Source organism: Leptospira kanakyensis (assembly GCF_004769235.1).
GTDB classification, from domain to species: Bacteria; Spirochaetota; Leptospiria; order Leptospirales; family Leptospiraceae; genus Leptospira_A; species Leptospira_A kanakyensis.
Genome location: NZ_RQFG01000022.1, coordinates 1 through 57,671, shown reverse-complemented (window position 1 = coordinate 57,671; position 57,671 = coordinate 1). Strand labels below are relative to the sequence as shown.

Sequence of the window (57,671 nt, the reverse complement as noted above, 5' to 3'; positions counted from 1 at the left end):
CCCTGATCTAGCTTTATCCGTGAAACCCTATCTTTATGTTTCCGTAAATACTTCTTTAACATTTGTGGGACTATTTTCTTTGACTTTCCTAAACCTAAAGAATCTAAATCCGTTTTTACATCGTTTGATTCTTTTGAGTGTGGTTGCCTTTGGAGCCATGGCAGTTTTGTCATTCATCATTCCTCACAACTGGATTGAAGTTTCTTTTATTTATACTTTCCCTTATATTTTCCTTTTACTGATGTCTGCGGGTGCTTATTCCTATATCAAAGGTGTTAAGTCATCTTTGTTTTTTTTGTTTGCTTGGTTTACTTTATTTGTAGGAGTCATATTTGATTCTTTGACCAAGGCATCTTTAATCCCTTCTACCACATTTGGTCGTTATGGTGTCCAAATTGGAACTGCCTTTGAAGTAATTCTATTTTCTTTGGCTCTAGGGCGAAGGTTACGATTTTTATTGGAAGAAAATCTTCTTTCCCAAAACCAACTAACAACAATTAAGAAAGATTTGGAAACGGCAAGAAAGATCCAAATGCGGATTTTACCTGATACTTTACCCAAAAATCAAAAATTATCAATGTTTGTGTCCTACCATCCACTTTATGATGTGGGCGGAGATTTTTATGATTATTTTGAGTTTTCAGAAGGATTGGGTTTGATCATTGCTGATGTGACAGGTCATGGTGTGAGTGCAGCCCTAGATTCTTCAACTGTAAAAATTGCCTTTCGTAATGCCAAAGAGTTTAAAGAGTCCCCCAAAGATTTAATTGGAGCTATGAACCGGTTTCTCTGTATGAGTTTGAATGCTCGTTTTGTCAGCGCTGCCTATTTTTATATCGATTTCAAAGAGATGAATTTGTATTTTTCTTCTGCAGGGAATCCTCCTTTTATACTTATTCGCAATAGAGAAATAGAATCATTTGAATGCCCTGGGCTTCTTTTGGGAGTAAGGTCTAATTTTGAATATGAACAAAAAGTGATTAATTTGGAAAAAGGGGATCGGATTCTTTTTTTTACGGACGGTTTGTACGAAAATTTAAAGCCGGATGAAGAACCTGATACTATTTTGTTCCCAGAGATTCAGCCCTTGGTAGATCACCCACAAGATTTATTTCATACAAATTTGATGAACAAATTGTCCGCGATGCGGCAAATTTCAAAAGACGACATCACCCTTGTTTCTATTGATTTAGTAAGGGATTAGTTTTTTAAATTCTCATTTAGTCCTTCTGTAATTTGTAATAAATTCTTGCTAAAGAAACCTGAACTATATCTAATTGCGTGCTATCCATGTTGAGTTTTCTGTATAAATCGTTAATAAATAATACTTTCTATTTGGGAGTGATTTTCTTTTGTTTTTTTCCCCTCCTGTTGGTTGGTACATTCCCTGAATATTTTTACCGCGAGTATGAGATTGGGTATTTTTTAATTTTTCACAACGTTACAGAAATCTTTAGTGTGATTGTTTCCTTCTCCATTTTTGGACTTGGATATTATTCTTATTCCCAAAGCCGGAATTCCCATACGTTGTTTTTGGGGGTAGGGTTTCTAGTTGTTGGTTTGGTGGATTTTATGCATGCCCTTGGATATAAGGGGATGCCTGATTTCATCACTCCAAATTCTGGCAATAAATCATCGCAGTTTTGGATATTTTCTCGATTGGTGACCGCAATTGTATTGTTTGTTGCTATTTATATCAAACCGAATGAAAAATACAGACTGATTCGAGAAAAAGTTTTGATTGGGCTGGCGTTTGTCTTAGTCTCTATCATATTCTTTTTGGTTATTTTTTTCTATGACTGGATACCGACTACCTACGAACAAGGTAAGGGGCTCACTGCGTTTAAAAAAAATACAGAATACGTAATCATCACAATTCTTTGTCTCTCTTTGGTTGCGTATAAAAAATCTAATTTTTATACGTCCAAGAAACAACTTCAATATTACTTATCAGCCTTTATTGTTTGTATATTTAGTGAGATGGTTTTTGCCGTATACACTAGTGTTTATGATGTCTATAATGTAATTGGACATATTTATAAAATAGGCGCTTTTTATTTGATCTATAAAGCTGTGTTTCTTGCGGCGATCAACGATCCTTATGAAAAACTCATTCAAACCAACCATCTGCTTTCAAAGGAAGTTGAAGAAAACAAAGTTTATGCAGAGATGATTAAGAAGTCATTGCGTGAAAAGGAAAATTTGGTCGGAGAAATATTCCATAGAACAAAAAATTCCATTCAACTAGTTAGATCCATCTTAATGATTCAAGCATCAGATTTTCCTGATGATAAAAACATTCAGTCCATCGTTGAAGATACCTCCATTAAAATTCAAACCATGTCATTGGTTCACGACCACTTATATGCCAATAAAGATTTAAGTGAAATTCGTGTTTCCGATTATTTACAATCTTTAGTAGAAATGATTCGTCAGGCTTATCCAACTTCTGGAATAAAAATCAATATTCATTTTGAAGTAGAAGAGGGGGCTTTGCTTTTGGATACCGCTGTTCCTCTTGGCCTTGTATTTACTGAATTACTTTCAAATAGTTTTAAGTATGCTTTTCCCGATAACCGAGTAGGTGAAATTTCGATACGATTTTCCTTTGATGGGAATACTTGTTATTTTGGATATCGTGATAACGGAGTTGGATTGCCGGAAGGATTTGATTTATTGAAACAGAAAAAATTGGGTTTGAGTTTGGCGAAGATCATCGCAGAAAAACAAATGGGAGGAACCTTGGACATTGATGGTGTCCAAGGGTTTCAAATGAAATTAACTTTTCCGAATGATTTATACAAGAGAAGGGTTTAGTTCTTCGTTTTTGTTTAAATACTCTCGTGATAGTTGGAACCAAACGTTTGATTGTGGGATTCCAGGTTTTCTTTTTCCAAACATTTGTAAGATTAGGATTCCTTCGTTATCAAATACTTCTACGGAGGTGACGAGTCCATCTTTCGTTGGTTTATCGACTATGTATACAGATTCGATTCTATCCGTTCTTAAGTGTAGATTGAATTCAGGATCTAAGACATTGAACCATGGGCCCATTGGTTCCAATTTCTGAATTTTTCCCGTATGGATTTGTATCATTCCCGGATTGCCAACAAAAATCATAATGTCTAATTCACGTCTGCTTGATTCTTTCATCAGATTTAAAAAATCTTCTGTGGAAATTCTGAATGAGAATTTTCCATTGGCAGCTTTTAGAGAAAACTCACGTGAGTAATTGAATTTCCTGAGTAAAGAAAAGAAATCATGTGTGTCTTCGAGTTTACTCCATGCCTCTAAAAAACCTGGAATGTCTTTTGAGTCATCAGTTTCGGTTTTGGGTTTTGTTTCTTTTGTTGGTGTAGTGAATGTTTGAGTTTCGTCTACAAATTGAGTTTTTAGTTTTTCCCAACCTTCTAATGTCGACTTTTCGGTTTGGTAGATTTTATGGACAGCATCGCCTTTCGTATCAAAAAATTGAAAACTACGCATAACTCCATCTTCTTTGGCATCTTCTGCATAAAAGCCATACTTCCAATCTTTTAGAAAAATCCGAAGGTCAATGTCTTCTCCTACCGCAAGCGCAGTTTGTCCATTAACAGAAACATCTTTGTAGACCCCTTTTCTTTCGTGAACGCAGGATTCGTTTCTTGTGAGGGCCATCACATAACCGAGACTTGTTGTATTGACTAAAAAATCCGCCCAGTCTGGTTTGAGTAATTTAACGGTTTCACCAATTTTTGTGGCAAGTAATTCTGCTTCACTCACATTTAAGTGTTTTGCCGCATCGCGAATCCTGAGTTTGGGCATTTCTTTTGTAAGATTTTCCCATTGTTGTTTTAAGTTTTCATTCATATTGTTTCTCCTATAATTTCTGGAATGATAAAATTACCTTCTGGTGCATTTAGGATCCTTGTTTTGATTCCAAATGCTGTTTCTAAATTTTCGATTGTTAATACTTCGTTTGGTTTCCCAGATTTAACAATACTGCCCTTGTGAAGTAGGGTTACTTTGTCTGCATACTGCGCAGCAAGGTTTAGGTCGTGTAAGATCATAAATACGGCATATCCTTGGTTTGCCATATGCCTACAAATATTGAGAGTTTTATATTGGTTGGGGATATCTAAAGCTGATACTGGTTCATCTAGGAATATATAACGAGGAGGAGTTTCCCAGGCCTGGGCCAAGATCCTTCCGAAGTTAATCTTTTGCCTTTCGCCGCCAGATAATGTTGCATAGTTTTGTTCTCTTTGTTCAATAGAGTCGGTAATCTTCAAACATGTTTGAACAATTTCTTTGTCTCTCTGTATGTCTGTAACATGTGGATGCCGACCAAGAGCAATCACAGCTTCGGAATGAATCGGAAAAGTTATGTTCGTTTCTTGTGTGAGAACAGCTCTTAGTTTTGCCAATTGACTTTTGGAATAATTTCTTAGTTCAATTCCATCTAAATAAAGATTTCCTTTTTCAGGATAAACGTCACCACATAACATATGAAATAACGTTGATTTTCCTGCACCATTTCTTCCGATCAGAACATGAAGTTCGCCAGGGTGAATTTCTAATTCAATGTTTGAGAGAATTTTTTTGGATCCTATTGAATAGTCTATATCGATTGCTTGTATTGTCATGTGGAGTGCATCCTTTTTCTAATTAGGCTAAGAAAGAATGGGGCGCCGAGTAGAGCCGTTGCGATCCCAACTGGAATTTCGGATGGAGCGATGATCACTCGACAGATGGCATCTGCAAAACAGAGTAACCCCCCACCCAGTATATAAGTTGTGATGAGAAGATATCTGTAGTCTTGTCCAATGGCTAGTCTGACGATATGTGGTACTGCCAAACCAACAAATCCAATATTACCAACGATTGAAATACATGTCCCGACACTTACACCTATCAAAAGAATGATGATGGTTTTTAAAATTTCAGTGGATATCCCGAGATGTGTGGCTTCACGTTCTCCTAAAATAAAAACATTCAATTGTTTGGCGATAAAGGGACTAACAAGAAGTGGTAAAACAAAAAAACAAGAAAAGGATTTCAAAAGACTCCAAGAGGCACCACCTAAACTTCCCATATTCCAAAGGGAAAGATTTCTGAGTTGTGCTTCGTTAGCGAAATAACTCAAAACACCAATGGCAGATATACAAATAGCATTTACTGCTATCCCTGAGAGTAACATGGAAAAAACATCTGTTCTTCCTTTTGATTTTGCAAAAAAGAAAATGATAAAGGAGAATAGAACTCCACCAACAAAAGAAAAAACAACAACACTCCAAATAGAGTGTAAAAAAGGAATCGAACTTCCAAGAACTATGGCGATCGCAGCAAAGAGAGCACAACCTGCTGTGATTCCAATGAGACCGGGATCAACGATGGGATTTCGAAATAAACCTTGAGCCAATGCACCAGACCAAGCAAGCGAACCTCCTACCATAAGTCCGAGAAGGATTCTTGGTAGCCGAAGTTCAAAAAAAACTCGAGATTCTATTGTCTCACTTAAAAATAAATCTTTCCAATGAATGTCCATTGCGCCGAGGAAGGACGACGCAAGTGCAGAAAAAATGGCAAAGCCGGTACAGAAGATAATAAAGAGAAACTTTTTCTTCATTCCAACTGTTTCCATTGATCATTGAGTGTTTTTAGAGCGAGAGGAAGTCGTGGTCCAAATCCAAGTAGAAGCAAATCATCTAATACGATTAATCTTTTTTCTTTGCCGGCTCGAGTGAGTTCCATACCGTTAATTTCCCAAATAGCCTTTTCTCCACCGAATCCTTGCGCTGATTTCTCTGGCATAAGAATGATATCGGGATTAGCTTTTACAAGAGCTTCACTGGTAAGAGGTTTGTACTCTGTAAATTCGGTTATTGCATTTTTGGCTCCAGAAAGTTCGATCATGGAATGTGCCGCGGTTCCAGTTCCAGATATATAAACAGAACTTGGGTTTCTTGAATAAATGAATAAAACTTTCACGTTAGTTTTATTCATTTTTAATTTTTGGATTTGTTCTCGAATGGATTTCGCTAAGTTTTCAGCTTCTTTTTGTTTACCGAATAACTTTCCAATCTCTAACACTCGGGTTACGGGAGTCTCTAGTTTAAACTCATCTGGGAATAATAAAAGAGGAATCCTTGCATCTTTTAAATTTTGAATGGTCGCAGGTGGTCCAGCTGACTCAAGTCCAATGACTTGTGTGGGTTTTACATTCAAAATCCCTTCCGTTGCTAATGTCCTTTGGTAACCAACGTTTGGAAGAGTTAACGCTTGTTTGGGATAGTAAGAAGTGGAATCTACCGCAACCAATTGGTTTTCTAGTTTGAGTGCATAAATGATTTCGGTAGTGGTTCCGTTTACGGAAACAATTCGTTGGTTTGTTTCTGCGTTTGCGGCGGATGATAGTAACATTAGGCAAACTAAGAAGGTAGCTAATGTTTTGTTTTGGTTGGATTGGATCATGATCCAAGGTTCAAAGGGTAGGGAATCTGAGTCAACAGAAAAGAGATTGAGTCTCAAAGTACTTGACGGATTTCAAGGGTACAAAAAATGAGACTCATTCTCTTTTAGGAAAATGTCTAATGAAACTAACCCACAAATTGACGCTTCTTTTCTGCCTACTTCTCGTAGGTTCCCTTTCGATCGGTTGTCCTGGAGAATCGAACGACAATAATAATACTTCCCTTGGTTTGTTAGCTCTTGCTGCTAACTATGAAGATCCAAATACGGTTTGTGAGAAAACCATCGATGAAACTTATACATCCGGTTCTTATACAGCTCTCTGCAAACCGAATGCAGGAAATGGAAATTTCTTTCGTTTCGAAAACCTAAAAGCTTTAGGGGACAATGGGTACATGTATTTTTTCTTAGGGTATAAAACAGCTCCTACGACTACGACCCCCACTTTGACTGGCCAATATATTTTCGTTGTAGGTAAATCTGTTTCTAGTCCTAACCCTTACGCTTGGTTTCGTAACAAAGATTATGGAAATTACCAAGGTGGCCAAATGGATGCTGGAGCAAACCCAACTGTATCATTAGCAAATGGGAATGATGTTTGTATCAGTATTGGAAATTCTACGACTACCGCTCCTACGGTTCATTTTTGGGCAACGGGTGTAAATGGTGCTGATTGTAGAGTTCGTGGATCGCTTAATAATGATAATGCGGTTATTAAGTATTCTGCTTGGCCTGATGCATCCAATGTCTTGGCAACAACGGATGCCCTTTCTGCATATTTCCGTATTTCAAATACTACATTGTTAACAGCAACTAAAGTTCACGTATCCACAAGACCAATCTTATAGTATTCAAAAGGTTGGAATTGCCAAAGGGCCAAATTGGTTCTTTGGCAATTTAATATTAGAAGAGGTATCCAAATGGCTATAAAATCAAAATTCCAAATCTTAAAACAGTTCTCATTCGTAATCTTATTAAACATTTCTTTTTTTACTGATTGTTCGCTGAAGCAGAATAGCAGTGATGATTCATCTGCTTTATTGCTCTTGGTTGCCGGAGGAGTGGAAAGTGGCACTATCCCTTGTACGGTAGTTCCTGCGAACGCTGTGAACACAACGGGGGCCTTTACGACAGCGGTTAATGCCACTTCAAGTTGTAATTGGGTGTATATAAGTTTAAAATCGAACGGAGTTAAAGTAGAGTCTACTGCACAGTGGGATATTGCTTTAAAAAGATATAATATTCAGACAAATAGTGGAACCAGCGGAACCGGGAGCGGTGGTGCATGTAAATCGGGTTCTACAAATTTTGCCGCTGCCTTTACAGGTGCAGAGTGTACGGCAGTTGTAGATGTTAGGCTTTCTTCTGCCGGAGGTGGCCCTGTAACTTCTTCTTCAGAAAGTATTAACCCTGTGATGGCAGCCCCACTTGATTTAACACCGATGCCAGCAGGATATGGCGCTTGGTATACTTATGCAGATACAATTTTAACTGCTAAATCTGATGTTTTTATCATCACTGGAAGTGATGGATCGAAATATGCAATCCAGATGTTGGACTATTATAGTGCAGCGGGAACTTCGGGGAATCCAAAGTTTCAATGGAAAAAATTATAATCTCAATTGATTGAATTGCATTTAAATAAAGTATGAAAATTAGTTTTCAAAAAACCTCGGGATTAAAATTCCCTAAGGTTCTCTATTTCTTATTAGTAGCGTATATTGGTTTGGTTTCGGTTGATTCTGATTTATACGCGGAGCCTGCCGCTGATAAAGGGGATGCCTCTGAGACCACCAAACAAACAAAACATGGTGAATCAGGGATTCAACCAAACGATTCCAATTTGGATCGTTCAAATATGATCACCGTGACTGGTACAAGAAGGAAAAATCTTTTAAAAGATTCCACAATTACTACTGAGGTTCTCACTAGAAAAGATATAGATGCGATGGGGGCGAGGGATCTTTCGCAGACACTGGGGAACGTTCCTGGGATAGAAGTGAGGCCTGCCCAAGCAGGAGAAAGGGGACAAACTGTCCGTTTGCAAGGACTTTCTGCACAGAATGTCCTCATCCTTGTGGATGGACAAAGGACTACGGGTCGATTTAGTGGATCGATTGACTTAACTCGTTTCAAAGCAGAAGACATTGAAAGAATTGAAATTGTTAAGGGAGCTTCCTCCGCCATTTATGGATCCGATGCCATTGCCGGTGTGATCAACATCATAACCAAAGAAGCACAAGATCCATTGTATGCTGAGTTTCGAACTTTGGGAGGTTCGGGAAGTGAAAAATATTACGGATCTTATATGGAGTTTCGAAACTACGCAACTGTTGGAGCAAAAAGTGATAAATTGTCTACACTCTTCACTGTCGGTTGGCATAAAGGAGACGGATACGATCTAACTCCAGACGCAACTCCCGGTCCAAGAAACGGGAGATACGCATCACTTGCTCCAGGGTACAATCCGTACCCAGCGAATACTTCTGCTGTTAATAGTTATTTATTAGCAACTCGGTTACCAAATTATTCACCACCACTCGAATCAACTTCGGGAAGTGCATTTAATGATATGAACCTTTCTAATAAAACTGTTTATCACGCGACAGATAACTTAACACTCACCGGACAGTTTTATTATAGGCATTTGGATCAGACAGCTGTTGATGCTTCTCCTCCAAGAACTGTTTATGATCGAAGGAATAAAACTCATGATTTTATGGGTGCTTTTAATGTGGATTGGGTTGCGAATCAAAAGATAAACGTGAATTTGAACGCAAACTATTCTAGGTTTCAAGATTTATATACAACAGACCAAAGAAAGGCTGATGATTTAGACTCACAACAAAGAACAGACAATGCAGTCGCTGAGTTTCGATCTAGAGTAGATTATAAATTTTCAGAAAATCATGTAACTTCCGTTGGTGCCGAAAATTTACAGGATCAAATTTCTTCAGCTCGTATTGCTCCTGATTGCCGTAGAACTTATCCCAATGTTTGTTTTGAGGATTTTAATCCGGAGTTGACAAGAGGACAAACAATCAATGGAAATGCTTATCGTTTTAGGAATGCATTTTATGTGCAAGATGAGTGGAGAGTTTCTGATAAACCTAGGATACAAATTGTCCCGGGAGTTCGTTATGATCATGATTCTATTTATGGTGGTGAATGGCTTCCTAAACTTGCCATTCGTTATGACGTAACCGACCAATTTCGATTTCGTGCAGCGAATGGGCTTGGGTATCGGGCTCCCAGCTTTCAAGACTTGTACTTTAACTTTTTAAATCCAGGTGTAGGGTATCGAGTTGTGGGAAGTTCCAATCTCAAACCAGAACTTTCAAGAAGTTATAACTTTGGTTGGGAGTGGGACATTACAAAAAGAATTTGGTATAGTTCAAATTTATTTCACAACAACGTAGACAATCTGATCGGATTTAGAACGAACCCAGTGAGAGATTCGTCGGGTCTTATGGTTTATCAAACATCAAATTACCAGAAAGCCACTACACAAGGGATTGAGTCATCTATAAATGTTCGACTTACCGAAATCGTATCAACTAGCGTTGGTTATACTTATACGGATACCAGAGATGAGTTAACGAAACTCCCTCTTGAGGGAAGGGGCCCCCATCGTTGGAATTTTAGCATTCGTATTGATGAAAAGTCCAGCGGTTTGAGTTTGTCTGTGTTTGCAGTGGTGTTTGGAAAACAACCTTATTATTGTGTTAAAAATCCTTTGTGGTGTAATCCGGATCTGCCAACCAATTTTGATGGTTTGGAAGCTGCATTAAATAACCAGGCACAAACTAACATATCCAATGCGCTCGGTCAGCTCCCAACAGGGGTTTCAGACTACTGTGCAGAAAACAATCTCTCGTATTGTACCACTGGTGCTACATATGGATACCGAATGGTAAATCCTCATACAAATCTGAATTTACGGTTGTCTCAAAGATTTTTTGGACATTTTCAATGGTTTGTTGGTGTAGACAATGTTTTGGATGCATGGGATTTGCAATATAACCCCCAAAGGCCAAGGTTTTTCTATTTTGGTTTAGATGGTAAATTTGCATTTAGCGAAGTCAAACTCACACCTGCTGAACCCAGGGTGAATTAAAAAAATCTTTGAATTTTCTTTCGGCTCCAGATAGAATTCATTATGCAGACTATCTATCTTGCGGGCCCGGAAGTTTTTCTGGCGAATGCTTCGGAAGTTCTTACTAATGCGAAAACTCTCTGCGCATCATTTGGGTATCGTGCCTTAACTCCCTTTGATGGTGAAGTGACAGATAAACAATTACTTGATAGGGCAAATCAAATTTTTTTAGAAAACGTTTCTATTATTGATCGTTCTGATATAGTCATTGCCAACTGTAATCCCTTTCGAGGTGCTTGTGTTGATGATGGAACATCTTTCGAAATCGGTTACGCTTTTGCAAAAAGAAAAAGAGTTTTTGGGTATTTGAATGATAAACGGATCCTTCCCGAAATCGTAAAATCAAAAATTCCCACAAAACCACATATTTCTGGTTATGTGATTGATAGTGATGGGTATTTAGTAAATGAAGATTTTGGAAATAGTATCAACTTAATGTTGGAATTTTCAATGATACATTCTGGAGGTAGTTTGGTTTTGGGAAATTTAGAGTCTGTTTTGAAACTCCTAAAAACTCTGTCATAACTCAACTCCTGTATTTCTTTTTCGAAATGTTTCTAGGCCTAAATTCCAAGTTTGGTAGTCCCCCATAAGGATTACTTTTTTTTTGGCTCTTGTTACTGCGGTATAGAGTATTCTGCGATTGAGTAGGGGGATTTCTTCGGAATCGGAATCAAAAGAAAAAATTGGGGGGAGATACAATAAGATGGTATTGTATTCAGACCCTTGGCTTTTGTGAACGGTTAAAAAGAAAGCCGGTTCATGTTCGGGTAAGGTGTCCAATGCAAAAGAATACAAACGATTTTCGATAGGAAATACTGCTCTTAGTTCGGAATTTATTTTTAATACAAGGCCAATATCACCATTAAAAAGTTTTCTAATTTGATCATTTCTTTTGATAATGATAGGCATCCCTTGGAAGTAAAAAGATTTAGCCAAATGTCTATATTCTATGTTTGGCGAATAATTTTGCGAAGTGAGTTGTTTTTTTGCGAGATTTAAAATCCTCGTCTGTATAGAATCGATTCCGTAATATCCGTTTCTTAGAATGGTCAAACATCGGTATTCGGAAATCAATTCATCTAACCTGTTTTTATTCTCTGGATTTAAGAGATCATTTATCTGCCATTGGAAATCCAAAGACTTGATCGCAGTGGGAAGAAAAAAATCTTTCCATAAAAATTGGATGAGGTCATCACCCTTCCAGTCGTGATAAATAGATGGGTTCGTAGGAGTTGGTTTTTCTTTCTGTAACCAGAGGAAATCATCCGCTTTGTTTATTTGATTAGGTTCTATTACTTTCGGAGTAGGGAACTCGGGATTTGTATTTGTTTCTTCAAAAGAATCTTTTACAAGTTCTGCAAATATGCTGAACTGTGAAGAAGCAGAAGATCGATGATTGGTTTTTAATTCAGAAACAAATTGCCCTTGTTTTCTGAGTTCTTTCAGTAAGTCTGCTAAAACCTCTCCTTGTCCTACGGATGGTAATTGGTTTGGATCCCCGAGTAAAATTAAATGGGTATTGTCACTGATTGAATCCAAAAATACATTCATCAGTTTCAGATCTACCATTGATGTTTCATCCATGATGATGAGGTCATATGGTAAATAACGTTTTTCTCCATAATACAGTTTTGGGTCGTTAGGGAATATTTTTAAAAGGTTATGAACAGTTTGTCCTCTTAATGAAGAAGTCAATGCAGCCGTGTTCGGGAAAAAACTCAAATTTTTTTGAATGGATTCTGTAAGTCTTTGAGCAGCTCTTCCTGTAGGTGCAACAAGGGCAATCCGATTTGGTTGTGGCAGTTTCTCGAGTTCGTCTAACAGTTTTAATATGAATGAAACAACGGTCGTTTTCCCTGTTCCGGGACCTCCCGCAATGACACGAAAAAGTCCGGTGATTGATTCAATCACTGCTTGTTTTTGTTCCATAGCCAGCGGGTTTCTAAAAAAAGATTCCAATTTCGAAATCAATGGTTCTATTTTTGAAAGATCAAGTGTACTGGTTATGCGATCATTTTTACGGTTTGTTAATAAACGTTTGATTGCCAATTCAAAGTGCAGTTTTTCTTTGTAAGTTTTTTGAAAAAAAAGTCTTTCTTCCTCTCCAATTGTTTCTAAATGGAATGGAAACTGGTTTTTGAAATTTTTAATCGCAGGAGAATCGAATGAAGATAAATAAAGGTCTCCGTTTTGATTGGTTTCAATTAGCTGTGCGATCAAATTTTCATGATCTTTGGGTATATGAGGGAAGTATGTGATGATTTCTTTTGCGATTTCTAAATAAGGCAATTCTCTTTGTTTCATAAATATAATTTCTCCAAACTAAGGGACGCATCACGAATGTATGATAAAATTTCTTTCCGTATATTGGCGAATGTTTCCGAAGTCCATTCCATTTGTGAGGATTTTAGATCCGAATATATTCCCGTATTTTTTGCGATCCCCATTCCACGAAGAAATAGATAATAAACTCCACCGAAACGATTCAATGCAAGTTCTTCTCCATAAAGTGAAGAAAGGTAATCATAGAGGATAAGAGCATACACTGACTTTTGAATGAGGTATCCTTTTTCAATCACCGCAGATGTTACTGCGTTTGTATCATAGTTTTCATTCGGCAAAAGATTGGACTTGTAATCTACAATATAGTATTTCTCGTTTTTACAAAAAACTAAATCGATCGCACCTTTTAGATAATTTTCGAATCCAGGTGTTAGTTTAACTTCTGAGTTCTCTAACATTTTTTGGACATACAGATGGAATTTTAATTCGGAAGATCTTTCTTCTAGTTTTAATTGGCTAAGAGAAAACGTTCCCCCATCGGCGAGAGTGATTTCTGCAGTCATGGCTCGTTTCAAAACTTTCACAACAATCATGTCCAGAGTTTCTTCTGCATTTTGTTTTGCTTGGATGGGATATTGCCGAAAAGACTCCGAATAGGCCCAGATCCAAGAAGGATGTTCGAGTATGGATTTAATTGGGAGTTCAAAAATAGAAAAATCGCATAACTCTAGTATGCGATGGAGAAAATTCCCTACTTTAGAGCTGGATGGTAGATCAGTTTTTGTTTTGGTTGGTTCAGGTTCTAAAGGTTCTTCAATTTCTTTTGAATTCTCTTCGTTTGTTTTGTTTAGAGTATTTTGCGAAGTTTGTAAACTTGTATAACTATGTTGTAAGAGTATCCTTCCTGATTTGATTTCTATGGGAAGGAATATAGGATTCAGGTTCTTCGCCTCAACTTGTGATGTTTGGTTTTTGTTATTCGATGGTTCAAATTCGTTGGATTTTGGTTGATTGCGAAATAAAAAATAGTTCCCTTCTGTTCTATGGTTTAAGTTGGATTCCTGAATTCGTTCCAGTTCTTTGTATAAGATGTTTCCATATCCAGTTTTTTTTGTGAAGTCTGTTCCCCAGGATAGTTTCGGTATGTACAATCTTAGGTTTGGTCTGGTGAGGGCAACATATAGAAGGCGTTTTTGTTCATTTAAAAAATGTTGAAACTCCAATTGTTTACCGGCTTTCGAATCCCAAAGGTTTATGATCCACCTTCTTTCTGTTTTATGGTTCTCTTCAATTTGTATTGGATATTCATAATTGTTTAAACTTTGAGGTCTAGTTCCAAAATAATATAAAAAGACAATAGGCCATTCTAACCCTTTGGAAGCATGGATAGTCAGAATCTGAACGGCATCATCTTCTGTTTCGCGATCAAAAAGAGGTTCTTCTTCAGGTGAGGTTTTTTTCTTTTTGAGTTCACGTAATTCATCCAACAATTCACTAAGGTTCGCATCGGATTTAATTTGGAACTCAAGTAATCTTTGGAAAATCTGCCTATAATTGGTTCTTTTCCTTTCCCATTCCAAATCTTTCATTTCATGACTCCAAAGAACCTTGGTTTCATCCATTACAGATCGAAAGAATGCGGCATATCGATTGTCTCGTATTAGTTTCAGCCAAATATCGATTAAAGATTTTTCATACGAATCGATAGAATGTTCATTGTATTTTGATAAATTTTCTGATCTCACACCGAATAATTCAGAAAAAAGGATTCTTTTATAAGAACGAGAGCTGTTTGAATCTATCAAACATTCTAGAAGGTTTTCAATTTGGTCGGCTTCTTCTGATTGGAAAATTCCCCTTTGTTTGTATATGGAACAAGGAATTCCTGCTTTCGATAGAACCTTTTCTACAAGTTCTGTTTCATTTTTATTACCACATAGAATAGCGATGTCTTTTAGTTTTACTCCTTCAGGAGTAGGGCTGTTTTTTTTAAAAAAAGATAAGGATTGTTTTTTTTGTTGGAAGGATAGAATTTCATTTTTAATTGATTCTGCCCATTCGGATCTAACTCGACTTACGTTAGGAAACTTATCTGGATATTGGATGACATGGATTCCAAATTCGTTTGGATCCGCATAACGATATTTAATTTCCGTAATGTCTGGGTGATTTACAGGATGGTATTGGTAATTTTCTTTTTTCGAACCTGGTTCTTCGATTGGGAAAAAACTAGTTTCGCCCAATGGTTTGGTTTTATCATAGAAAAGAATGTTTAATCCTTCGATGATTTCTTTAGTAGAACGGTAATTAGTTGATAGACTATCTTTAGAATTCTGAAAGTCACCAGCTGCTTCCAAATAAATTCCAATATCTGCTCCTCTAAATCCATAAATACTTTGTTTGGGATCGCCAATACAAAACAACATGCGACTTTTGTCTTTTGGATCCATAAAAAGAGAACGAAAAATTTGGTATTGGTTTTTGTCTGTATCTTGAAACTCATCTAAAATACATACTTGGTAACGTTCTTTTAATGAAGTGATGAGCGATGGGTTTGGCGAAGTCACCACGGATTCATACACTTTTAGAATCATTTGATCGTATGTAAGCGCATCATTTGTTTTTAATTGCAATTTTGAATCTTCGACTAATTGAAAAACGGTTTCTTGTAAGAACCACTTTTCGTCCAAATCCATTTCGCCAATGGGAAAGGTTTCTTCAAGTAAGGCGATTAGGTTTGAAATCTTTGATTGAACAACTTCTGCTTCTTTGGTTAAATTTTTAACAATATTCTTCCCAATTAACAAAAAATAAGCGAATCCTTGGTAAACTACACCTTCTGAAGTCCTTTGCAAACTACTAATTCTTAGTAATTCGGATTTGAGAGTTTTTAAATCTTTTGATTCAATCGCCGAAACAAATGAATTGAATGAACTCCAATTTTCCATCCATTTGTTTAAGGTTCTTTTATCTCCTTGGTTTAAGATGGAATCGCCGACCGATCCTTGTAGTGATAGAATCAGTTGTTTTAAATTTAATAAAATGATTTCTATATTTGGAGAAACAAACCTTTCTTCCAAAGTCAAACTTTTCGGGAAATAATAGTTTTTGGTATTTGATAGAAGTTTTGATACGGCAAAGGTAATCGAAGATTCATTTTCTAAGGTTTGTGATTCGATGAGAATATTGGCAAGTTCCGATTTTTCTTTCCCACCCCAATGGTTTCTTTTTAATTGATAAAAACTATTGTTAACAATTTCATCGGTGTTTGTTAGTCGAAAGTTTGGATTGTTCCCAGTTTCAATCGGGTACTCTTTTAAAACCATATTACAAAAACCATGTATGGTCGAAATGGAAACTTGATCCAAGTCCCTTAGGTATCGATAAAAAGCTGGATTCTCTCCAGAATTGATTAGTTCTAGAATTTTTGTTTTGAGCCTTGCTTTTAATTCACCGGCAGCTTTTTCCGTAAAAGTAAGGATGAGTGTGTTAAGAATTCGATTTTCAGATACGTTGTTTTTTACATCAAACTCCATAATCTCACCTAACATTTGCATGATAAGGTGGGTTTTTCCTGTTCCTGCAGAGGCTTCAATAAACTTGGATTTTTGTGCTAATGGATGATCCATTTATTGGAATCCTTTCTTAAGAAGAGGTAAAAAAATTGTCCATACAGAACGGAGTGAGAATTCATCCAATAACGTTTTTGTATACGGAGAAAGTTTCATTAGTTTATTTTCAAAATGTAAAACGGTTTCTGATTCTTCCAGAAGAAACTCTTTCCATAAAGGATCAATCGTATCAGGGTTTTTTTCTAATTCTTCTAATGGATGTTTCGAAAAGAATAGATTCAGACCTGCATTAGGAATGTACTTGGGAGTTGTATCCGTAACCAACTGGTAAACTGAATTGAGATAAGATTTACAATCTGATGTCGGAAGATTTGAAAAATCCAAAATACTTTCATTTTTAAAATCTCGCGAATTAACAGGAAGGATCACAAGTTTTTTATCCAAAGTTCGAAACAAACAAGCACTTAGAAAAACATTTGCCATTTTGCCTAAATAATCTTTGAGATGTTCATTTGGTTGTTTCGGTTTGTCGTATAAACTCCCCGAAAGAAACCAGTAAAAGATCCCATCTTTTTCGATCAGATTTTCCCATTCTCCAATGATCGAGTGAACGTCTGTTATTTGGTAAGAATTCATTTTTGTGCAATCTCTTAGTCCTGTGTCACCGATAGAAACTGCTTTTAAGTATTTTAATTGGTCGTCTGAATGGAAAAGTGATTCCTTTAGAAAACGGAATCGTTCCGTGATCACTTCTAACTCATCCAATAAAATTTTGGAAGATACAATGTGAAAGGCTCCGTATGGAAACTCTGCTTCTTTTTCTTTTTTGCGAGTGTATTCTTCTAGGTGGGTTTGAATTCTTTTCCTATCCCAATTCCATTCTTTTTCAGTCACTAAAGATTCAGTAAAGATAGGTATAAAAATCTTTTTGATCGTAAAAATTTCTAAGTGATTTAATTGGAATGGTTCTACTTCGAGTTCTTCCTCTTCCTCCCAAACTTTTCCAAAGTTTTCAGATAAAGAACTTAAGATTGGGTTTTTTAATCCATTTGTTAGTTGTTGGATCGAAATTTCATTTTGTGTTCTTTGGTTTGTCTCCAAACTGTCCAGAGAATTTGGATCTGTGAAGTTTGGGTTTTGTAGGTTTTGGCTAGACCCTCTAAGATTTTTAACGTTTCTAACATAGTCAAATGAAGGGATGGGGTTTGAATCATAAAATCGACTATATGATGTTAGTGGCAGTTCAATTGCTTCTTTGATCCCCATTGTGGTCATCACTTCGAAAAGAGTGGAACATGGCTCAAATTCTTTATCTTCTAATGTGTTTTTACCAACATAGGAAAAGGTAATACTTTCTTCTGCTGAGAGAATTGATTCCCAAAAAAGTGATTCTTGGATTTCTCTTCGGTTGAGATCCCAAGGTTTGGAATCGAATCTACGTAAATTGAATCTAGATCTATCCACGGAACCAGGAAATTTTCCTTCACCTAATCCTGCGATATATACATGTAAAAAAGGAATAGGGCGCATTGGTTGTAGAAGTGAAACTGTAACACCTTCGGTTAAGTAGTTTCCTCGATGCATTGGTATGTTCGAAAAAACTTCTTCGGTGATTAAGGATATCATCTCTAAAAAATCTTTTGTTTGGTTCCAATCTTGATGACACCAAGAAGAAACGGCACGTAACCATTGATTTAAAAAATTACGTTCATTCTCCAACTCACCTTCGAAGTGAAACAATTCTTGGAATAGAGATTCTAAAATTGAGTAACGTTCCTCTTTTGGAGTTTTTAAGATTCTTTCCTTCAAAGTTTTTTGAACTTTTTTAATCCGATTCCATATTTCTACAAAGTGAATCACAGTTTGGTCGGAAGAAATTTCTTTGGTCACAGTTTCTGTTTCTGCCCATGCACTATCAGAATCTGAAATCATAGACACTACAGCACGTTTGAGACCGAAGGAAATTGTATACGGGTTGTATTGGTTTCCTTCTTCATAAATTGAACCTAAAGAATCAATTAAATCTAAAACTTTTAGAGAAGAAGATTCATCCTCTTCATATCCTTTTATGATGAGAGGATTTTTGAATAAAAAATGAATGTCATCTTTTTCAAATCGATCGTTGGTTATACAACGGAACAAGGTGGATAATGCCGAATATAGTTTTGAACTGTCTTTGGCCACTAAATCCGTGATTGAATATGGTATTTTCAGTAATTTCGGAGAACTGTCTTTTTTTTGAGAACTATAAATCCCGCCATCAAACACCCATTCAGCGGAAGAACGATATTCATTCATATCAGGAACAAGGATAACAAAATCAAGCAAACTAAGTTTGCCTTTGCTCAGACTAATTTTCCCAAGTATATCATGGGCAATTGATTCTAATTCACGATATACAGAAGGAGCATTCCAAACCCTGACTGTTTGGTCTTCAAGATAGTTCTCCTCTTTTGGAGATTCTTCTAATAAAAACGCTTTTAACTTCGATAACATCCCACCGCTAACAAATTTTGATTTTTGTTTATTGTATTTATCTTTAGCAAATTCTTTGGCTAAGTAGGATTGTGGTTTAGAAAATTTAGATAAGTAGTTTTTATTTTTTTCTGAAGGTTTTCCTATGATTTTTCCATTGTGAAATTGATAAATATGGACATTAAATTTCGAGTTTTCATCGGTTGCAGTTTCTTTTAAAAAATCAATATAGGTTCCAGATAAATTCGAAAGACAAAACAAGTGTAAGTCGCCACTCAGCGGTAAGTTTTTCCCTTCTTCCAAATATCGAAATAGATTTTTTGGTTTGGATGAATCTTTAAAAATTTCAGTATATATTTGTTTTTCTAATCCCCAATACGGATCTTTTTTTAATTCATTTGGAATGGATTTTTTTTCTTTGTTTAGATCCAACCAGTCCTTGATCCATTCTTCTCGATTCAATTCATAATCTTTAAAATATTTGGTTAGGACATCAGAGAGGTAATATAGTTTTGGAATTTCTTCTAAATAAGTTTCAATTTCTGGAAAATCTTTTAAGATTTTTTTTTGTTTTTGATAGAGGAGAGCAAAACAATCTTTTTTTAAAGTATCGTATTGATAAAGAGCAGTTTCTTCTTCGAAAGGTTGTATATTCAAAGATTGGAATATGGTTTTTAAAATTGCTTTTTCTAAAAAGGTAAACTCAATATTAAGAGAAATCTGCGCTGAATTGACTTTTGGAAGATTTAGTCGTAACCATGGAATTAAATTTTGATTGGGAACAACAACTAGCGGTCGTTTTAGTGGATTTTTTTTCTGGTCTTCCTTAATTTGTTTCCCAAGTTCTGTGGTGATATCCAACAAATGGAGGCCAGCATAATAATGTATTGGCAACGGGTTTCCCTTTTTCGTAAATCATACTGATTCTTGACTCGGAACCACCAAAGTCTATTCTTAATCAAGTTTAAATTTAGGAAAATGAAAAGAGTGGGGCGCCATTTCCGGCTATCCGCTGCAATCTTTCGCTTTGGCGAAAGGATTTCCGCTACTATCCGGGGCGTTAGAATTTATATATTTTTTAGAAAAAAGGGAGAGGAAATCCTCTCCCCATAAGTTATCTAACGATTTATAGGTGAATATGGTGACAATTCAAGTCTACGTATGTACTTCGATCATTCACTTTCAAAACGAAGAGTGGATGCTGTAGAGGTACTGTGTTTAAACGTCGTTGTGTATAAAGAAACAGGTTTTGGGACTGCATACATTGGATCAATGTTGTCAATCGCAAGTGCAAGGCGACTTCCTACTGGAAAGTCATGAGCTACTGCTTGTAAATCAACATTCAAATCTGTATCTTTTCCTTTTACACCAAATAAGGTTGCTGTTCCATGAGAGATCAGTTTGCCCGTTCCCCAAAAGTCAACTTCATATAGATAGACCACAACATGAGGTGCTGTGTCTGAACTATTGATTCGTCCTTTGTAAAAAGTACGCCCGCGTATTTTGAGGACACTTGTCAATGGGTCAGAAATATAAACCATTGCATTGGTGCGATCAATCAAATTGACATTGGTTGTTACAGGAACAGATACTGCTCCGTCCAAAATTTCTGAAAGAAGAGGGACACCGGTTGTAGCACTGGTTCCACCAGAAAGAATGGTATCGTTGCCGTTTGTTGTATTCGCAGTGGTTGTGATTTTACCAGGGCTAAGAATTCCCATAGGTCTCAAATGGTAAGTTCGTTCAACTTTATTTGGATTGGGCCAAGCATAGTAGGTAACTCTGGATGAAGAAAACCGTTTTTGAATGGAAACTTTCGGTTTAGTCATGATTCCATTTTGAACTCCCTTCAACCAATAATCAAACCAGTCATAAGCATTGGTCCAAACATAATTATCAAGACCAAGAATTCCGCCTACTTCAGCAGTGGCATGAATTCCATTATTCAAATCTAATTTTTTAGGTACTGTGAGTTGTTCAAAGTAAGGAAGGATTTGGTTTGGTTGGAAAAGATTGTCTTGTGAGTTATTAGAAATGTAGACCGGTTTTCCTGCCGCATTTAATGCATTTACCGCACTGTTAGGTGATCTTTCGCTCGCCCATCCCAAAACAGTTGCTACATCTCTTGTATCAAGAAGTTTCCCAAAGTTTTCAGCAATGACTGGATCCATTCTTCCTGTGATATAACCTGCAGTGACAAGTAGTAATCCCCAGACAAGTCTTGGTGTTTGGTTTCCATAAAGTGAATCTGGCAAACTTCCCCAACCACTCATCGCAACAGCTGTTTTGATTCTAGGTTCTTTGCTAAGCCCAAGAAGAGAGATACCGGCACCATAAGAAATTCCCGCAATACCAATGTTTGCCGGATTTACAGGAGCATTTGCGAGTAAGAAGTCAATTCCTTTGGAAAGGTCTTCCATATCTTTTGGTCCTGCAACGTTAATCAGTCCACCAGATGTTCCGAAACCTCTTGTGTTGTAACTGAATACTACATATCCTTTTTTTGCAAGTTTAGCTGCCGGTACAATGTATTCATACTCATTGAGTGCCCAACTGTTTACAAAGATTACAGCAGGGAAGGGGCCTGTTCCTGATTTTGGAATGAAGAGGTTCCCTGTAATTTTGACACCATCATTACTGAGGTAGGAGATGTTGTCGTTAAATGTGAAACTTCCATCATTTTCTTTTGCAAATGCAGATTTGATATCTCTTGTATTTGCCGCATTACTTAACTGGAGGGCTTCCGGTGTTGCTGAGTCACTGAAGTTTGTTCCGTTTAACACACCGAGTACGGCTGCGTTACCTTCTTTGTTTTGGTTTCCATTTTGCCCGCAAGCCACAAGAAGGAAGACCCCAAGTGGCAAAAGCAGACGATAGATTTTTTGCTTTTTCATAATTCGCCTCTGAATTGACTCAAATTTACCATGAATACGCCTAATTGGCGTCTAAGATGGCGATTTTGGACGATTTTTTAGGTCTAATATCATGATTTTGTACTAATTCTTTGTACGGAAAGCCTCCAAAGGGTTGACGGATGCGTGCATTTTGTCCGAATTTTGCAACATGTTCGAGTTTTTTGGTTCATGGCTCCAGTTTGGGGCCTGGTATCATTTCATTTTAGGAATCGGTATCCTAGTGAAAGAGAAGGATTCTAAAGGATTTCCCTTTGCCATGATTGCTGCTTTCTCTGGTGGGATTCTGATCATTTACGCTTATCGTTTGTATGTTGGTTATGAATTCGAAACAGCCATTTTGAATCATGGTTACGTTCCTATTATTTTTTTGATCCCTGGGAGTATGCAGTACACGATCGAACAATTTCTCAGTTCAGAACCCATTCCTTTTGGTGGATTGAAACGATTGTATCCAACTTTTATCGTAGTGCTTCTACTTCTTCTCATGCAATGGACGACTCCTCATCTTCTCGTACAATCGATGAACAAAAGTTTTGCGGGAGCTCCCTTTTCTATTCCAGAAATGATTTCTGCGATCGGATGTGTTTACTGGGTGGGTACTTTTGTTTGGATGATTTACCAATATAGAATGATTCTTTATCGGAATCCCAATAAGGAAGCAAAACTAGGAGTACAAGTTTTGGGAATGATTCTGAAAGGTAATATTACTTTTGCCAGTTTCATCTTTCTGAGTACGTTTCTTCGTTGGCATACAGGAATTTATTTTACAGCGGGACTTGCTACACTGATGGCAGTTGTGGCTTTTATTGGAACGGAAATCAACCATCAGTTGTTTAAGGATCTATTGCCAGAACTTCGTCAGTCCTATCGAACTTCTCGAATTCTAAATTTAAATTTGGAAAAATTGAAACATGACTTGGATACTCTACTCACTGTAGATTTTGTGTATCGCGAAGAAGATTTGAATTTAGCTAACCTTGCTGAAAAACTAGGAATCAAAGATTACCAACTAAGTGAATATATCAATGCTTACCTTGGTATGAATTTTAATCGATTGGTGAACGAATATCGTATTGCAGAGGTTTGTCAATTGATTGAAGGAAATCCAAAGGCCAATTTGTTATCACTGGCTTACCAAGTAGGTTTTAACTCCAAAGCCAATTTTAATTTAGCATTTAAGGCATTCAAAAAAGTTTCCCCTAGTGAATATGCAAAGTCCGTTGGGAAAGGGTAAAGGTTATAAAATCCCCAAAACTTAATATAAAAGCTGATGGGGACTTTTTTCGTTATTACTTCTTTGTTTTAGGTTTTTTCTTAGAAACCGTATAACCTAAAGTAAATGCCATTTTCCAGATCATTTCCAAATGTTCTCCTGCGGAAGTGATACTCGATTCTGTTTTGGAATCAGGTAATACAGAATGTAAATGAAACTCATTGGTTCCGAACCTAACTACATCGGGAGTCATATGAATCCATGTATGCCAACTATATTCTCTGTGTTCCGGATAAAAGGTGAGTAAAATGCCCGGTTCTTCTATCTTTGGCATTGTTGGAATTTGATTTTCTAATTTTCGTCTGGCTGCCAAATCAAACATTGTACGTGTTTCTGAATTTGGTTTTGTTTCTTTCCAATGTTTTTGGATCAAATCATCTCCTTTTTTCCCAAACCATCGCAGGAGAAGTGGTAGCCGCAGTCCTAAACTTTCTTCATAGATACTGGAATCGTATGATTCATGATTTGTCATATCTAATCGATTTTTGATCACTTGCGAAATAATTTCAAAAGAAGATTCTCCATCTAACAAAAAAAGGCGAGCCGCAAGTAAATCTTGCCATACATACCATTCAGGACTTGGATTTTCCAATTGTGTTTTGATTGTATTTGAATCCATTTTAAAAATCTGATTCCATTTGATCGACTCGGGTTCCATAACTCGCATGAATTGTAATAGATAAGCCTTCCAAGAGGGAGCTACGTAAGGTAGATTGAAAATTTCTATAAAATATGGATACACTCCTCGACCTTGAATGAATAGGGCTTTGATGGCCTCCCAACGGTCGTAAGAACCCGAATATTTATATTCATCCAAGGAATATCTTAGAGATTCAACAAGCCACGGACCTCCATAACGCACAACATCCTCATGTTTATATTTGCTCTCTTGAATTTTTTCGAATACATGTTGGATGCTATACTTTTCTGGATGGAGGATTGCCTCTGGTAACAAGGTTTTCTTTTTGGAAAGTGCGGAAGCATACTCATCGGAATCATCAAATTTAGGTGCCTCTGTACCAGTGAGTGTTTCCCAAGCGCTCCTAGCCTCTACTTCAATATAACTCCAAGAGTAATCTACCATAGGATTTGGATCAGCATAGATATGATACCAAAGATAGTCTTTGAGTTTGACAATTTTTTTCTTTTTAATACAACGGATGATTCCATAAACTCGGATCTGATCTCCTTTGTTTCCAAGAATCCTTTCCGCGAAATTCAAATACTCTTTGTTATCTGGTTCCAAAAACAATAGACCTGCCACATAACATGCCTTTAGGTCAATCGCAATTCCCGGATCATTGGATTTATCAGCTTCTGTAAAAAATTTGGAGAGTTCTGGTTTTGCTTTTTCTGGCTCCATTTTCGCCCAAGCAATGGCGGCTTCGGAGATATTAATGATTAGACGTAATTCTAAATAGGAGCCCTTATCTTTCCCTTTGATTTGAAAACTCTTTTTTAAATAATCCTCAATGATTCCAATATGTTCATTTAAACCTAAATGAGCACATACAGCAAAAGCATTTCCTACACTCATTCCAAAGTATTTAAAATGGTCACGATAAGTAAAAAGTTTTTTAATTAATTCAACAGAGACTTCATCTAAAGTTAGAATTCTTTCTTGTAAGGCTTCGTTCAAATGAGTGTAGGCGGTGAACATGTTATTTAATGTAGGGCCTTCTTTTTGAACCTTTTGATTGATTTCTTTTACATTGTCAAGGGTCTCGAAAGTACGCCATGCTGCATCAGCTAATACGGATCTGGATTCTTTATGATCACTATTGATTAAAGCCTCTACAACGTATTCCATTCTTGGGTCATCTTGTTTGAGTTTATGAACCGCTTCCCTTAGGGAGATCATAGCTTTGTCATCATCCAACATGCCGATAGTTTTTGTGATTCCACAAAAAGCTTTTTTATTGTCTGCATCATACTTCAACCCTTGTCGAAAGGCTGCATTGATCACAGTAGAAAGTCGTTTTTCTAATTTTTCTGGATTGTAAGGCCAAGTATTATAAGCACTATCCATTCGTTCTCTAAAATAGTCTTCAATGACTCTTTTTAGGTTAGGATCTTTTTTGGATATTTCTTTTAGAATGGTATCATGTGTTGTCACATCATCTGGATAATCTTCTATTAATTGAAAGAGGTCTGAATCTGTTTTCATTCTAGATTCTAACTCTTTTTTGGAAATGGTTTTGAGATTCGATAACCCTAAACTATCGTTATATAACTGGACGTTTTTTGGTTCAATTTGTTTTGGATCGGCATTACCAAATGTTTGGGTTCTAATTTTTTCTACTTTTTCGGATGGAACATTAAATAGAGTTTTTAAGTTTCCATCCAAATACCCAAGTATATGTTTACTAAGTGTTGGGATAATTTTCCCTTTCGATTTAGTTGCAAGTTTGATGGTCTCTCTACATGCATCGTCATTTTTGAGATAGAAGTGGTGGATGATCCAATAAGCAGCCAAGTTTGGATATTTTTTGATTTCTGGTTTTTCCTCTTCCCAAGTAGTATAAGAGGGTGCATCTGCTAATTTTTCGGTAAATGCATAGGCGGGGTCACCATAACTATGCCCGAGTAACCATGCTGATCTTTCAAACATATCTAATGAATTATGATAGATAGGTTTGTTCTCATAAATTTTAGTAGCTTCCTTTTCGAAGGATCGAATCAAACTATCTTTAATTTTGGATACTAAAATTGGTTCTTTTTCTTTTTTGTCTGAATTTATTTCTTCAAATTCCTCATCTTCTTCGTCATCATAACTTTCGTTAGTTTCGTTTGTCCAATTATCTGCAATAAAATGGCTGATCGAATAATAAGGTAAATTTTCTAAAACTCCGATCTCATGGTTGTAATGGTTTACTTCTATGGATTCCTTTTCATTTGGTAATAGATTGATCCAACAGGTATCGCCACCACCGTCAGAGGCAAAAGCATAAGAACCATTGAATAAAAACATAAGCCCGCTATAAGTACCAACTAACCAAGAAAGAACCTCTTCAGGATCCTTTATTTTGATTAATCTTTCTGTAGAAGAGATAGCATATTCAAAACCACCTTCTTCATTTTCCTCCATTTCTTCTTCTTCGGCGGAGTGGTGATCGATCATATTCCAAACATCCGCTACTTCATACATAATGGATTTATAAGCTTTTTTTAAATTTTCCCATTCTAAAATTTCTTGTCCAGGTTTGAAACCATACATAGATTCGAAGTCTTTTAAAAAACTTTGGTCTAGTTTGTTTTTAGTTTTTTCAACTGCCTTCTGAAAAGTATCGCGCTGAGATTGAAATACCAGCATCCGATCCATGATGATTTCTTTTAGGTTCCCAGAGTAAAAATCTGCTTTTTGTAAGTTTAGTTTTGTATTTTGTTTCATGACGCTAATTCTTGATTGATAATATAAAATGATTCCGAATAGTGATTTCCGAAAATTTTAAACCAGAGGTCTCCTGAATTGTCTTTTTCAAATCTTAGAACATTTAAATCAGGGGTGATTTTATGATACAAGGGGTGTTGTGTTAAGGTCAGTGTATCTAAATTAAAATTTAATAAGTGTTTTTTTGATGGGGTTTTGTTTCGTTCTTTGAGGAGTAAAGTAAGGTTTGAATGGTCATCAATGGAAATATCTAGAAATTCTAAATAAGATCCAAAATAAGATTTCATTGTCTCATCATATAAATCTAATATATGTTTTAATTCTCCATCTTTGTTTCTTACTTCTAACTTTGAATCGGAATATAAAAAGATTTTATCGGAGTTGATTTTCACATTCATCGGAGTTCCACTGGTTGAAAATTCCGATATAAAGTTTCCTTCTAAATTTAGAATGTAAGCTGTTTCTAGATTATTTTCAGTAACTAAAATTCTGTTGTTACTGATTTGATTTAGATTCCGCAGGTTTTGAAATTCTAGTTTTGAGTTTAATATTTCCCAATGTGTTCCATCCCATTTATGGATTTGTTTTCTTCCACTTGTGTTTGCAAATATTACATAAGTATATAAACCAATATTTAATATTTGATAAGGTGCGGAATTTGTTAATTTTGGAGAAGGTAAGTTAAAAAACTTATCATCGTTGAAATAAATCACCGAATTAGAAGTCCCGAATGAAACGGTATCCGGATTGGAGTGGAAAGGATTATCGCTTGCTAGGTAAATTCCAATGGGGAATTCATAACGAGTAATTTCTACTCCATCATTTTTATAAAGTATAGGACTTTGGTTCCAGGAACCAATCCAGAGGTTACCCAAACAATCTCGTTCGAACAAAATTCTTTCGAATCCAGTAATAATAGAATCTCTATGTAGGTTTTTAGTTACGTTGATTTTGATCTCTTGCATATTGTTTCTTAAAAACTTTTAATGCAAATTGAGAACTATACCTCTTTAGGCAATTTATTTTTTATTTAAGTGATTTTGAATTCAAACACCATGAATATCACTACAAGTAAAGATGTTTCGTCTTAAAATCCACATCGCGAATATTAGGATTTTTGAATAAGGTAAGTCTCATAGAATTCTCTAAGACAAACTTTGAAATTAATTAGATTTTATATGAGAAACAATTCTTCCGTAATTGTTATTGTGGTGACCTTCAAGGTGAAGGCTTTTTCTTACAACAGTAGAAGGCTGAACTCTTGAAAAAACAGAGCAAATTAATCCACCAACGGATAAACAAATCAATGAACTTATAAACTTCGAAAAAAAATGTTTGCTTGAAACCGAGAAAGATGTGTAATGCGACCAGTTGGATTTGCTAAAAATGGTTTCTCTAATATGACTTCAGGAGGAATGTATGGTGGTTTTTAGATTTTTATTTATTCTCTGTTTAATCAATTTATATTCTTGTACTGGAAATTTTTTCCCTAACGATGAAGAAACGGGAGAGGCGGCGAAGCAAAGATGTGCTGAATCGTTACTCGCATATAATTCTCAACAAACAAAAGGTCGAGATTGTGATTTATGTTTAGTAGCGATTCTAAGATTTTGTAATCATAAGAATTCTGAACAGCTGATCAATTTTTAATAATTTGATGCCTTGATACTTCCCAACCAAGTCAGAAGGAACGAATCGAATGATGTATGTGGATGGGAATCCAATGGTCAATAAGGACGAAAGTGGGCATTCCAAGGTGAGCAATAGTACTCAAAAACATGATGGTGAGAGTCCGAATACTGCAGGAAGTTTTTATGGAAATTAGAAATAAAATTATTTATTTATCCTTCTTTGTGTTGTCTTGTAATGGAGATTTTTTCCCTAATGATGAAGAAACAGGAGAGGCGGCGAAGCAAAGATGTGCAGAATCCATTTATTTTTATTTTGATCTTGCGGGGAAAGGAAGAACATGCGATATTTGTTTGCTTTCCATTTCCATAGATTGTAAACCAAAGAAGTCCGGTCAGTTAATTAAGTTTTAATATCCTTTTTATACTTCCAGAAGGAATTCAAAATTCTTTACCTGCTGACCATCAGCGAAAGTCGACAAAGAAGTTGGTTTAGAGGAAATCTCAGAGAGGCATGTAAAGATCCATTTTTATGGAGTATGTCTTGGCGTGATCGACTTATATACGTTAAGGGGAAATTGTTGCATTTTAAAAATCCAATGCCATCCTCATTACCGTCTGAATCGGAATTTCTGTGATCCTTTTTGTAAAGTATGTATAGAAACAAAACTGTAAAGGATGTACGAGTACACTCAAGCACCTGTCACCTGTTATGCGACATAATCTATATTCTCGGAAGTTGAATCTGATGTTGTCATCTTTGGATCTAAATCGAAGAAGCTACTGTTTTTATCAGATAAGATGAATCCGTGGAAGTTTATATTGTCAGATTCTTTTTAATTTCTTTTTGTAGAGCTGGAGTAACGTTTGCTTCGGCAGCATATTTTTTCCACTGCGAAACAACTTCTTTTGTTTGTTCAATGATGGCTTTGATTTGAAAGTTTTTTAAATCGGCTTTTTTGCCCAATTGAACCAAATCATCATTGAGAAACTTTTCACGTTTTCCATTGATACTCATCTGGTGTCGGTTTGTCCATTGCCCATTGGGATTGTAGCTATAGGTCATATCAAATGCTGGTGACAATTTCCAGTTTCCATGTTTGTCCATTAAGAAAGCTATGTTTTTTGTATGGTCGTCTTGGTTACGCGCAATAACATTAAATATAGCTCTTCTAAATTGTTCTTCTAACGTTGCCCTTGTATTCTCCCCAACCACTTTTCGAATGATATCCATGGTCTGTTCATAACTATGAGCACCTGCCATATTAAAATCATAATGGGCTATGGCGCAAAGAGATTGCATATGTAGTTTTTCACCGCCCTGATCTCTGTCAAAACGTTTGGTCATAAAATGATAACGATTGTTTTCTTCTAGTAACCTTGATTCCATCATTTGAATTCCACAATCTAACGCCATGCGGTAGTAAGCATACTCAATATTACCGAAACCTTGTGGGTCATTTAGTTCTTTGTCTTTGTTGTTTTGGACTCCATCTAATTTCAGAATCCAATAGGAGAAGTCATCTGTAGTTTTAACTTGTCCAGATCGAACTTCTCTTGTTTTTTCATTGTAAGCAATGATACATTTGGCTCTTGCACCTCCTGCAGAAGTGCCAATCGTAAGTAAACTCGTCAATGATTCATTCAGACCTTTTGGATTTGTAACTTTTAATTTTGTTGAAAATGTTTTTCGATGATTTAGAATTTCTGATGCCAAATGAACCATTTCAGCAATCTCAATAGGAACATTTTTGGTTTTTAATTTATAGGTTGCCGGTTTAAATTCTAAGGCACCCATTCCACGTTCTCCAATATAACACAACCTTTCCACTGGGTTGAATGATTTTATATCCCTTCTCATTGCTGAAAGCCAGGCATCAATCAAAGCATTTCCGAATTTATCGGGAAGGGAATCAGCGAGCATACCCGGTAGACCTTTGAATGTATCAATACTTAGATTACGAAATGTATAGAGTGCCCGACTTTTTGGCATTAGAATGGGAGAAGGTTCAACAGGCGCATTTAGAAATTCATTATCATACTCAAAAGATGCAAAGTTTCCTTCTTCGTTCCACGAAACATATCCAACGAGACTACCCCAAAGATATACTTTTGCTAAGGTCACAGGTTCAGTCATTCTGATTCCCCCAAACCCATTCCTTGTTTTTGTTAGGTGATTTTTGCTTTCGAACTCTTTGTCTAGGTTTTTTGGATTTCGATTTCGCAAGGAGTGCCAATGAAAGATTAGAGTCTCTGAATGTAAGTTGAAACTCGTTTAATAAATCTAATTCTTTCAGAAGAGAAAGTAAATTGAGTAAGGAGATATTTCCTTTTCCCGTTTCTAAGCGAGCAATGGAGGAAGCTGAAACTCCACTTTTCGAAGATAATTCTTCTTGTGAAAGTTCCATCTGGACTCGCCTTCCTTTTAGGGAAGTTCCAATCTTTTCCAAAATTTCATATAAATTTTTGTCCGACCAGTCCATTTTAAATAGTAGTATATGATTGGTTATACTTAAATCAAGCAATAAATTATCATATATGCTATATTATATATAAGTTGTTAATTATCCGTATATGAAGAATTATCGAGCTAAAATAATTTATACAGTCATATATGACTAATTATTTTAGTACAGCTATCGATCATTTAATAATAAAAAATGGATTGGGCAGAATTGCCTGACCCATTCATCATCCATCTTTTATTATCCTCTGTTACTTTAGGTTCTTTCTATGTAGCAAATTGGAAGTAAGGCAAACTATCCTCTGGTTCACGTATCCTTTGTTTGACGAGAAAGGTTTTAATTTTGCCTTTCCCTTTGACTTCGATTTCTCCCCTTTCCTCCAATTCAAAATCGGATTGGATTAAATTCGCAGTTGATTCAGTAATTTGAATTTCATTCGGTAGTCCATGTGATTCCATTCGCGATGCTAAATTCACAGCATCACCCCAAATATCATAAATGAATTTTTTGGTCCCAATCACACCTGCCACTACAGGTCCCGTATTGATTCCAATACGCATACTGAGTTTATGTCCACTTTTTCCAAGTCGTAACCTTGAAAGTAATGATTTCATGTCCCATGCCATATGTGCTGCAAGTAAAGAATGAAATTGATCTGGAGTTGGCAAACCAGCAACAGCCATATAAGCATCACCAATTGTTTTAATTTTTTCTAATTTATACTTTTCAGCCAAAACATCAAAGTATGAAAAAATTTCGTTTAGAATTCGAACTACAGCTTCTGGTTTCATACCGGATGAAATTTTGGTGAAACCAACAATGTCAGCAAATATCACAGATACTTCGGGATAACTATTGGCAATTAGGCCTTGTTTTTCTTTTAGTTCTTCGGCAATTGCCTTTGGTAAAACATTTAACAATAGTTTCTCGGCTCGTTCTTGTTCATTTCTTACTTTTTCGTATGCATTGGCAATTTCGATTCGGGAATCTTCGTTTTCTTTTAAGGTAGAACGCACCTTACCCAATACCAGATTGTATCGTTCTGCAATTTGCCCCACTTCCGTAAAGGGTTCTACGGGAACATCTAAAGTTAAATCACCCGTTTTATGTTGGTAGTCCATTGATAAAAATAAATCAATAAGTTCCGTTGTTGCTTTATGTTCAGATATATTCAAACCCATCCTTTCTTCCGTTTCATCCACCCGCAGTCGATAAATCCGGTTTATCCCTTTAAAAATAATGTAAGAGACTCCAAAGGAAAAAATACCTACCACGAAAGAACCCAAAACTTGGATTAAGATAAAATCCAATCTTCCGCTACTCATCCCCAAGGTTTCCACATCTCCAAAAATACCAACTGCTAGTGTTCCCCAAAGCCCACCAACCAGATGTACTGGAACTGCACCAACCGCATCATCAATTTTCCATCTTAAAAGTAACTTCTCTGCTGGAATGGTAAGTCCACCAGCAATCATACCAATCATTGCGGCTTGTTTTGGATCTACACAATCCGCACTAGCAGTGATGGCTACAAGGCCCGCCAAAGATCCGTTTAATGGTGAGATTGCTTCTGGGTATCCTTTGACAATCCAAGTCAAAAACAAAGCAACCATCATGGAAAACCCTGATGCAATGATGGTATTTAGTATCACTATCGGAACAGAGCCATTAAACGCGAGGGTACTCCCACCATTAAAACCCATCCATCCAAACCAAAGTATAATTCCACCGAGCATAGCCAATGGAAGATTACTTCCAGTCACGGTGGATGGTTCACCATCTTTAAATCTGCCTAAACGCGGTCCGACAACAAGAAGAAGCGCTAAAGAAACCCAACCTCCAACACTATGTACTTGTGTGGATCCAGCAAAGTCATGAAATCCCAATTGTTCCAACCAACCACTTGAGGATTCAACAAACGTTCCTCCCCAAACCCAATGACCTACAACAGGATAGATGATTCCAGAAATAAGAGCTGTTGCGAGAAGATACGATGGAAATTTTAAACGTTCTGCGACGGCACCAGAAACAATAGTAGAAGAAGTTCCGCAAAACATGAGTTGAAACAAAAAGAAAGTAGGAGGCCAAGCATTGTCTTTGGGAAAACTAGGTAAAAATAAATCGGTTCCAAACAAACCATGAAAGGAAAATCCAAACATAATTCCAAATCCGAATAAATAAAATAGAAGAGTGGCAACCCCAAAGTCAGCTATGTTTTTAATGGCAACGTTAATTGAATTTTTAGCGCGTGTTAGTCCAGATTCTAATACTAAAAAACCACCTTGCATCATCAATACAAGTCCCGAACAAACTAGAACCCATAAAATATCTAATAGATTTTTTTGAACCGACATCCCTACCCTCTACATCAAATTTTATTTAGATGGATCTATCTAAATGATTTAATCAAAGAGAATGATTTTAGTCTCTTTCTGTCCAGCAAGTCGAATTCTAATTTATTTCACCTAACAACCATTTTAAATAGATAAGATTCAATCAAAATTCATTTGAATTTGTTTACAATATGAGCAACTTGCTTAGACTTTGTTCCAGCGCCACCGATCGTAGCGGAAATCCTTTCGCGAATGCGAAAGATTGGAGCGGAGAGCGGGATCGTTTCTCTAAAAAATATCGTTCACCAAACGGATTCGAGGCGCCCAAAAAAATCCTATTGGTTTAGAGAACGAATCATTTGAATTAAGATTTTATGAAATTAACAGTAAAGGTAAAACCAAACAATAAAAATCCAGGCATCGACTTTATTACTGAAACAGAATGTATTGTCCGACTAAAGTCTCCTCCAGTTGATGGGAAAGCCAACGAAGAATTGATCGCACAACTTGCAAAACACTTCAAAGTTCCAAAAAAAAATATAGAAATAATATCGGGGTTCACTTCGAAAACAAAAGTAGTTTCAATCTTCTTTCGGGATTGAGAAAGATCAATCCATCGATTCAAAAAAGGGCAGAATTTTCAGTTCACAGAATCCAATCCAAATGGCAAATTTGTAGTTTTAAGAGTTTTTAATTTTTATCTGGAAATTTTAAAATGAAAAAATCCAAAATTCTCCTTCAAACTAAAAATCTTGGTAAAACTTACCAAGTTGGTGAAGTTCCATTAGTGGCACTGCATTCGGTAAATTTAACATTTAATGAAGGTGAGTTGACTGTAATGTTAGGCGCTTCTGGTTCAGGAAAATCAACTCTTCTTAATATCTTAGGGGGACTAGATACTGCAAGTACTGGTGAGGTTTTGTTCCATGGCAAAACATTAACCTTAGAAAATGATGAAGGCCTCACTCTCTACAGACGGAATCATGTTGGTTTTGTTTTTCAATTTTATAATTTAATCCCAAGTCTTACTTCTGAAGAAAATGTTCGTTTGGTGACGGATCTCTCTGATAAATCAATGAGTCCGTTGGAAGCGTTAACACTAGTAAAAATGGCAGAGAGAAAAAACCATTTCCCTGCCCAACTTTCTGGTGGAGAACAACAAAGAGTTGCCATTGCAAGGGCTATCGCAAAAAAACCTGAGTTATTACTTTGTGATGAACCAACAGGTGCACTTGATTTTAAAACTGGACGTATTGTTTTAGAAGCAATCACAGGTATCAACAAGGAATTAGGAACAACAACCATTGTCATTACTCATAACGAATCCATTGCTCAAATTGCAGATAGAATCATTTTAGTGAAAGATGGAACGGTTATCTCTGATTCCTTAAATGCACACAAAAAACCAGTATCTGAGGTTAGTTGGTGATTGGGAAAACTTTAAATCTAAAGTTACTTCGAGATCTTAAATCGATCTCCATGCAAGGATTAACCGTTGGACTAGTAATTGCGGCAGGGATTAGTTATTTTTCTGCGTCCTGGGCGGCATATTTTTCTTTATTAGATGCCAAATTAAATTTTTACACCAAACAAAACCTATGTGAAGGTTTTGTATATTTGAACAGAGCACCTTCTTACATTGAATCCAAAATTGTTTCTCTCCCAGGAATATCCAAATTCGAAACTAGAATTTCCAAAGAAATTGTTTTGGATTTGGAAGGCGAAGTTTATCCATCCGCTGCACAATTAGTTTCATTGCCAAAACATATTAACACTTTATACCTAAAAAACGGCTTTTTACCCAAACAAAACGAGGATGTGATCATTAGTGAAAATTTTGCTGTTGCCAACAATTTAGGGCCAGGTTCTGTTTTATCATCCATCATTGGAGGAAAACGTGTTTTCCTCCATGTAACGGGCGTTGGTTTGTCTCCTGAATTTGTATATGTTTTCCGTCCAGGAAACCCTATGCCTGATGACAAACACTATGGAATCATCTGGATGAAACGGGAAGCGATGGAGGCTAATTTCAATTTCGAAGGCGCCTTTAACCAAGTAGTTTTCCATTTTGCATCCGAAGGCGAAGAAAGATTAAGAACAATAAAAGACTTGGACGTTATCTTAGATGAGTTTGGAGGATCTGGTGCCAAAGAACGCAAACGATTGCCATCAGATTCTTTTTTAAACGATGAATTTAGGCAACTTAAAACGACAGCTGTTTTTTTACCTGGAATCTTTTTAGCCATTGCCGCTTTTTTATTACATATCATATCGAACCGATTGATTTCAAAAGAAAGAGAACAAATTGCAACCTTACGTGCATTGGGTTATGGTTCCAAAGACATTATCATTCACTATTTAAAATTAATTACCTGCATAACAGCAGTTAGCAGTGTTGCCGGAGTTTCAATTGGTTATTTTCTAGGGAACGGACTCACTGAACTGTACGGAAGGTTCTATAAATTCCCACAATTACTTCCTATTTTTCCTCCACTTTTAGCCCTATTCAGTATTGGTTTTGGAATTTTAATTGGCGGGATTGGGACTTTTATTTCTTTACGAAGTATCATCCAACTAGATCCAGCACAAGCTATGCGACCTGCTCCACCCGGCGCTTACACTATCTCTTTTTGGGAAGGTTGGATTACTAATCTTAGAACAATCCATCGAATGGTTCTAAGAAATCTATTTAAACGTCCGACTCGAACGATTCTCACAATTTTAGGTTTATCGACTTCGATCATGATTATGATTATTGGAAACTTCATCCAAGATACTGTAGGTACATTATTAGATTTACAATTTAATACCATTCAAAGAGAAACTCTGACTTTAGTGTTTCGAATCCCGGTAGATGATTCCATTCTATTCGATATCAAAGAAAAGAAAGGTGTATTTTTGGCAGAAGGACAAAGATCCATTCCAATCAAAATCACAAAGGATAGAAAAACAAAAGATAGCATTCTAACAGGGATATCAGAAGGATCAGAACTAAGACGAATCTTAAATCAAAATTTACAACCAATTGATATTCCCGTGTACGGAATCATGATGAATACCGACCTAGCATTGAAAATGGGAATCAAAAGAGGAGAAACCATTACCATTGAAACTCTGGATGGCGAAAAAAGAAAAATTCCTGTTGTAGTTTCTGCGTTTGCCAATGAAATTCTGGGCCAGGGTGTTTTTATCAACAGGGCAAATCTCAATCGAATTTTAAACGAAGGAAACTTAATCAATACAGCTCTACTAAAAACAGATCCTGAGGAAGATAAAAATTTAATCCAAGAGTTTAAAGACAATTCATTAGTCATCGGCTTATATTCAAAATCCGCAATCCTAAATGGTTTCAAAGAAGTGATGCAAAGATCACTACAATCGACTTCTATCATTATTTTAATATTTACAATTATTATTTCCATTGGTGTGATTTACAATACTGCGATGATCACTTTATCCGAACGAATTTATGAGTTGGGAAGTTTACGAATATTAGGTTTTACCTTAAAGGAAGTTTTTGAAATTATCGCTTGGGAGCTCATTTGGCAAATACTGATAGCCATTCCCGTAGGTTGTTTTTTTGGGAACCAATTAGCAAATCTGATATTAAATAGTAACGAAACAGAAGGATTCAAGGTTCCAGCCGTCATTTATCCTTCAACTTACTACTATTCAATTCTTTTGGCAATAACCACTGCCCTGATCAGTTTTGTGATTGTATATAGAAAATTAAAAACTATGGACTTATTAAGTGTATTAAAAGTGAGAGAATGACATGACTAAAGAATCAATTCTGGAATTATTAAAAACAAAAAATACTAAAATTATCATTGGGGTTATTTTGTTTTTAGTTATTTCTTTTTTAATTTTAAGAAAAGATCCCAAACCAGTTGAAATAGCGATTGTTAAAAAAGGTGTTTACCAACAAATCCTCTCAGTCCAAGGGAAAACAAAAATCAAAGAACTTTATACTGCTTACGCTCCTGTAAATGGCGTTATGCGTCGTGTTGAACTCCATGCAGGAGACAGAATTAAAAAAGGGAACACTCTACTTACAGTTGATTGGGACGTCGTTAAAACTGTAAAATCAAGTTCCGATGGGCAAATTCTAAAAGTGTATCGAGAAAGTGCAGGACCTGTGACAATGGGTGAAAAAATTTTGGACTATGGGGATTTGAGAAAAATAGAAATATCGGCATTTATTCTATCAGAAGATATGCCTGATCTAGATATAAACGATAAAACCTTAATCACAGGTTTTGGTGAAAATGTTTTAGAAGGATCTATATCTAATATTGAGCCATCTGCGATAACAAAAATTTCTTCTTTGGGAGTAGAAGAACAACGTGTACCCATTTCTATTAAATTTGATCCACCCTCAGATATTGGCGATGGTTATGAATTAGAATGTAAAATAATTTTATTTGAAAAACCAAATGTAATCGTAATACCTACCTCAGCATTATTTCGCGAAGATGAAAAATGGGCAGTGTTTACCGTGGAAAAAAAGAAAGCACGATTACGATTTGTTGAAGTAGAAAATCAGAGTGAGGGCATCAGTATGATCAAAACTGGGCTTAACGAAGGAGAGTCTGTGATATTATATCCAGGTGATGCAGTAACGTCGGGAACGAAAGTTATCCCCGAATAAGAACACTTGATTCTTTAGGTAAGGTAAAATAAAAACGAGACCCCTTACCTAAATAGCTTTCCACATGAATACTGCCGCCATGTTTTTCAATAAACTCTTTACATAAAATCAAACCAAGTGCTGTACCTCTTTCTCCGATCGTACCAGGCATACTTTTTTGTTTTGCATCGATACGAAACAAATTGTTTTTAATCTCTTCTGTCATACCGGTACCAAAGTCTTCGATAACAATTTGCACATCATCCATTATAGTTTCCGAGGAAATACGAATTTCTCCGCCGGGATGAGAATATTTCACTGCATTGGAAATTAGATTTCGCAGTATAGTTTCAACCATCTTTTCATCTGCATACACCGAAACATTAGGATCTAACGAATTTTTTACTACAATTGATTTGTTCTGAATTGAAAAAGATGCAGATGCAATGGAAGACTCAATTGATCGAAACAAAGAAATAGATTCTGGAAAAAATGAAATCTCACCTGTTTGAGCGCGAGCCCAAGTAAGTAAGTTTTCTAACAATACATACACTTCGCCGGAAGATTGGAAAAGTATGCTGAGGTCGTTTTTTGTACGTTTTAGAGGTCTCGTATCCAAATCTTCTAAAATCATTCCCGCAAAGGTGTTCATTCCACCAATCGGTCCTTTTAAATCATGAGCGATGATAGAAAAAAATTTATCTTTCGTATGATTTAACAACTGCAATTCGGAATAAAATTTGTCTTTTTCTATCTCCGCTTTTTTACGTTTATCAATATTTCTAGATACTCCAAGGATATTAATTGTACCGTTAGGATTCCATTGGAATACAGTATTTGCTTCTATCCATTTTGTTGAACCGTCTTTACAATATTGTTCTACTTCATCGCTAAACGGTATCCTTTCACCCGTTTCTTTAAATTCCTGGATTCGTTTGGGTAAAACCTCCCAAACATATTGGAGAGAAGCAGATGTTAGTGAATCTTGTAAAGTATGTGTAATTACTTCTTCTGAAGAGAATCCAGTGATGTTGATAACCGAGGGGCTAACATAGAGATATTTTTGTTCGTCATAGTTCAAAACCCAAATCACATCTGTGGTGTTTTCGGCAAGTAACCTATACTTTTGTTCACTTTCCTCTTTATCTTTAATAAAGATATCTATGCACATCATCAAAAAACCAAATGTCATCATCACAGAGGTTACATAAAAAAATAAATAAGTAATGTCCTGAATGGGTCCTTTACCAAATGCAATTTGCGCAACAGAAACTTCAAAAAATGTATAATACAAAAAACGGATGAATAAAAATATTCCACATGACAAAAAGAAAAATGCTGCAAAACGACTGGATAACCGAGCCTGTCGATTAGCACCTAAAATAGTTTTTGAAGACAAAAGCAACGGCAAACTGGATGCAAAAGAAATGATCGAAATCCTATACTTAGGGGCAAAATCTGAAAACTGATGTAATATCAGGAGAATTAACGTAACAATGACAGATAAAGTACCTAATTTCCACATCGGTTTTTTATCGAACATAACAAGAATTATATTATTTGAATATACCAAGGAAAGTAAAATCAGTGTATTTCCAATGCTGATAGAAATCCAATCGGGGATAATGCCTCGTAGTGCTCCCATTACAATCCATCCCAACGCTTGTATCAAAGTTGCCATTGACCAGTCTTTTACAAAACGTAATCTTTGAAAATACCCCCTTGCTGCAAACCACAGACCTCCGGACATCAACAAACATCCGATGATATTGATAAAAACGACTGTACGAGGATCAATGTTCATTAGGTGGTCTGGAAATTTTCGATTCCAAAGAAATAGTTTTTTTCATTGTAATTTTTTCAACTACAAATGAAAAAAATGAAGGGAAATTTACTAAACTAAGAATTCACGAACGCTCCTAAAACTATACTTAGGTGGTTATGCTCTGATGAACTGATCCAAAAGATAAGCTAACGAAGATTCAAATTCCCTCTGATTCTGGCTAATTTTTGAGTTTTTTAACTTTCCTTTGGGAATTTGAGAAACTGCAAGTGCATTGCCGTGGATAAAATCAATTATGATATGCAGTATTTTTTCCGTATCGTGATGACTAGGACAAACTGCATGGAACAAGTTTTGCAAATTTTGGTTGAGGGAAACTACAGAAGGAAAACCGTCATAAGAATTTTTGATTAAATACAAAGACAAACCAGGATATTCAATAAACAAATTCCAATACCCAAGGAGATATTTTTTTAACGCTAAATTTGGATTTTTGAACTTGATTAAGGTTTTCTGCTCAAAGCGGTCAAAAACTTGTCCCACCATTGCCTTCGTTAGTTCCTCTTTATTATCGAAGTAGTGATAAATTGCCATTGGATCTAACTCTAATTTTGTAGCTAATTTTCTCATGCTAAAGGATTCGTATCCGTCTTTTTCACAAATTTTTAGAGCTGTTTGGATAATTTTTTGTTTCATTTTCAAACCCATTTCTACAGTGTAGAACAAAATATCTACACTGTAGAATAATTATTACCTATGATAAAATATAAAGCATTTATTGCAACTAGTCTAGATGGGTTTATTGCTAGAACCGACGGGTCTATTGACTGGCTAACATCTAAGGAATATACAATCGAAAACAACGATTTTGGTTATTCTTCGTTTATGGAGAATATCGACTGTATCATTATGGGCAGAACTACTTTTGAGACGGTATTAACCTTTGAAACGTACCCTTTTGAATCCATTCCTGTTTTTGTTTTAACACGAAACAAAAATTATAAATATGATTCTCACTTTCCTATTAAGATTTTTCATGGAACCTTAAATGACCTCAACTCAACATTGGAAGAAAAACAAATCAAATCAGCTTATGTTGATGGAGGATTAGTGATCCAAAGTTTTATAGACAAATCTATGTTAAATGAAATTACAATCACCCAGGTTCCCATATTACTTGGATCGGGGTTGCCACTATTTACAAATTGTAAGCAAGAAATAAAATTAAAACACATTCGGACTATGCCATTTCCGAATGGATTTGTCCAATCAACGTATCATATTAGTTAATATGAACTTATTAGGAAAAATTTTTAGTAAAAAAGATCTTTGGTTGCCGGGATGTGAGATTTGTGTTAGGCAAATCCGGAGAAGCCCACAAGCCCGCCTCCACCACCCTATTCAGGGCGGGGGCTCTTCCGGGGCAATGTGACATAATGCAGATCATCCACTCCCCCCTCGATCCAAGGCTCACTTCCTACCAACTCCTCAAAGCAAAGGAAGACCCGTCCGATACATTCATTGCGGATCATGAAAAAACAGCAGTTCGTCTTTTGAATTCAAACCTCCGAGTCGAATCGGTATTTTGTATGCCAAAATATTTGGAGAAACACAAAAACTTGATCCAATCCAAACTAAAAGACGCTAACAAATGTTTTATTGCCGAAAAACAAATCTTCGAAGAAACAATTGGTTTTTCAGTACATCAAGGATTTATGGCGGTAGGATTCCAGCGATGGAATTCCGTCTCAGAAACCAAAACTCCGATGCTTCTTCTCAACTCGATTGTCGATAGTGAAAATATTGGATCCATACTTCGTACCGCGGCGGCTTTTGGGATCCAATCCATCCTTTTTGATTCGAAATCGGCTTCTCCCTATTTACGTAGGAGTGTCAGAGTATCGATGGGTTCACTTTTTCAAATACAGCTAGTGAGAGTTCATAACCTAACGGAAACGATACGAAATTTACAGGAAACAGGAACTAAAATTTTAGCCTTATCCCTACCCAAAGACGGAGAGATATTGTTGTCCAAAACAAAATCCATCTATGGAATGAAAAAACAGAATAATTTTGTATTAGTGGTCGGAAATGAAGCAGATGGGATCGAAGAAGGGATCTTAAACCTATCCGATGAGTTAGTTTACATACCCATGAAAAACAAAATTGATTCTTTAAACGTTTCTCATGCACTCGCCGTTGCCTTATCACATTTAATAGGACAATGAACAGGAGAAGTTGTCTTTTAGTTTTCCCAGTCCCAAAAAAAATCTTTGTTTGTCATTTCCGGTTCAACATTTTCTGAAGATGGAGTTTCGTTCGTTGAATTCTCTTCTAAATCATTTTTGGCAGATTCCAAATCCAAGGTCTCTTTTAGCCAATATTCTTCAGTTCCGAAATGAGGGAATAATGATGGAAACGATGGATCTTTCCATCGTTTAGCAATCCAAGCGGCATAATGAACATATCTTACGATACGGAGTGGTTCTACCAACTGTAGCCAGTTTTGGTCAAAATCAGCAAACATAGTGTAACCTTGTAAGAACTGGAATAGATCATCCTTTCGATTTTCTTCACCTAACGGCAGCAACATCCAAAAATCTTGAACAATGGGGCCTGTCAAAAAATCATCAAAATCTAAAATACTATATCCATCTTGCGAAATAAGTAAATTTCCTTTATGACAATCTCCATGAATTCTTTGGAATGGAATTTGGTAATCTTTCACAAGAGATTCAAAAATTTCAAAAGAACGAAGCGCAGTGACCTTATACCGCTCCGCCAAACTTTGATTTGGAATTAGATCATTTTCCAATATGAAATTTAAAGATTTTAATCCGTAAGAAGGAATATCCAACACAGGCCTATGTTTGGAATCAGATTGTTTTCCAATAGAATGAATCCTTCCAAGTAAGGCGCCTACTCTTTCTAAATTGGAACCAGTTATTTCTTCCACAATCCTTCCATTGCGTAAGGGCCAAATTGCGAAATAAATTCCCAACCATTCGAACAAAGTTTTCCCCTTGATGGATATGGGTGTTAAAACAGGAATCTCACCTGACGACAACTCCCCTAAGAACTCATGTTCTTCTAAAATTTCCTGATGATTCCACTTACCAGGACGATAGAATTTAACAACGATCCTTCCCGAATTCGAAGTTTCGATATCATAAACACGATTTTCTACGCTATTTAATGGATAAAATCGACCTGTGGGTTCATAACCCAATGATTCAATTGCGTTGAGTATCGAATCGGGTGTTAGCTGGTAAAAAGAATGATTGATGTCCAATTTAATAATTAACTAATGATGCGATTTCGACCAGAAGACTTTGCTTCATATAAAAGTTTATCCGCCGTTCTGAGAAGGTCAAGTGGAGTTTCGATTTTGCTGATATCCCCGCCGGCAATACCGCCACTAAACGAAATTTTGAAAGTTTGTCCAGACTCTGAATTTAATTCCAAACCTGAAACCATTTCCCTAATTTTATCTAGAACTCGTGTTGCATCTGCAAGTCCTGTCTCTGGAAACACAATCACAAATTCTTCACCGCCAAATCTAGAAATGATATCCGACTTACGCAGAGACGATTTTAATTCAGAAGCAATTCTTTTTAAAACAATATCTCCTGTTTCATGTCCATAGGTATCATTGATTTTCTTAAAAAAATCAATATCTATCATTGCTAGAGCGAGGTTGTGTTTGTGTCTTTTGCATCTTTGAAATTCTTGGTCAATACGATCTTCCATATAGCGACGGTTATACAAACCTGTCATTACATCTCGGATCGCCGTTTCTCGTAATTGATCGTGTAAAGATTTCATTCGCAAGGCACTAAAAATTCTTGCTAAAAGTTCGATTTCCTTCGCAGGTTTTGTAATGTAATCGGTAGCACCTGCTTCAATGGCAAGTTTGAGATTTTCAGGTTCCGTATGACCTGTCACCATAATGACAGGTAACCAACCGACTGGTGAAGAAGTAAAAATTTCCGATATAAGTTCAATTCCAGATCCGTCAGGCAATTCCCAATCCAAAAGAACCACATCAATTTGATCTTTGATGATGATCTCCCTTGCTTCAGAAAGATTCATAGCCTCCAAAGGTATATACCCATGGTTGGTAATCCAACGATTGAGAAGTTTTCTCTGAAGTTCAGAGTCTTCTATGATAAGGATTTTTTTACCTTCATTCTCCATAGTCCAATGATTTTATTTTTTCTTTTTTTTACCTAGTATTTTTTCAACTTCGCCTTCTTCCAAAGGAACTTTTACTACAGTTCCCCCTTCTTTACGGATTTGGTCTAGGTCTACCACTGCACCCGTTAACAAACGAGAGGCTTTTTTGGATCCATCTTTTACACCATAAACAACCCACTTGCCTCCTTCCAGGGATAACACTAAATAAGTACAATCGGCAACAGCAAGCACCGAATGGGCGGAAATATGAGAGACAAATTCATAACTCAAAACAACACCAGACCCCACTGCCACTCCAGTAGGGACACCAACTGCTTTTGTTAATTGGTAAATCCCATAAGTAGTCCCTGTCCCAAATGAAGCAACAGTCCCGGTAACTCCTACAGTTCCAGCTGCAACTTTTGACGAAGTATAGGTTACTGCTTGTGCCGTTGCCGATGTCCCTGCCACTGTGGCCCCTGTGACAGCACCACCGATGGCAAGTCCCCCACCAAGAACCGTCTGTCCTGAAGTAACACCCGCTAAACTCATCGGAGCAAGAATGTATTTCCCTGAAGATTCTGTAACTACAGCAGCCGTTTTAACGGAATATGCAGATGTTTTTCTGGCGACTCCAGAAGTAATTTTTGCACCTTTTTCCATAGAGAGAACTGATTCACTTAAAACAACGTCTGTGCTATTAAGTAAAGCACCTAACGCAAGCTCAGCACTAGGAGCCGTGATATAAACAACCCCTTTCCCTGCTAAGGTAAATGTTTCCACCAAACAATAAAGACCCGTACCCGCACTATTTGTGATGATTGCAGAAGGATAAATGATTCCATTCCAAGTCACATATCCGATGGACAATACGGTTATTTTTCCGATAGGTTTTATGATAGTATCATAAAACAAAGCTTTTGTGAATCTTGAAAATGCTTTGAGTAATGCAACAGGAACCCCTTCATTATCTGCAATGGATTCCAAATCTGCCTTAGCACGACCTAACTCCTCGGAAGTATCTTCCCCAAAAGTAAAAATGGTTTCTTTCCAATTTCCGAAAATTTTTTCAGAAACAGAGGAACGAAGATTTTCAATCTCAGAGAACCTTCGTTTCCAATCTCCAGATTTTAAATCGTCAAAAGATTCTTTATAAGAGGACTTCAGTGCATCATCCAAATCCACATACCCAAGAACCGTTGACTCAAATACATTTTGGAATTCTTGTTTGTATTGATTGAATCTTTTTTTTGTTGAAGGAGAATTATCTACCTCCTCTTTTTGATTGAGTTGCATCTCAGCCCATTCATTCCATTCCTTACGAATGGCCACTGAATTAGCCACAACTGCCTTGTGAGCATCCATACCTCGTTCGACAGATGATCCAACCAATCCGTAAGATTCTGCTACCGATGCGTACATGATGAATAATCCTGGTTTGGTGGCATTTTCACTCAGATACTGAACTGCAGCTTCCCCTCCTGCATTTAATTTTCCGGCAGCAGACCAACTCATTTTAGTCCCATCTTTCACGATTACAACAGACTCACGGGCTTTTAATACAGAACGAGAGAATTCATCACCTGCAAACCCAATCCTTTGATCTAAAACAAATATCGTCGACTCATGAAACGGTGGAATGAACTTAATGCTTGTTCCTTTTACCGGAAGTGCTCCTTGGTAATAAAGAGAAGTATGACCTTCAATCGCTAACTTTTTGGTATTCTTAAGTGGGTCTTCATTCTTTTTATCTGAACCGGAGCAGTTAAAAAACAAAACAAAAAGAGATAAAGAAACTAGTAGATTTTTGTATAATTTTGATTTCATTTTTTTTCAAAAGCCTTTACTTTCGCACGTTTTGATTGTTCTTCAATTTCAGCATCCAATACTTTTTTGATGATCTTTGGGTCATCCGTTAGGATTTTCACTTTCCCTGCTTTTTTAGCTTCTTCTAAATTAATGACTGTTCCAGTAGGGACATCGTCAAACCCTGAATAGTTGCCTCTCACCACTGCAATCGCAACGCGAGGGCCATCATAGATGATTAAGATCGGTCCATCGACAGCAGTTAATAACAATTGTGAAGGAAGAACTGTTATGGCTCCATAACCCAAAACCAAACCTGAACTCATCATATAAACACCGGCTTCCGATGTTCCTTTTGCAAAATCATAAACCATCCCTGTAGCATATGCACCTGTATCGTAAGTTGCACCACCGGCAGTACCAATCACACCAACAGCTGTGGTTCCCGCAACAGAAGTCACTTGGTTAAAAGCTGCGAGTGTTGTTCCAGTAGTATAAGTTGGAACAGTAGAAGCTGCAGACAAAATTCCAATCGAACTAAATAGTCCCGTTTCCAATGTCGGTGAAAACACTCGATAACCAGACTTAGTGGAATAATAAAATACAACTCCCGTTGAAATCAATGCTTTGGATGAAAAATTCATTGATAGAGATAGAGGAACATAAACTCCGTTAACAACAAGAATCTCTCCTGTGCCGGCTCCTGTTTTAGCGACTGGTGATATCATTACTTCTTTCAGCGCCACAGAATATCCCTGAAAAATATCAATTAGTGCCAAAAGAGAATTCCCACGTTCTCCAGACTCTTCATAATTTCTTGTAAACTCATTTGATGCTTTTGCAAACGAGTCACTCCATGCAGAAATAATTTGATTTGAATTTTTTTGCAAAGTAGATCCAAAAACTTCTTTTATCTTATTTTCATCTTTACTGTGTTTCCGACTCACCTCGCCCAAAACAGCTGACATTTGTTTGTAGTCTGATTCAACTTTTGGCACCAGATAAACATACCCTTGGACAAAGCGTGAACCTGCTTCTTCAAAACTTTCTCGAGACACCTTCCATTCTGCTTTACTCAGTTGCCAACCAGCATCATAAATATCCTCAGTCCTTGAAGAAGCATCACCAAACCCAGTGCGAGTCCAAGAAGCCACTGCTTTCATTGTATCACCTAACTTTCCCGGGTAATCTTCACTTCGTTTTTTCATATGAACAAGAACCATCGCTTTTGCGACACGGGAGCTGATCCCGAAATTTTCATACGCTAGGTCCACTGTATTTTTACCGGAAGGAATGACAGCCCATCCATGTTCCAAGAGATTTTTTCTGGATCCAAGGGAGTTTGCCGTCAGAGGTGCGATTTTTTTGAATGATTGCGGTTTGTTGGTAGAGATTACAGATTCGCCAAGAATTTTATCTGCTTTCTGTGAACCAGAACATTGCAGGAATAAGGTGGTAAAAACCAGAGACCAAAAAAGGAAGGAAACAAATTTCATAAGATGAGGGAACGTTATAGAAGCGAATGAAATAAGCAATAGAAAAATTCTGTTTCCTTGCTTAATCCATGTTTAGTGAGGCAAAAATACCACACCCATTTATTTAAGTGACCTTAGAGATTACAGAATTATCATTACATCTATGAAGAAACTGAACATATATCTTGCACTCATTGCCTTGGTATTGTGTGTCGTAATCGTCATCCGAAAAAATGATCTGACTTTAACTAAAGTTGCCAGTTTGCTCGCCATCTCCCAAACAACTGAAACCTTCGACTTTCATACCGCTGATTCAATCGCAAAACAGAAATTAAAGTCTAAGTTTTCTCCAACACCTGAATTCAAAATTCCCGGACTCGACGGGATCAGCTTTGATGATTATAGACAAATCGAATACAAACCGGATGTTGCTATTTGGAAAAATCTAGCCCTTCCCTACCAACTGCATTTTTTCCATCCAGGCCATATCTACAGCAATGGAATTCAAATTTATGAAGTCATTGGTGAAAAACCAGTAGAAATTCCCTATGATGCCTCTCGTTTCAATTTTGGAGATTTACCACTCTCCGATGAATTTGCAGAACTGTCTAAAAAACTTCGTTATACTGGTTTTCGTGTCCATTACCCTATCAACCAAAAAGAAGCATTAGAAGAATTTTTAGTTTTCCAAGGGGCATCTTACTTTAGAGCCATATCGAAAGACCAAGTTTATGGATTGTCAGGGAGAGGACTGGCCATCAACACCGGGCCAAAAGATAGAGAGGAATTCCCGATCTTCGAAAGTTTTTATATCAAACGACCGCAAAAAACAGATACATCCATTACCATTTACGCAATCATGAATGGAGAATCAGTTGTTGGTTCTTATGAATTCATCGTTAAACCTGGAGAAATTACTACCATAGACGTTCGTGCGAAAATATACTTACGCAAAAAAATCAAACGTCTTGGTTTTGCACCCATCACTTCCATGTATTTATATGGAGAATCAGACAATCCAATTTTGGGGAATATCCATCCAGAAGTACATGACTCTGATGGTTTACTCATTCAAAACAAATCTGGGGACTGGGAATGGAGACCTCTCATCAATCCAAAAAAAACCCAACTAACAAGAATTCAACTAGACTCTCCACAGGGTTATGGACTGATCCAAAGAGATCGTAAATTCAAAAGTTACCAAGATGAAAAACTCAAATACCATCTAAGGCCAAGTGTATGGGTCGAACCAAAAGGGGATTGGGGAAAGGGAAATTTATACCTTTTAGAATTCACAACCAATTTAGATTCTGATGACAATGTCACCACGTTTTGGGAACCAGCCATCCCTCCCAATTTAAATGAAGGTTATGAGTTTTCCTACACTCTCCATTACACAGAAAGATCACCAAAACATCACACCCTTGGGAAAACTTCTGCATTTTATAGAGGTATTGATCCCGTTTTCCCAAAGGAAAAAATGTTTACCATTTATTTCACTGGTGACTACTTAAAATCATTAGATCGAAAAACTGATTTAAAAGCGGTGATTCAAAATGACCAAATCACTTCTGAAGATATCCGATATAAAATTGAAAAAATATCAGAACTCGACCAGTGGCGATTACAAATCTGGTATCCTAGTTCTGATGAAGAATCAAATTGGACTGTTTTCTTAGAAAATGAAAACCAACGAATTACTGAAACTTGGATTTATCGCGATGGACTATCCAAATAACACGGAATACATTAAAGAGTTTAGCGAAAGACTTCGCTCCTACTTAATTCTAAGTGGGATTCATAATGAACAAATAATCGCAGAAACATTAAGTGATTTTTTTAAATCAACAGAACTTAGTTTTTCCTTTGAATCTGATTGGAAACTTTGGTTGAACAACTTAGAAAACAAACAACTAACCAAAGTCCATTCCTTACCACTCCCTGATCGTTCTTGGCAGTTTGGATCAATGATCCCACAATCAGCAGAGTGGAGACGAGACACACAAAAAACAAAACAATCCATTGTCGGATCTCTAAAACCCTTGTTCATCATTGCTTCTATCTTTCTCTGGAGTTTCCTCTATTACATTATTATATTTAGGTTGTTATGATCAAAATCCATCGTATTTTATTTTTCTTTACATTCGTCACTCCCGTCATCTGGGGTTTTAGTTTATTCATTGATATCATCTCCTTTCGTGGAATCGAAATCACAGAATACTACCAATTCATAACTTTAATTTTTCTATTACCAATGTTGGCCTATGGAGCGACTACTTCTCTTTTTGGATTTTTACTAACACTCAAAAAAAACGGTGACCCACTCCTCAAAACAAAACGAATTCCTATTGGAGAACTGGATTTACAATCAATCGCGTCGATTCCAGTTGCGGTAGTAATGCCAGTTTACGAAGAAAACGAAATTTCGATATTCTCGCGAATCAAAGTAATCTCCGAATCCGCAGACCAAATCCACAAGTTACCTAAACTCGATTATTTTATCCTAAGTGATACAAGAACTCCGGAAAAATGGATCAAAGAAGAAGCCGCCTACACAGAATTATGCGATTCAAAAAACAACTACCATAACTTTCACTACAGAAGGAGAAAAAGTAACCTCAATGGGAAAAGTGGGAACATTGCGGACTTCTGTAGAAGGTGGGGAAAAAAATACAAATATATGCTCATCCTGGATGCGGATAGTTTAGTTTCGGGGGAACTCATCCTCCAACTGATTGCCAACATGGAGAATCAACCCAAGGCAGGAATCATCCAATCCAGCACAAGAATCTTTAAGTCCACTACCCTATTCCAAAAATTAACAGAATTTTCCTCCTATCTATTCAGCCCATTTTTTTTAAAAGGTGCGACCTTTTGGCAAATCAATTCATCCGGATATTGGGGACACAATGCCATCCTCAGAGTGAAACCTTTTATGGAACATTGTGCCCTACCCCACCTTCCTGAATACGGTGGCCTTGGGGGAAAAATTTTAAGCCATGATACGGTAGAAGCTGCTCTGATGCGGAAAGCCGGTTATGAAGTTTTATGTGCTTACGAGTTAGAGGGAAGTTATGAAGAGAATCCGCCGAACATCATTGATGTTCTCAAACGAGACCAAAGATGGTGTCAAGGGAACCTCCAACATTTTTGGTTCTTATTTGGAAAAAAAATCCCTTTCATCAACCGAATTCATATCTTAAACGGAATTTTATCTTATCTCAATTCCCCTATTTGGATGTGTTATATATTTTTAAGTTTATGGAATTATTTAGAAGATAACAAATATCTCAACTACTCCATGTTACCCGAAGAATATGAATTCTTTAAATCACAGATTTATGATCCACTTTATATCAAATTACTCTATTTATCCTTAGTATTGTTATTTTTACCGAGGATCCTTAGTTTTCTAAGCCTTCCTGTCCTACAAATCTTTAAAAAATTTCCTGCTTTTCTTTTAGAAACTCTATTCTCAATCCTCATAGCTCCTATTTATATGATCTACCATAGTATCTTTGTCTTCTCTATTCTTTTCAACAAAAGGATCACCTGGGGTCCACAGAATAGAGATGCAGATTCAGGGTATAGTCTCTCTTATATTTTATCTTCCTTTTTCGGTGTGACTATTTTAGGTTTTGCCTCGGCTTATATTAGTTATGCACATTCCACAATGGTATTTGTTTTGACTTTGCCTATTTGGTTGGGATGGATTTTATCAATTCCACTGGTAGTGTTCACAGGCAAGGAACAAAAAGTGTTCAACAAATTCCTGGATCCATCTTTTTGGAAGCCGAATACAACTCTAATTCGTAATTTAGAAAAAGAACTAATCTCCCATAAAAATAGTTATCTGGAAGGACGCGAATTTTTCTTTGCACTAATCCATCCTATCTTTCGAAGTACACACAAACAACTCCAAGGGAACAAAAAGTACCAATCCAAACTTCCAAAATCAACAGAAGAAAATTTAAAAATTTTACTCGAAGAGGGCCCCAAGGCCTTAGAAAAAAAATCGATACTACAAATTTTATCCAATCGGGAACTACTAGATTCCTTTTACTGGAAATTCTGGACTTCTAAAAAAGAAAATTGGGCGAAAGAATGGAAAATCATTTGGGAAGAGATCAACCCATCTTTTTTTCCATCAATCTCCAATAATAAGAAGAACGACTAAGGTCTTCAATAAATCCGCAGTGCCCACCTCTAGACTCAATCACAACTTCTAAATAAGAAGAAGCCGGGATTTCTGCGAATTCTTTCCATGGAATCACAGGATCATCCATAGACGTTAGTATGGTTGTTGGAATACGAATCGATTTAAAAAACAAATCATTCAAAGTATAAGAATCAAAATATTCATCCACAGAAGAGAAATGAGAAAACTCTTTTACCATTTTTTCTGTTAAGTGCATCACTGATTGGTAATTGTCCAAATCATGAAAGGAATATAGGTGTGGAAACAAATTTGCTTTTTTAACTAGAGAGGTTTTCCAAGAATTCAAAAAATATTTTCTTAAAAAAGGATGTTCATCCATTTTGATGGTTGCCCTTTTGGGATCAAGTGCAGGGCTAAAAGCGAAACAATGTTTTAAACCAGGGATTTGATCGGCGGCTTTCGATAAGGAATGCCTTCCCGCCATCCGGAGAACAAAATTCCCACCTAACGAAAACCCGGCTAAATACACAGGTTTCTTAGAACCAGAAAGTTTCACAAGTTCTCTCACTGCTTCATAAGTTTCCAATAACAAACTGCCGTTAAAGATTCCTTCATTTAGATGGTGAGTGTCCCCGTGATCTCGCAAATTTAACCGATAAACCGAATACCCTTTCTGTAAAAAATACCGTGAAGTCCTTACAATATAACTGGAATGAATGCTTCCTTCCCACCCATGCACCAAAATCACAAGGCCTCTAGGATTTGGGATATCATGTAAACGTGCTAGTAATGTTGTTCCATCTTTTGCTTTGACCGATCTCCATTCCCCTGCGATGGAACGACCGTAATGTTTATCTGATTTTGATTTAAAAGAAGCCATAAAGGATTGAACCATGGCACCAGATAGAATGGGGATTGGCTTAAAAAGGCTCATAGCAGTTCCTCCCAATTTCCATCCATTGGGAATAGTTTCAATAAATTATCAGAGAACCAGAAAAGGGATCAGGTTTCCGTTGACAAAGTTTTTGTTCCAGTCAAAATTCTGGTATGAAATATTTATATTTCTCGACACTCCTAACCCTTATCACCTGCCAAAGTTATATGCCTTGGAAATCAGAATGGAAAACAGTGAATGGAAACGAGGTATTTTATGCTGCCGTTTCTGCGAAAGCAAGCAACCAAGCCATAGAGTCAGGCAGTTTGGCCATGAGACGGACAACTTGTGTCAATGCCACAAACCTTCTCTCCACCTCTCCCAAACTAACCACAATTTTATTAGAACAAGAGTCCATCCAACTCGATGAAGTGGAAATCAAAGACTTAGGAAGACTCATTGCAACTCACAAAATCAAACCCAAACAAGATTCTTGCCAATCGGAAGAAAGTGGTATGTTTTTCAGTAGCCCCGCTTGGGAAACCTGCCAATGCCTTTACGCTATCGAATACCCAGGCGGGAGAAAACAATTTCGCCAGGACATAACACAGATTAAATGAAGGGATAAAACAAACCTATTTGATCTCTCTTTCGACAGAATTCTCCACACCTTCCTTAACCTGGGTTCGCTTTAAACCTCTCCCAATAAGAGAGTTGAGGCCCAGTTAAGGATTCCGGACCACAAAGCCCAGAAAGAAAAACCCTCGTAGACTTGGAGAAACGTTTTTCACCCCAAACCAAAAACTCTTTCCAATCATCTCCTTCACTAGAAGGAGTTTTTTTATGTATACTAGAATGTATTTGGTATTTAGAAGAAGGCTTCGGATCCACCTCCAACCCAGACTTGGATCCAAACCCAAGAGAGATCTCCTTTCTCGTTCCCAAAAATAAACTTCGTTTCGGATCTCCATCCAACTCAGACTCTTCCTTCAAATTTGGTACCAGAGGTTTTAAAAAACGTTTCCTTCCATCAAACCCGGTTTGTTTCAATAGGCCCTTTTTCTTTAATTGAGATACAAGCCTAGAGACAGTATCTGGCCTTAAACGTAAAACCCGTCCAAAATATTCGTTCGAAGCAAAACATCCTCCCTTAGCATCCAAAGAAACAATCTCTGCATACAACTTTGTTTGGTTGGCACTGAGCCCCAAATCATCCATCCATTGAGCAACCCAAACACCAGTTCTTTTTAGTTCTTTCATAAATCCCCTTGGCCCAACACAAACCTCCGGTTCCCAAGAAGTTCTTTCTTGGATTTGTAACAACATGAAGAGAAACCTTCGGTGTCGTTACTATAAAATTTGGGAAGTTCTTTCGAACGTCCCTTGGTTGGAATTCTTTTGAATTCCAGGTGATGTATGTAAGCGGAATAAATTGTGGAAGTCCGCTTTTGGGTATAGGAACACCTCCCCTACCCAGACTCTATAAACCCTAGATTCTATTTTTTGTCAAGTCCTAATGAGACATAATCCCAACCATAAAAACGTCCACCGCAATCAGCTCAATTACAATGGAATAGGTTATGAACTTAAAAGTTAAGATTGTTCAGTAGGGGAGTGAGTAGGATTCGAACGAAGTGGAGGAAAGTCTCTCTGAACTGCTTCCACACAATCCAGAGAGTTTACATCACCCGGTTAAGGGGTTACAAACAATCTATACCAATCCCGAAAATAGTACAAGAATTTTTTCTATTACCATATAAATAAAAAATAAGGGCGCATCGAATCCCTTCTCAAACAAAAATCTTATAGAAAAACGACCAGGCTCTTCGCTGCAATCTTTCGCCACGACGAAAGGATTTCCGCTTCGATCCTTTGCGCTGGATTTTTTCCAAACCAAATCCATAAAACCAAAAAAGTAACTCTTTCATAAGGTACGCCAGCGTACTTTCAAAAAACATCCAAATTTTTGAATTTTCATTGCACCTATAATAGCGAAAAACAAACTCATTTTGCAATGAAGATCATTACTGTTGCCAATATCAAAGGCGGAACTTCCAAATCCACAACAGCCATTCACTTGGCTTTAGCTCTGTCAAAAAAAGGATCTACTTTAGCCATAGACATGGATCCCCAAGCAGACCTTTCTGACTTTTTTTTCCCCGAAGAACCAGTCGAATTTTTTGATTCCGGAAACACTCTTTCTGTCTTAAACGCAGAAACAACTCTCGCGGAGTCAGTAAAACCTTCTAACAACATCGACGTATTACCATCCATCATCGAACTTTCTGATTTAAGTTATTTAGCATCCAAAGATTTTTCCATGATTCCTCGCTTAAAAAACATTTTACTCAAAGCGAAATATGATTACGTAATTATTGACACACCCGGCTCAGGTTCCTCTGAAAATATCGCATCTTATCTACCCGCCTCAGTAATTCTCGTTCCTGTCACTCCATCAAAATGGGCAGTTCGGACGGTGGCCCAAGTTCTAAAAAAAGTAGATGAGGCTGAAAGGTTTGATGAACAATCAAAGAAAAAATCCGTAATGATCCTCCCCTCACAATGGGGAACTTCGCAAAAACAAATGGATCTTTTGGAAAAACTAAATACCATAAAATCGCTAAAAATTTTAGAACCAATCCCAAAAAACGAAAGTATTCGGGACCGTACAGAGACTGGCAAACCTCTACAAGAAGGAAGTGCTCCTTGGAAAGCTTTCGAAATTTTAGCGGAGAAATTAAAATAAGGTACGCCGGCGTACCTAAAAACTTTATGAAAACAAAAACAAACTATAACCCAGCCGACATCCTCTCCAGAGCAAGCGCCCGAACATCTTCTCTGAACCCATTCCTAAAAGAAGAGGCCACATCGAATCACAACGCTACAGAAATTCCTATAGACCAAGTCCTGACCGAAAATAACCCAAGGAAAACTTTCAACGAATCCACAATTAGAGAATTGGCTGAATCAATCTCCCAATACGGGCTTCTACAACCTATCGTTGTCAGAAAAAAATCAGGGAAGTATGAGCTCATCAATGGAGAAAGAAGATTTCGTGCACACAAACTTCTCAAACGAAAAACAATTCTTGCCATTGTAAAAAATGTAGAACAAATCGACATTTCCAAACTACCCGAAATCAAATTAGTAGAAAATCTACAAAGAGAGGACCTCTCTGAGTCAGATCTTGCACTCTCATTACAAGAATTAAAAAATAGGCATAAAGAAACAAACGAACAACTGGCAAAACGAATTAACAAATCCGCTCAGTGGGTAAAAACAAAGATCTCACATGCAGAAATTTTAAAAGAGTCCACTACAAATCTAAATACCGATAAAAACCACCCCATCTTCCAAATACCAACAAGTTTGTTTACAGAAATTGCTCCCCTAGATGTGACCAACAGAAAAAAAGCGATCGACTACCTCATCAAAGGACTCGAAAAAAAAGGAGACTTCCCCTCACGGAATGATTTACGTGAATACGTTCGTCCCTTAAAACCAAATAAACCGAAACAAACAAAACCAAAACTAGGCAACTTAGAACTAAAAGATCTAAAAAACAAACTTTTAAAAATTAAGGAAAAAATCTCACTCTTACAAAATGAAAAAGCCATCTTAGAGGAAACAATTCGTAAGTACAAAAAATAATCCATCTTAGGCTTCGTCAGTCGGAGAACCAAAAAAGGAGATCTTTTTTTAAGAGAAGTTTAGAAAAAAAACTTGTACTGTTTTGGAGTATGAGTTAGGTTTGTTTATAAATCCTTAACCGGGTTGAACAATAAAAGCCCTGGGAAGTGTGGTAGCGACCCGGGGCCATTTCCTCTAAAATCCCCCCCCAAAGACAAAAAACCAGACCTCGGTTTCTAATGAGACCTCCCAAGAATTATGTCTCATTTTTAGCTTGACGGAATTTTCCTTTTTGTACATATAGGGAACGTTCGGGTCACACAACCGGACACGGCTCTACCACAATGCCGTCATTGTTCAAACCGGAATTTACAAAAGTTCCGAGGGACGTTCGTCAAGAACTTCCAACTTTTCTTTTCTCTAGTATGACCGAAGGTTTATTTTTTATACGAATAAACTTGAGATAAATGGAGTAGGGAAGGTGTACACTAAAAGTGTATTGGCAAAAAACCACCAAACGCTCGTAGCCGGAGATGTGTTCGTTTGGCGGAAGGAACCTAAAATGAAAACAAATCGAACAGGAATTTGGATTCCCGTTTGGATTGAGAACCTAAACCTTTCTCATAGCCAAACCAAATTGTATGCAGAAATTGTCTCCCTACACGATAAAGGAGGATGTTTTGCCTCCAATCGTTATTTCGGAGAAGTCTTAGGGCTAAAAAATGATACTGTATCTAGACTCATCTCCTCACTGAAAAAACTTGGTTTACTCGAACAAACTGGCTTCGATGGGAGAAGACGATTTTTAAAACCGATCTTTTTAAATCCATCTGTAAAAAGCGCATCTTCAAATACCGAATCCTTGGAAAAAAATCCAATGCAGAAATTGACTAAAAGCATGGAAATTACCCAAGTCCCCATCCGCCAAAAATCCAATGCAGGTTGGGACAAAAATGACGCTTCCTTTAGTAGTACAATAGAGGTACAAAAAAGAGTACAAAAGAAAAGCCCTTGGGATGAGTTTAAAAATTGGGGTAGTAAGAATCTATCAAAGTCGACCTATTTTCAAATTACAAATTTGTCTTCACCAGATTCTTTACATGGAAGTTTAAATTTAATTTGGAAACAATGGTTAGAAACAAAATCGAAGCTCCCTCTAGGAAGAATTTCTGTTTCTTAATCAGTTAGCCAAATTACAGTATGTTTTTTAGTTCTTAACTTTGTTTGATTAAGGTGGTTACGTTGAAAGTTTACAAACATATTAAAACAGGGAATTTTTATTTAAAACTGGACGAAGCCAAAAACTGTACCAATGCAAACGATGGTCAAGAAATGGTTTTTTACTGCGAATATGGGAAAGAAAATCCGAAAAAATTTGTTAGGGACAAAACAGAGTTTTTGCAAAAGTTTGAAGAGGTAACTCTCTAGAAATAGATGGGATCAATTTAGATCGAAAATCTTAAAATATCTTCAGCCATTTCTGCTTTAGTTTTTTTTAGGGCTTTGCTTTCAGTATCAGGGAAATCGGTTTCGATGCATAAATTGCTATAACCATGAACGAGCGACCAAGCCATAAGAGCAAAACTCCTATGTTTTTCGTTTCTTCTTTTTGTTTTTAAGTAAAACCTACATCCTCGGACTAAAATGGCATATGATTTCAACTTTGATCTTTTTAAGATATTTGATTCCTTGATTCGTTTTGTTTGAAACATAAGGCGATAATAATTTGGATTTTTAATAGCAAATTGGATATAAACTAGTCCTAGTTTGACAAAATAACCATCTGGATCCTTTGTATTTTGTGGAACTTTTTTTTGTAAAGACCCGAGTCTATCAAAACCTATGGAGGCAAGAATTTCTAATACCTCTTCTTTGTCCTGAAAATGGCGATACACTGCCGCATGAGAAACTCCCGAAAGTGTAGCCACTTCTCTTAAAGAAAAATCCGAGGCTCCTTTTTTCTGTAAAAGTTTGTGACAAGACCTAATAATTGAATTTTTTAAATCCCCGTGATGGTAAGAGGAGCGTTTCACGGTATAAATTTTAAAAATAAGTTACCAATGGCAACATTTTTATTGAAATAAAAGCAAATAATGTTACTTCTGGTAACATATGGAGGTTGTTTTATGCAAACACTCACAACCGAAGAAACGCAAAAAATCTTAGAAGATATGACCGTTAATTTTAATCATGG

The 57,671-nt window shown here is 36.7% G+C and carries 44 protein-coding genes and 1 pseudogene (1 of these 45 running past the window's edge); 23 read left to right on the top strand and 22 right to left on the bottom strand.

All coding sequences use genetic code 11. From position 1 onward, the window contains the following. Both EHQ16_RS19300 and EHQ16_RS19295 read left to right on the top strand, forming a co-directional pair. On the top strand, nt 1–1,204 hold the 3' portion of the coding sequence (locus EHQ16_RS19300; RefSeq protein WP_135631803.1) for a 7TM diverse intracellular signaling domain-containing protein. 668 nt of this gene lie to the left of the window's left edge; 1,204 of the gene's 1,872 nt are visible here — the last part of the coding sequence; the start codon falls outside the window, past its left edge; it ends in the stop codon at nt 1,202–1,204. An 86-nt stretch (nt 1,205–1,290) separates the two neighbouring features. After that, nucleotides 1,291–2,817, top strand: coding sequence for an MASE3 domain-containing protein (locus EHQ16_RS19295; RefSeq protein WP_135631804.1), 1,527 nt, complete (start codon nt 1,291–1,293; stop codon nt 2,815–2,817). Here the strand turns inward: EHQ16_RS19295 and EHQ16_RS19290 are convergent. From EHQ16_RS19290 to EHQ16_RS19275, 4 genes are read right to left on the bottom strand one after another with little or no spacing between them, the layout of a single operon-like run. Continuing rightward, nucleotides 2,797–3,849 (bottom strand): hemin-degrading factor, encoded by a 1,053-nt coding sequence (locus tag EHQ16_RS19290; protein ID WP_135631805.1) that lies wholly within the window; start codon nt 3,847–3,849, stop codon nt 2,797–2,799. The two genes, EHQ16_RS19295 and EHQ16_RS19290, sit on opposite strands and share 21 nt — an antisense overlap. Continuing rightward, complete coding sequence (locus EHQ16_RS19285; protein WP_135631806.1) at nt 3,846–4,625, bottom strand: heme ABC transporter ATP-binding protein; 780 nt, start codon at nt 4,623–4,625, stop codon at nt 3,846–3,848. The genes EHQ16_RS19290 and EHQ16_RS19285 overlap by 4 nt, the downstream gene beginning before the upstream one ends. Continuing rightward, nucleotides 4,622–5,608: a FecCD family ABC transporter permease gene (locus EHQ16_RS19280; protein WP_135631807.1), complete on the bottom strand. Its 987-nt coding sequence runs from the start codon at nt 5,606–5,608 to the stop codon at nt 4,622–4,624. Before EHQ16_RS19280 ends, EHQ16_RS19285 begins: the two co-directional genes overlap by 4 nt. Continuing rightward, nucleotides 5,605–6,510: a heme/hemin ABC transporter substrate-binding protein gene (locus tag EHQ16_RS19275; RefSeq protein ID WP_244242160.1), complete on the bottom strand. Its 906-nt coding sequence runs from the start codon at nt 6,508–6,510 to the stop codon at nt 5,605–5,607. Before EHQ16_RS19275 ends, EHQ16_RS19280 begins: the two co-directional genes overlap by 4 nt. A gap of 62 nt (nt 6,511–6,572) precedes the next feature. Here EHQ16_RS19275 and EHQ16_RS19270 point away from each other — a divergent pair, with 62 nt between their 5' ends. The 4 genes from EHQ16_RS19270 to EHQ16_RS19255 all read left to right on the top strand — a co-directional run bounded on the left by EHQ16_RS19270 (nt 6,573) and on the right by EHQ16_RS19255 (nt 11,131). Beyond that, entirely contained in the window at nt 6,573–7,298 is a 726-nt protein-coding gene (locus EHQ16_RS19270) for a hypothetical protein (RefSeq protein WP_135631808.1), read from the top strand. Nucleotides 7,299–7,370: 72 nt separating this feature from the next. After that, nucleotides 7,371–8,066 (top strand): HmuY family protein, encoded by a 696-nt coding sequence (locus tag EHQ16_RS19265; protein WP_135631809.1) that lies wholly within the window; start codon nt 7,371–7,373, stop codon nt 8,064–8,066. Nucleotides 8,067–8,098: 32 nt separating this feature from the next. Continuing rightward, nucleotides 8,099–10,567 carry a TonB-dependent receptor plug domain-containing protein gene (locus tag EHQ16_RS19260; RefSeq protein WP_135631810.1) on the top strand — a complete coding sequence of 823 codons (2,469 nt, stop codon included), beginning with the start codon at nt 8,099–8,101 and terminating at the stop codon, nt 10,565–10,567. A 42-nt stretch (nt 10,568–10,609) separates the two neighbouring features. Next, entirely contained in the window at nt 10,610–11,131 is a 522-nt protein-coding gene (locus tag EHQ16_RS19255) for a nucleoside 2-deoxyribosyltransferase (RefSeq protein WP_135631811.1), read from the top strand. Here EHQ16_RS19255 and recD read toward each other — a convergent pair. From recD to EHQ16_RS19235, 4 genes are all read right to left on the bottom strand, one after another. Further along, nucleotides 11,126–12,913: an exodeoxyribonuclease V subunit alpha gene (gene recD, locus EHQ16_RS19250; protein ID WP_135631812.1), complete on the bottom strand. Its 1,788-nt coding sequence runs from the start codon at nt 12,911–12,913 to the stop codon at nt 11,126–11,128. The genes EHQ16_RS19255 and recD overlap by 6 nt on opposite strands. Continuing rightward, nucleotides 12,910–16,521: a UvrD-helicase domain-containing protein gene (locus EHQ16_RS19245; protein WP_135631813.1), complete on the bottom strand. Its 3,612-nt coding sequence runs from the start codon at nt 16,519–16,521 to the stop codon at nt 12,910–12,912. Before EHQ16_RS19245 ends, recD begins: the two co-directional genes overlap by 4 nt. Next, nucleotides 16,522–19,833: an exodeoxyribonuclease V subunit gamma gene (locus tag EHQ16_RS19240; protein WP_135631814.1), complete on the bottom strand. Its 3,312-nt coding sequence runs from the start codon at nt 19,831–19,833 to the stop codon at nt 16,522–16,524. It abuts the gene before it with no gap. A gap of 278 nt (nt 19,834–20,111) precedes the next feature. Then, nucleotides 20,112–21,833 carry an alpha/beta fold hydrolase gene (locus tag EHQ16_RS19235; protein ID WP_135631815.1) on the bottom strand — a complete coding sequence of 574 codons (1,722 nt, stop codon included), beginning with the start codon at nt 21,831–21,833 and terminating at the stop codon, nt 20,112–20,114. Nucleotides 21,834–22,002: 169 nt separating this feature from the next. Here EHQ16_RS19235 and EHQ16_RS19230 point away from each other — a divergent pair, with 169 nt between their 5' ends. Then, the gene (locus EHQ16_RS19230) at nt 22,003–23,088 is read left to right on the top strand and encodes a helix-turn-helix domain-containing protein (RefSeq protein WP_135631816.1); all 1,086 of its coding nucleotides are present in this window, start codon (nt 22,003–22,005) and stop codon (nt 23,086–23,088) included. A gap of 55 nt (nt 23,089–23,143) precedes the next feature. Here the strand turns inward: EHQ16_RS19230 and EHQ16_RS19225 are convergent, their stop codons facing one another. Both EHQ16_RS19225 and EHQ16_RS19220 read right to left on the bottom strand, forming a co-directional pair. After that, entirely contained in the window at nt 23,144–26,518 is a 3,375-nt protein-coding gene (locus EHQ16_RS19225; RefSeq protein WP_135638921.1) for a hypothetical protein, read from the bottom strand. Further along, the gene (locus EHQ16_RS19220; protein ID WP_135631773.1) at nt 26,515–27,483 is read right to left on the bottom strand and encodes a hypothetical protein; all 969 of its coding nucleotides are present in this window, start codon (nt 27,481–27,483) and stop codon (nt 26,515–26,517) included. The genes EHQ16_RS19225 and EHQ16_RS19220 overlap by 4 nt, the downstream gene beginning before the upstream one ends. Nucleotides 27,484–28,332: 849 nt before the next feature. Here EHQ16_RS19220 and EHQ16_RS19215 point away from each other — a divergent pair. Both EHQ16_RS19215 and EHQ16_RS19690 read left to right on the top strand, forming a co-directional pair. Next, the gene (locus EHQ16_RS19215; protein WP_135631774.1) at nt 28,333–28,560 is read left to right on the top strand and encodes a hypothetical protein; all 228 of its coding nucleotides are present in this window, start codon (nt 28,333–28,335) and stop codon (nt 28,558–28,560) included. Between the two features lie 51 nt (nt 28,561–28,611). Continuing rightward, nucleotides 28,612–28,784 (top strand): annotated as a pseudogene (locus tag EHQ16_RS19690) (IS481 family transposase); the annotation flags it as partial. A 179-nt stretch (nt 28,785–28,963) separates the two neighbouring features. Here EHQ16_RS19690 and EHQ16_RS19210 read toward each other — a convergent pair. From EHQ16_RS19210 to amt, 3 genes are all read right to left on the bottom strand, one after another. After that, nucleotides 28,964–30,283 (bottom strand): type II toxin-antitoxin system HipA family toxin, encoded by a 1,320-nt coding sequence (locus tag EHQ16_RS19210; protein WP_135631775.1) that lies wholly within the window; start codon nt 30,281–30,283, stop codon nt 28,964–28,966. Continuing rightward, nucleotides 30,276–30,629, bottom strand: a complete 354-nt coding sequence (locus EHQ16_RS19205; protein ID WP_135631776.1) for a helix-turn-helix domain-containing protein — start codon at nt 30,627–30,629, stop codon at nt 30,276–30,278. The genes EHQ16_RS19210 and EHQ16_RS19205 overlap by 8 nt, the downstream gene beginning before the upstream one ends. Before the next feature lie 248 nt (nt 30,630–30,877). Then, nucleotides 30,878–32,965, bottom strand: a complete 2,088-nt coding sequence (gene amt / locus EHQ16_RS19200) for an ammonium transporter (RefSeq protein WP_135631777.1) — start codon at nt 32,963–32,965, stop codon at nt 30,878–30,880. Nucleotides 32,966–33,318: 353 nt separating this feature from the next. Between amt and EHQ16_RS19195 the strand changes: the two genes are divergently transcribed. The 4 genes from EHQ16_RS19195 (at nt 33,319) to EHQ16_RS19180 (ending at nt 37,595) form a co-directional block, all read left to right on the top strand. After that, nucleotides 33,319–33,546 (top strand): DUF167 domain-containing protein, encoded by a 228-nt coding sequence (locus tag EHQ16_RS19195; protein ID WP_135631778.1) that lies wholly within the window; start codon nt 33,319–33,321, stop codon nt 33,544–33,546. 113 nt (nt 33,547–33,659) lie between these two features. Beyond that, the gene (locus EHQ16_RS19190) at nt 33,660–34,373 is read left to right on the top strand and encodes an ABC transporter ATP-binding protein (RefSeq protein ID WP_135631779.1); all 714 of its coding nucleotides are present in this window, start codon (nt 33,660–33,662) and stop codon (nt 34,371–34,373) included. Next, nucleotides 34,370–36,718 carry an ABC transporter permease gene (locus tag EHQ16_RS19185; protein ID WP_244242159.1) on the top strand — a complete coding sequence of 783 codons (2,349 nt, stop codon included), beginning with the start codon at nt 34,370–34,372 and terminating at the stop codon, nt 36,716–36,718. Before EHQ16_RS19190 ends, EHQ16_RS19185 begins: the two co-directional genes overlap by 4 nt. 1 nt (nt 36,719) lies before the next feature. Then, entirely contained in the window at nt 36,720–37,595 is an 876-nt protein-coding gene (locus EHQ16_RS19180; protein ID WP_135631781.1) for an efflux RND transporter periplasmic adaptor subunit, read from the top strand. On the opposite strand, the gene EHQ16_RS19175 is transcribed toward EHQ16_RS19180, so the two are convergent. Both EHQ16_RS19175 and EHQ16_RS19170 read right to left on the bottom strand, forming a co-directional pair. After that, entirely contained in the window at nt 37,582–39,324 is a 1,743-nt protein-coding gene (locus EHQ16_RS19175; protein ID WP_135631817.1) for a sensor histidine kinase, read from the bottom strand. The genes EHQ16_RS19180 and EHQ16_RS19175 overlap by 14 nt on opposite strands. A gap of 189 nt (nt 39,325–39,513) precedes the next feature. Beyond that, on the bottom strand, nt 39,514–40,053 hold the full coding sequence (locus EHQ16_RS19170) for a TetR/AcrR family transcriptional regulator (RefSeq protein WP_135631782.1): 540 nt from the start codon (nt 40,051–40,053) through the stop codon (nt 39,514–39,516). Nucleotides 40,054–40,113: 60 nt separating this feature from the next. Here EHQ16_RS19170 and EHQ16_RS19165 point away from each other — a divergent pair, with 60 nt between their 5' ends. Then, nucleotides 40,114–40,647, top strand: coding sequence for a dihydrofolate reductase family protein (locus EHQ16_RS19165; RefSeq protein WP_135631783.1), 534 nt, complete (start codon nt 40,114–40,116; stop codon nt 40,645–40,647). A gap of 146 nt (nt 40,648–40,793) precedes the next feature. Continuing rightward, on the top strand, nt 40,794–41,585 hold the full coding sequence (locus tag EHQ16_RS19160) for a TrmH family RNA methyltransferase (protein ID WP_135631784.1): 792 nt from the start codon (nt 40,794–40,796) through the stop codon (nt 41,583–41,585). A gap of 17 nt (nt 41,586–41,602) precedes the next feature. On the opposite strand, the gene EHQ16_RS19155 is transcribed toward EHQ16_RS19160, so the two are convergent. From EHQ16_RS19155 to EHQ16_RS19140, 4 genes are read right to left on the bottom strand one after another with little or no spacing between them, the layout of a single operon-like run. Beyond that, nucleotides 41,603–42,649, bottom strand: a complete 1,047-nt coding sequence (locus tag EHQ16_RS19155) for a serine/threonine protein kinase (RefSeq protein ID WP_135631785.1) — start codon at nt 42,647–42,649, stop codon at nt 41,603–41,605. A gap of 8 nt (nt 42,650–42,657) precedes the next feature. Beyond that, nucleotides 42,658–43,554 (bottom strand): diguanylate cyclase DgcR, encoded by an 897-nt coding sequence (gene dgcR, locus EHQ16_RS19150; RefSeq protein WP_135631786.1) that lies wholly within the window; start codon nt 43,552–43,554, stop codon nt 42,658–42,660. Nucleotides 43,555–43,566: 12 nt separating this feature from the next. Continuing rightward, nucleotides 43,567–45,360, bottom strand: coding sequence for a hypothetical protein (locus tag EHQ16_RS19145; protein WP_135631787.1), 1,794 nt, complete (start codon nt 45,358–45,360; stop codon nt 43,567–43,569). Then, nucleotides 45,357–46,835 carry a hypothetical protein gene (locus EHQ16_RS19140; RefSeq protein ID WP_135631788.1) on the bottom strand — a complete coding sequence of 493 codons (1,479 nt, stop codon included), beginning with the start codon at nt 46,833–46,835 and terminating at the stop codon, nt 45,357–45,359. The genes EHQ16_RS19145 and EHQ16_RS19140 overlap by 4 nt, the downstream gene beginning before the upstream one ends. A gap of 142 nt (nt 46,836–46,977) precedes the next feature. Here EHQ16_RS19140 and EHQ16_RS19135 point away from each other — a divergent pair, with 142 nt between their 5' ends. The 3 genes from EHQ16_RS19135 to mdoH are packed head-to-tail and all read left to right on the top strand — an operon-like array spanning nt 46,978 to nt 50,991. Continuing rightward, nucleotides 46,978–48,552 carry an OpgD/OpgG family glucan biosynthesis protein gene (locus tag EHQ16_RS19135; RefSeq protein ID WP_135631789.1) on the top strand — a complete coding sequence of 525 codons (1,575 nt, stop codon included), beginning with the start codon at nt 46,978–46,980 and terminating at the stop codon, nt 48,550–48,552. Continuing rightward, nucleotides 48,497–48,925, top strand: coding sequence for a hypothetical protein (locus EHQ16_RS19130; protein ID WP_322113330.1), 429 nt, complete (start codon nt 48,497–48,499; stop codon nt 48,923–48,925). The genes EHQ16_RS19135 and EHQ16_RS19130 overlap by 56 nt, the downstream gene beginning before the upstream one ends. Beyond that, nucleotides 48,922–50,991 (top strand): glucans biosynthesis glucosyltransferase MdoH, encoded by a 2,070-nt coding sequence (mdoH, locus tag EHQ16_RS19125; protein ID WP_135631790.1) that lies wholly within the window; start codon nt 48,922–48,924, stop codon nt 50,989–50,991. The genes EHQ16_RS19130 and mdoH overlap by 4 nt, the downstream gene beginning before the upstream one ends. Here the strand turns inward: mdoH and EHQ16_RS19120 are convergent. Beyond that, nucleotides 50,942–51,907: a YheT family hydrolase gene (locus EHQ16_RS19120; RefSeq protein WP_135631791.1), complete on the bottom strand. Its 966-nt coding sequence runs from the start codon at nt 51,905–51,907 to the stop codon at nt 50,942–50,944. The genes mdoH and EHQ16_RS19120 overlap by 50 nt on opposite strands. A 113-nt stretch (nt 51,908–52,020) precedes the next feature. On the opposite strand from EHQ16_RS19120, the gene EHQ16_RS19115 reads away from it, so the two are divergent. Further along, on the top strand, nt 52,021–52,467 hold the full coding sequence (locus EHQ16_RS19115) for a hypothetical protein (protein WP_135631792.1): 447 nt from the start codon (nt 52,021–52,023) through the stop codon (nt 52,465–52,467). A gap of 55 nt (nt 52,468–52,522) precedes the next feature. On the opposite strand, the gene EHQ16_RS19110 is transcribed toward EHQ16_RS19115, so the two are convergent. Further along, nucleotides 52,523–53,107, bottom strand: a complete 585-nt coding sequence (locus EHQ16_RS19110) for a helix-turn-helix domain-containing protein (RefSeq protein WP_135631793.1) — start codon at nt 53,105–53,107, stop codon at nt 52,523–52,525. A gap of 754 nt (nt 53,108–53,861) precedes the next feature. Between EHQ16_RS19110 and EHQ16_RS19105 the strand changes: the two genes are divergently transcribed. The 4 genes from EHQ16_RS19105 (at nt 53,862) to EHQ16_RS19085 (ending at nt 56,905) form a co-directional block, all read left to right on the top strand. Further along, nucleotides 53,862–54,593 carry a ParA family protein gene (locus tag EHQ16_RS19105; protein ID WP_135631794.1) on the top strand — a complete coding sequence of 244 codons (732 nt, stop codon included), beginning with the start codon at nt 53,862–53,864 and terminating at the stop codon, nt 54,591–54,593. Nucleotides 54,594–54,619: 26 nt separating this feature from the next. Beyond that, nucleotides 54,620–55,498 (top strand): ParB/RepB/Spo0J family partition protein, encoded by an 879-nt coding sequence (locus tag EHQ16_RS19100; RefSeq protein WP_135631795.1) that lies wholly within the window; start codon nt 54,620–54,622, stop codon nt 55,496–55,498. Between the two features lie 541 nt (nt 55,499–56,039). After that, nucleotides 56,040–56,657, top strand: a complete 618-nt coding sequence (locus EHQ16_RS19090) for a helix-turn-helix domain-containing protein (RefSeq protein ID WP_135631796.1) — start codon at nt 56,040–56,042, stop codon at nt 56,655–56,657. Between the two features lie 62 nt (nt 56,658–56,719). Continuing rightward, nucleotides 56,720–56,905, top strand: a complete 186-nt coding sequence (locus EHQ16_RS19085; RefSeq protein WP_135631797.1) for a hypothetical protein — start codon at nt 56,720–56,722, stop codon at nt 56,903–56,905. Between the two features lie 17 nt (nt 56,906–56,922). Here EHQ16_RS19085 and EHQ16_RS19080 read toward each other — a convergent pair whose 3' ends face one another. Then, complete coding sequence (locus EHQ16_RS19080; RefSeq protein ID WP_135631798.1) at nt 56,923–57,510, bottom strand: TetR/AcrR family transcriptional regulator; 588 nt, start codon at nt 57,508–57,510, stop codon at nt 56,923–56,925. Nucleotides 57,511–57,671 lie beyond the last annotated feature (161 nt).

Excerpts from the sequence above, each read along its gene's own strand:
- EHQ16_RS19295 (WP_135631804.1), top strand. The coding sequence starts at position 1,291 with ATGTTGAGTTTTCTGTATAAATCGTTAATAAATAATACTTTCTATTTG.
- EHQ16_RS19290 (WP_135631805.1), bottom strand. The coding sequence starts at position 3,849 with ATGAATGAAAACTTAAAACAACAATGGGAAAATCTTACAAAAGAAATG.
- EHQ16_RS19285 (WP_135631806.1), bottom strand. The coding sequence starts at position 4,625 with ATGACAATACAAGCAATCGATATAGACTATTCAATAGGATCCAAAAAA.
- EHQ16_RS19280 (WP_135631807.1), bottom strand. The coding sequence starts at position 5,608 with ATGAAGAAAAAGTTTCTCTTTATTATCTTCTGTACCGGCTTTGCCATT.
- EHQ16_RS19270 (WP_135631808.1), top strand. The coding sequence starts at position 6,573 with ATGAAACTAACCCACAAATTGACGCTTCTTTTCTGCCTACTTCTCGTA.
- EHQ16_RS19265 (WP_135631809.1), top strand. The coding sequence starts at position 7,371 with ATGGCTATAAAATCAAAATTCCAAATCTTAAAACAGTTCTCATTCGTA.
- EHQ16_RS19260 (WP_135631810.1), top strand. The coding sequence starts at position 8,099 with ATGAAAATTAGTTTTCAAAAAACCTCGGGATTAAAATTCCCTAAGGTT.
- EHQ16_RS19255 (WP_135631811.1), top strand. The coding sequence starts at position 10,610 with ATGCAGACTATCTATCTTGCGGGCCCGGAAGTTTTTCTGGCGAATGCT.
- recD (WP_135631812.1), bottom strand. The coding sequence starts at position 12,913 with ATGAAACAAAGAGAATTGCCTTATTTAGAAATCGCAAAAGAAATCATC.
- EHQ16_RS19245 (WP_135631813.1), bottom strand. The coding sequence starts at position 16,521 with ATGGATCATCCATTAGCACAAAAATCCAAGTTTATTGAAGCCTCTGCA.
- EHQ16_RS19235 (WP_135631815.1), bottom strand. The coding sequence starts at position 21,833 with ATGAAAAAGCAAAAAATCTATCGTCTGCTTTTGCCACTTGGGGTCTTC.
- EHQ16_RS19230 (WP_135631816.1), top strand. The coding sequence starts at position 22,003 with ATGTTCGAGTTTTTTGGTTCATGGCTCCAGTTTGGGGCCTGGTATCAT.
- EHQ16_RS19225 (WP_135638921.1), bottom strand. The coding sequence starts at position 26,518 with ATGAAACAAAATACAAAACTAAACTTACAAAAAGCAGATTTTTACTCT.
- EHQ16_RS19220 (WP_135631773.1), bottom strand. The coding sequence starts at position 27,483 with ATGCAAGAGATCAAAATCAACGTAACTAAAAACCTACATAGAGATTCT.
- EHQ16_RS19215 (WP_135631774.1), top strand. The coding sequence starts at position 28,333 with ATGGAAATTAGAAATAAAATTATTTATTTATCCTTCTTTGTGTTGTCT.
- EHQ16_RS19210 (WP_135631775.1), bottom strand. The coding sequence starts at position 30,283 with ATGACTGAACCTGTGACCTTAGCAAAAGTATATCTTTGGGGTAGTCTC.
- EHQ16_RS19205 (WP_135631776.1), bottom strand. The coding sequence starts at position 30,629 with ATGGACTGGTCGGACAAAAATTTATATGAAATTTTGGAAAAGATTGGA.
- amt (WP_135631777.1), bottom strand. The coding sequence starts at position 32,965 with ATGTCGGTTCAAAAAAATCTATTAGATATTTTATGGGTTCTAGTTTGT.
- EHQ16_RS19195 (WP_135631778.1), top strand. The coding sequence starts at position 33,319 with ATGAAATTAACAGTAAAGGTAAAACCAAACAATAAAAATCCAGGCATC.
- EHQ16_RS19190 (WP_135631779.1), top strand. The coding sequence starts at position 33,660 with ATGAAAAAATCCAAAATTCTCCTTCAAACTAAAAATCTTGGTAAAACT.
- EHQ16_RS19180 (WP_135631781.1), top strand. The coding sequence starts at position 36,720 with ATGACTAAAGAATCAATTCTGGAATTATTAAAAACAAAAAATACTAAA.
- EHQ16_RS19175 (WP_135631817.1), bottom strand. The coding sequence starts at position 39,324 with ATGTCCGGAGGTCTGTGGTTTGCAGCAAGGGGGTATTTTCAAAGATTA.
- EHQ16_RS19170 (WP_135631782.1), bottom strand. The coding sequence starts at position 40,053 with ATGAAACAAAAAATTATCCAAACAGCTCTAAAAATTTGTGAAAAAGAC.
- EHQ16_RS19165 (WP_135631783.1), top strand. The coding sequence starts at position 40,114 with ATGATAAAATATAAAGCATTTATTGCAACTAGTCTAGATGGGTTTATT.
- EHQ16_RS19160 (WP_135631784.1), top strand. The coding sequence starts at position 40,794 with ATGCAGATCATCCACTCCCCCCTCGATCCAAGGCTCACTTCCTACCAA.
- dgcR (WP_135631786.1), bottom strand. The coding sequence starts at position 43,554 with ATGGAGAATGAAGGTAAAAAAATCCTTATCATAGAAGACTCTGAACTT.
- EHQ16_RS19145 (WP_135631787.1), bottom strand. The coding sequence starts at position 45,360 with ATGAAATCAAAATTATACAAAAATCTACTAGTTTCTTTATCTCTTTTT.
- EHQ16_RS19140 (WP_135631788.1), bottom strand. The coding sequence starts at position 46,835 with ATGAAATTTGTTTCCTTCCTTTTTTGGTCTCTGGTTTTTACCACCTTA.
- EHQ16_RS19135 (WP_135631789.1), top strand. The coding sequence starts at position 46,978 with ATGAAGAAACTGAACATATATCTTGCACTCATTGCCTTGGTATTGTGT.
- EHQ16_RS19130 (WP_322113330.1), top strand. The coding sequence starts at position 48,497 with ATGAAAACCAACGAATTACTGAAACTTGGATTTATCGCGATGGACTAT.
- mdoH (WP_135631790.1), top strand. The coding sequence starts at position 48,922 with ATGATCAAAATCCATCGTATTTTATTTTTCTTTACATTCGTCACTCCC.
- EHQ16_RS19120 (WP_135631791.1), bottom strand. The coding sequence starts at position 51,907 with ATGAGCCTTTTTAAGCCAATCCCCATTCTATCTGGTGCCATGGTTCAA.
- EHQ16_RS19115 (WP_135631792.1), top strand. The coding sequence starts at position 52,021 with ATGAAATATTTATATTTCTCGACACTCCTAACCCTTATCACCTGCCAA.
- EHQ16_RS19110 (WP_135631793.1), bottom strand. The coding sequence starts at position 53,107 with ATGAAAGAACTAAAAAGAACTGGTGTTTGGGTTGCTCAATGGATGGAT.
- EHQ16_RS19105 (WP_135631794.1), top strand. The coding sequence starts at position 53,862 with ATGAAGATCATTACTGTTGCCAATATCAAAGGCGGAACTTCCAAATCC.
- EHQ16_RS19100 (WP_135631795.1), top strand. The coding sequence starts at position 54,620 with ATGAAAACAAAAACAAACTATAACCCAGCCGACATCCTCTCCAGAGCA.
- EHQ16_RS19090 (WP_135631796.1), top strand. The coding sequence starts at position 56,040 with ATGAAAACAAATCGAACAGGAATTTGGATTCCCGTTTGGATTGAGAAC.